The sequence below is a fragment of the Streptomyces sp. NPDC001100 genome (genome assembly GCF_053598575.1).
Genome location: NZ_JBSFKO010000002.1, coordinates 136868 through 192535 on the forward strand (window position 1 = coordinate 136868; position 55668 = coordinate 192535).

The window sequence follows — 55668 nt, forward strand, 5'->3', positions numbered from 1 at the left end:
GACGGTGACGTGCTCGTGCGGTCCTTTGGCGTCGGCGGGTCGTTTCTCACCCACTGAGCCCCCTGGCCGACCCACTCCGACGGCAAGTTAAGGTAAGCCTTACCTGGCCAGTTTTCAGCGGAGAGTCGGAGTGACAGTGAGAGTGCTTGCGTTCAAGACGAAGGCTGTCACGGCGGTGGCCGCCGTGACCGTCGTCGGGGGGTTGCTGGCCGGGTGCTCGTCCTCCTCCTCATCCGACAACGATGCCGAGAAGACGACCGAGGGCTCGCAGAACAAGGTGATCGGCGCCTCGGAGGGGCCGTCCGCCGCGCCGAGCGCCCTCGCGACCGGCATGGGCGCGGACACCGACACCGACGGGACCTTCCCCCGGACCGTCACCCACTTCGAGGGAAAGACGACGATCAAGGCGAAGCCCACGAGGATCGCCGTGCTGAGCACCGGGCAGCTCGACGACCTGCTCTCCCTGGGCACCGTCCCGACCGCCACCACCCGCGCCGACAACGCCGGGCTCGTCCCCGACTACCTCGCGGACGCGTTCCCGGCCGACAAGTCGAAGCTGGCCGCGATGACGGACGCGGGCACCCGCCAGGCGCCCAACCTGGAGACGCTCGCCGCCGCCAAGCCCGACCTGATCCTCGCCAACGACTCGCTCGGCGACCTCTACCCCAAGCTGTCGAAGATCGCGCCGACCGTCGTCACGGCGGGCAACGGCATCAACTGGAAGCGCGACCTGCTGCTCGTCGGCGACGCGATCGGCAAGGGGCAGCAGGCGCAGCAGCTGCTCGACGGGATCGTCGAGGACGCGCACGAGAAGGGGGAGGCGCTGTCGAAGACCTCCGTGTCGATGCTGCGGTTCACGCCCGGCCGGACCCGGATGTTCGGCGTCTCGTCCTTCACCGGTTCGATCGCCGTCGACATGGGGCTGGACCGGCCCAAGTCGCAGCAGTTCAAGGCGATTTCGCAGGACATCGGCGCTGAGAGCATCGACTCGGCCGACGGTGACTGGATCTTCTACTCGGTGCAGGGGGACGCCGGCAGGACCGACGCGGCGAGCGTCCTTGCCGGGCCGCTGTGGAAGTCGATGAGGGCCGTCAAGGCCGGGCACGCGGTGAAGGTCGACGACGACCCCTGGTACCTCAACGCGGGCCCCACCGCCGCCCGCCTCGTCGTCCTCCAACTCGCCGAGGACATCAGCAAGTAGTGAGTTCCACAAGGTCATGAGCCTCAAGCGCCTCGCCTGGCCGGCGGTCACCCTCGCGGTGGCCGCCGCCGTGCTGCTCAGCCTCGCCGTCGGCACCCGCCAGATCCCCCCGGCCGCGGTGCTCAACGCCCTTCTGTACGGCGGGAGTTCACCCGACGCGCTCGTCGTACGGTCGCTGCGGCTGCCCCGTACCGAGATCGGACTGACGGCGGGCGCGGCGCTCGGCGTCGCGGGTGCCGCACTCCAGGCCGTCACTCGCAACCCGCTCGCCGACCCGGGCATCCTCGGCCTCAGCCAGGGCGCGGCGGCCGGTGTCGTCCTCGCCATCGCGACCGGCCTCGCGAGCGGCTTCGAGGGCTACGTCTGGTACGCCTTCGCCGGTGCCGTCCTCGCCGCCTGTCTGGTCTACGGCATCGCCGCGCGCGGACGCGGTGGGGCGTCCCCGGTGAAACTCGCCCTCGCCGGTACGGCGTTGTCCGCGATGACCGCCGGCGGTACGACCGTCGTGTTGACCTCCAGCTCCGCGACCCTGGACCAGTTCCGGTTCTGGCAGGTCGGCTCGCTGAGCGGGCGGGACGCCGACACCGTCGTACGGATGCTGCCGTTCCTGGCGGCGGGCGCGGTGCTGGTGCTGGCCTGTGCGCGCGGGCTGGACGCGCTGGCGCTCGGGGACGAGACGGCGCGGGCGCTGGGGCACCGGGTGGGGGTCGTCCGGGTGTGTGGGGCGCTGGGGGCGACCCTGCTGGTGGCGTCGGCGGTGGCCGCCGCCGGGCCGATCGCCTTCGTCGGGCTCGCCGTCCCGCATCTGGCCCGCCGGCTCACCTCGGGCGGTCATCGCAGTCTGCTTCCGCTGTCCGCGCTGCTCGGTGCGGCGCTGCTGGTCGCGGCGGACGCGGCGGGCCGGGTGGTGCGCGCGCCGGCGGAGGTGCCGGCCGGGGTGATGACGGCGTTGGTGGGGGTGCCGGTGCTGGTAGTGCTGGTACGGCGCCGGGGAACCGCCCTGTGAGCACCACCGGCGTCACCGTCCTGCGCCCGCGCCCCACCATCTCCCTGCTCCTGCACCGCCGTTCGGCCGTCGTGGCCGTAAGTCTCGTACTGCTGCTGGCCGTTGCGACGGGCGCGGCGGCCTGTCTCGGGCAGACCTACATCTCGCCCGCCGAGGTGTGGCACACGCTGCGTACCGGTTCGGGGCCCTACGACCTTGTCGTCAACGAGTTGCGGGTGCCGCGGATCGTGCTGGGGGCGCTGGTCGGGGTGGCGCTGGGGCTCGCGGGCGCGCTGGTGCAGACCGTCACGCGGAATCCGCTGGCCAGCCCGGATGTGATCGGGGTCGGGCACGGTGCCGCCGCCGCGACCGTGCTCGCGCTGTCCACCGGTCTTGTCGCCTCTCCGGGTGCGATGCCCGTCGTCTCCGTGGCGGGCGGGCTCGCCGCCGCCGCGCTCGTGTACGTGCTGGCGTGGCGGCACGGGATGCAGCCGAGTCGGTTCGTGCTGACGGGAGTCGGTATCGGGGTCGCGCTGTCGGCCGTCGTGCAGCTGTATCTCGCCGACAGCGAGCTGGCGGCCGCCGAGCAGGTCAAGCTGTGGCTGACCGGCTCGCTCAACGGGCGCGGCTGGGAGCAGGCGGGGCCGCTGGCCGTCGTCCTGCTGGTGTGTCTGCCCGCGCTGGTGTGGGCGAGCCGGGCCGTGCGGCCGCTCGGGCTCGACGCCGACACCGCTGCCGCGCTCGGGGTGCGGGTGGACCGGACGCGGCTCGCGCTGACCGTGCTCGGGGTGGTGCTGGCGGCGACGGCGACGGGGGCGGCGGGGCCGATCGGGTTTGTCGCGCTGACCGCGCCGCAGTTGGCCCGGCGGCTCACGCGTACGCCTCAACTGCCGTTGCTGTGTTCGGCGTTGACGGGTGCGGTGATTGTGGTGGCGGCGGATCTCGCTGCGCGGACGGTGCTGCCTCCGCTGGAGGTTCCGGTGGGGGCGCTCACGTCGTTGGTCGGGGGGCCGTATCTGTTGTGGCTGTTGGGGCGGAACAGGGTAGGGGGCTGAGGTGCATTGTCGGGTGCGGGCCGGTGGGGGCTGGTCGCGCAGTTCCCCGCGCCCCTGAAAACACCGGTCGCCCTGCGTCTTTAGGGGTGCGGGGCTGTATCGATTTGCGGCTCCGCCGCGTGGGCGCGACCAGCCCCCCACGCACCCGCACCCGCACCCGACAACGCACCGCACCCCACCCCCCAGCTAGAAGCGACGCAGTCAGATCGTGGCGGTGTCGATCACGAAGCGGTAGCGGACGTCACTCGACAGCACCCGCTCGTACGCCTCGTTGATCTGGTCCGCGGAGATCAGCTCGATCTCGGCGCCGAAGCCGTGCTCCGCGCAGAAGTCCAGCATCTCCTGGGTCTCCCGGATGCCGCCGATGCCGGAACCGGCGAGGGTCTTGCGGCCGCCGATCACGGAGAACAGGTTGAGGGAGACGGGCTCCTCGGGGGCGCCCACGTTGACCAGCGCGCCGTCCGTCTTCAGCAGTGAGAGGTACGCGCCGAGGTCGAGCGGCGCCGACACGGTGGAGATGATCAGGTCGAGGCTGCCGCGCAGTTCCTCGAAGGTCTTGGGGTCGCTGGTCGCGTAGTAGTGGTCGGCGCCGAGCTTGAGGCCGTCCTCCTTCTTGCTCAGGGTCTGCGAGAGGACGGTGACCTCCGCGCCGAGCGCGTGCGCGATCTTGACGCCCATGTGGCCGAGGCCGCCCATGCCGACGATCGCGACCTTCTTGCCGGGGCCGGCGTTCCAGTGCTTCAGCGGCGAGTAGGTGGTGATGCCGGCGCAGAGCAGCGGGGCGGCCACGTCGAGGGAGATGCCCTCGGGGATGCCGACGACGAAGTTCTCGTCGACGACGATCTTCTCGGCGTAACCGCCGTAGGTGGGCTCGCCGTCCTTGTCGAGCGCGTTGTACGTGCCGACGTTGCCGCCGGTGCAGTACTGCTCCAGGCCGGCCTTGCAGTTGTCGCACTCGCGGCAGGAGTCGACCATGCAGCCGACGCCGACCCGGTCGCCGACCCGGAACTTGGTGACACCCGGGCCGACCTCGGAGACGATGCCGGCGATCTCGTGGCCGGGCACCATCGGGAAGATCGCCTCGCCCCAGCCCTCGCGGGCCTGGTGGATGTCCGAGTGGCAGATACCGGCGAACTTGATGTCGATCAGGACGTCGAACTCGCGGACCGCCCGGCGCTCGATCGTGGTGCGCTCCAGGGGAGCCTTGGAGGCGGGGGCTGCGTAAGCGGCGACTGTGGTCATGCCGGAACACTCCTAAGGGGGGATGTGCGCCCGGCTGCCTTCCGGCCGGGCACGCTGAACAGCCTGCCCGAACATCCGGAGGCTACCCAGGCCACGCTTCTGCGTACGTCCGCTGTGCCTACCACCAGCGAGGTCAGGCTCATGGACGTACGACCGGGAATACTGGAGCGTATGGACGAACAGCCCGAATCCGCCACCGAGCCCCTGGACCCCGGCCGGCCGCTGGACCGGCGTGCCGAGCTCAGCGAGTTCCTGCGCACGCGGCGGGCCCGGCTGAAGCCGGAGGACGTCGGGCTGCCGGACTTCGGGCGGCACCGCAGGGTGCCCGGGCTGCGGCGCGAGGAGCTGGCGCAGCTGGCCGGGGTGTCGGTGGCGTACTACACGCGCCTGGAACAGGGCAACGGGCGGAACGTGTCGGCGGAGGTCCTGGACGCGATCGCCCGCGCGCTGCGCCTGACGGACGCGGAGTCCTCGCACCTCACCCACCTGGCGAAGCCGAAGCAGCACAAGAAGAAGTCCTCGGCCCCGGCCCAGCACGTGCGGGTGCCGCTGCGGCAGCTGCTCGACACGATCGACACCGTTCCGGCGTACATCACGGGCCGCCGCACGGACATCCTGGTGTGGAACCGGATGGCCGCGGCCGTCTTCGGCGACTGGTCCGAGCTGCCGCCGCAGGAGCGGAACTGGGCGCGGCTGGTGTTCCTGCGGCCCGAGTACCGGGATCTGTTCGTGGAGTGGGAGCAGAAGGCGGCGGACATCGTCAGCATGCTGCGGATGGACGCGGGCTGCCATCCGGACGACCCTCGGCTGTCCGCGCTGGTGGGCGAACTCTCCGTGAAGAGCGAGGAGTTCAGGCGGCTGTGGGCGACCCACGACGTCAAGGAGAAGACCTACGGCGTGAAGCGCCTGCTCCACCCCCTGGTCGGTGACCTCACCCTGCACTTCGAGGGTTTCCAGCTGTCGGACGGCACCGAGCAGGCACTGATCACCTATCACGCGGAGCCCGGCTCCCCGTCCGCCGACGCCCTTCGCCTGCTGGCCAGTTGGGGCACGGACGCGACCCGGGCGGGCGCCGCGTCGGCCGACCGTCCGGGTCTCACTCCGTGACACCGAGGTCGGCCCGCATCAGCCGCCGCATCGCGGTCAGCCGGGGCTCGGCCTCCTTCAGGTCGAGCAGGGTCTGCTCGGCGCTCTCGCCGTCCTGGGCCAGCCCCCGGTCCAGCCGCTTGACGGCGGCGTCGACGTCCGCGAGGACCTCGTTCACCGCACGCGACGCGTCCAGGACGCGCTCGGGCACGACCATCTGCGCCTCGGCGTAGCGGTCCCGGTATTCGCGGCGCGCCTCTTCCAGCTGGTCGCGTTCCGGTTCGGTGTAGACGCCGTCGCGGATGCGGTGCAGGGCGTCCTTGAGGAGGGTGTGGAACTGGCGCGAGGAACGGTTCATCGCCGTGTAGGCGTCCCGCCGCTCCTCGAACAGCCGCCTGCGCTCGGCGACTCGGGCGTCCTCGGCCCGCTGCCGGGCGGTGAGACGCTGACTGAGAACGGGCGCGAAGAGCGTACCGAGCACACCGACTACGGCGGTGATCATGGCGGTGACGGCGGCGGTCATGGGGCCAGGGAAACACGGACGGCCCGCCGGAAGGTGTGCTTCCGGCGGGCCGTCCGCCTCGACTCAGGTGATTCGGGGACCTACTTCGCGTAGTAGGCGTTGTAGATCGAGATCGTCGACTTGTTGCCCTTCTTGTCGGCGATCTTCGCGTGGAAGGAGATGGCCTTGCCCTTCGCCGGGTTGGTCACCGTGATCTTGCCGTTGACGACGGTGAGCTTCTTCCAGGTCTGGCCGTAGTCGTACGACACCCACACGCCGAGCGACTTGAGGTTGCGGCCGGCTGCCGCGCCCTCGACGGTGACCGGGAAGGTCACCTTCTTGCCGGTCTCGACGCGGCTGTCCAGGCCGGTGACCGCGTGGAAACGGGCCGTGGAGACCGGGAGTTGGGCGACGGTGGAGCCGGACGGCTTCTTCGAGGAGAACGTCCAGCTCGCGTCGATCCGGGTGGAGGCGGCGGCGACCTTGACGCTGCGGATGACCGAAGTGGTCAGCTTGTAGGCGGCGTTGGCGGCCGGGACCTTGAACGAGGCCTCGCCGAACAACGGGTCCTTGTTGGAGCCGACCTTGGTGCCGTTGCGGTACAGGGTCGTGTTGACCGAGGTGAACGTCGACGAGCCCGGGTTGCCCTGGGAGTCGGCGAACAGCGGTATCAGCCCGGAGATCTCGTTGCCGCTGCGGAACACTCCGTAGTCGGCGGTGAGGTGCGGGCCGAAGACCGCCGTGTTGAAGGTCTTCGAGTAGGTCCGGCCGGCCTTGAAGGCCTGTATGCCGTCCACGGTGTAGTAGGCCTCCGGGATCGGGAAGCCGTCCGCGTCGAGCCCGCCGTCCTGCTCGAACTCCAGCCCCCACTCCGCCCCGTTGATGGTGGAGACGTGCAGGGTGCGGGTGCCGGGCAGCGTCTGCGGGACGCCGGTGGCGGAGCCGCCGACGCCGTCGGGCAGATAGCCGAACGCGGACACCATGCCGGTCTTGCCGCTCGCCGCGGCCCCCATGTGGACCTTCACCGTGGCGAGTTCGGTCGCCTTGTAGTGCTTGGTGTAGCCGGTGGCGAGCTGCTTGACCTTGGCCGCGGTCGCGGTGTCGTACTGCTCGTCGGCGCCCTTGACGAAGTGGGCGTCCCACTGCTCGGTCAGCGAACCGTCGGTGATCTGCGGACCGAGGTGCGCGGTACGGAAGTTGGCGTACGTCTCCAGGAACCAGCCGAAGGCCGCGCCCCCGTCGTCCGTCTCGACCATGTAACCCGGCGACGCGAAGACCGACTTGGCGCCGGTGTCGGGCACCGTGATGTCGACCGGCTTGGTCGTACGCGCGTCGAGGGTCACCGTGGTGTCCTTGCTGATGTCCAGCTTGGGCCGGGCGAGCCAGTCGGCACCCTTGGAGGCGTCCTCAGGGTCCACGAAGATTCCGGTGTCGAGGACGTAACCGCCCTTGGGGACACGGACCTTGACGGTGCCCGAGGCGTCGTAGGGGCTGAAGAACTCGCCGTTGCCGAGGCCGGAGATGCCCGCCACCGAGGCGCTGTAGTAGGTGGCCGGGGTGCCGTCACGGTTGACGAACTTCAGCGTCAGGTCGTACGACTGCACCTCGCGCACCACGGCCGCGGCCGTACGGACGCTCTGTCCGCCGCCCGTCGCCGTCACATACGCGGAGTAGGCGCCGTCGAGCGTGCCGCCGAGCTTGGTGTTGACGGTCAGGCCGACCGAGGCCTTGCCGCCGGCCGGGACGGTCACCTTCGTGGCGCCCAGCTTGAAGAAGCCCGCGGGGGCGGTGTGGCCCTTGGGGTCGGTGGCCGCCGCCGTGAGGCTGAGGGTGACGGCCGTGGTGCCGAGGTTGCGGTAGGTGAGCTGCTTGGTGACCGGGGTGTCGTCGGTGTGCGGCCACTGCTGGATGCCGAAGCTCTCGGAGACCGGGTCGGCGATCACGTTCTGCTTGATGGCCTTGTCGACGGCGATCCGGCCCGAACCCTGCTGGAACGGCGTGTAGTTGCCGCCCTTCGCAGAGCCGGTCAGGGCGCCCTTCAGCTCGGCGTAGCCCCAGGTGGGGTGCTCCTGCTTGAGGAGGGCGGCGGCGCCGGCGACGTGCGGGGTCGCCATCGACGTACCCGAAATGGTCAGGTAGCCGGGCGGGTTCTCGCCGACCTCCTGGTCGATGAGGCTGCCGGGGGCTGCCGCGGCCGTGATGTCGACGCCGGGCGCGGTGACGTCCGGCTTGATGGCGCCGTCGCCGAGGCGCGGGCCGGTGGAGGAGAAGTCGGCGAGCTTGTCGTTGCCGTCGACGGCGCCGACGGTGATGGCCGCGTCGGCGCTGCCGGGCGAACCGATGGACTCCGGGCCCTCGTTGCCCGCCGCGATGGCGAACAGGATGCCCTTCTCGGCGGAGAGCTTGTTGACCTCCGCCTCCAACGGGTCGATGCCCGGGGTGTCTTGACCGCCGAGGCTCAGGTTGACGATGTCGGCGCCCTGTTGGGCCGCCCACTCCATGCCGGCGAGAATGCCGGAGTCGTCGCCGGAGCCGCTGTCGTCGAGGACCTTGCCGCTGAGGATCTTCGCGCCGGGCGCGACACCCTTGTACTTGCCGTGCGACTTCGCGCCGGTGCCCGCCGCGATGGACGCGACATGCGTGCCGTGTCCGACGCGGTCCTTGGTGTCGGCGGAGGTGGAGAAGTTCTTGGCCTCGATCACCTGCGTCTTCAGGTCCGGGTGGTCGCTGTCGACTCCGGTGTCCAGTACGGCGATCTTGACGCCCTTGCCGGTGTAGCCGGCCGCCCACGCCTTGGGGGCGCCGATCTGCGGCACGGACTTGTCGAGGCTGGCCCGGCGGACGCCGTCGAGCCAGACGTGCGCGATCCCGGAGGCCGTACGGTCGCCGTTGGTGACGGCGTCCCACAGCTCGGGGGTGTCCTGCTGCGGGGTCTGGACGGCATCGGCGTTCAGGGTCTTCAGGGACCGGCGCAGCGTGCCCGCGTCGCGGACGTCGGCCCGGGTGGCGGTCGCGGCGCCCTGGTAGCCGACGATGACCTTCAGGCCGGCCTTCTGGGAGGCGCGCTCGGCGGACTTGTCGAGTTCGGTGATGTCGAAGAGCCGCTGGTCGAGCTTGCCGCTCGCGACCAGGCGGGCGGCGTCGGCGGGGACGACGAGCGTGTGCCCGGCGACCTTCCGCACCTGAACCGGTATGTGCTGACGGCCCTTCGCCGGCTCCAGGCCCACGACCCGGCCCTTAGCGTCGACGGTGACGCGGTCGCCGGTGATCAGGGTCAGGTGGTGCTCGCCGGCCAGCCGAGCCCGCTCGGCACCGGCCGTACGCAGCGCGGAGCCGGTCGAACTCCGCCCGCTCTGTTCGGACTTCGCCGCCGCCGGGCTGGTCATGCCGGCGGCGAGGGCGACGGCGGCGGCCGTGGCGACACCGGCCGCGCACGCTCTCTTCACTTGTCTGCGCAAGACTCCCCCTGGAGCTCAGGTAGCGGGCGAATTTCCCCATTCGCCCGACCGGGGGACGGTTCGCACACCTGCGCGTACACCCCCCGGAACACGCAGTATGCCGAGGGGTGATCAACCGCTCAAGGGATGAGAGGAGGGTGAGAAGCGCAGCCGGAGAATGTTACGAGCCCGGGCGAACTCCGTTACCCAGTCGTCGGGTTCAGCCCGCCAGAACTCCGCTAAAGAGCATCCTCCCGCCGAACTTCCTTGCACAGCACCGGAGTTACTTGGACGCCGCGTTCTCCTTCACCGTGATCCTGCCCTTGCGGATGGTGGCCAGACGCGGCGCCTTCTTCGCGATGGCGGAGTCGTGGGTGACCATGATGAAGGTCAGCCCGTGCTCCTTCCACATGCGCTCCAGTACGTCCATGATCTCGTCGCGCATCGACTCGTCGAGGTTGCCGGTCGGCTCGTCGGCCAGCAGCACCTTGGGCTGCTTGACGAGCGCGCGGGCGATGGCGACACGCTGCTGCTGGCCGCCGGACATCTCGCCGGGGAGGTGACCGAGGCGCTCGCCGAGCCCGACCGAGACCAGCGCGTCGGCGGCCCGCTGGCGCCGCTCCTTCGCCTTCACGCCCAGCGGCACGAGGGCGGTCTCGACGTTCTCCTGCGCGGTGAGCGTCGGGATCAGGTTGAAGGACTGGAACACGAAGCCGATGTTCTCGCTGCGCACCTTGGTGAGCTTGGCCTCGGACAGCTTCGCCAAGTCGACGCCGTCCAGGACGATTTCACCGGCGGTGGGGCGGTCGAGGGCGCCGATCATCTGGAGGAGCGTCGACTTGCCGCCGCCGGTCGGCCCCTGGATGACCAGGCGGTCGCCGTCGCCGATGGTGAGGTCGATGCCGTCGAGGGCGTGGACGGTCTCCTTGCCTCGTGAGTAGAGCTTGGTGACGCCTCTGAGTTCGTACATGGTCCAACTCCTGGGGAGGTAAAGGGGGTTGGGGCCCGTCGGTGGGACGGGCCCCATTGCGTCGTCGTTCGTCGGCGGCTGCGTCGTGGCTGGGCGCGCAGTTCCCCGCGCCCCTGAAGGGGCGCTGCGGTTACCGCTACTCGACGCGCCGCAGCGCGTCCGCGGGACGGAGTCGCGACGCGCGCCAGCCGCCGAAGGCTCCGGCGATCAGGCCGCCTGCCACGGCGAGGCCGACCGCGAGGCCGATGGTGGTGGCGTTGACGGGCGCGGTGAGCGCGACGTCGAGCGTCTTGGCCGCGGCCTGCCGGCCGGGGCCGCCGAAGCCGCCGCCACCGCCGGGGCCGCCCGCCCGGGCGCCACCGCCGGCCGAGTTGCCGAGGGAGGCCGACAGGGTGGGGCTGATCGCGGTCACGACGTACGCGCCCGCCAGGCCGAGCGCGATACCGAGGACGCCACCGACCAGACCGTTGACGACGGCCTCGCCGACCACCTGCCGGGTCACCCGGCCGGACTTCCAGCCGAGCGCCTTCAGCGTGCCGAACTCGCGCACCCGGCGGGAGACCGCCGAGGAGGTGAGCAGACCGGCGACCAGGAACGCGGCGATCAGCACCGCGATCGACAGCCACTTGCCGACGCTGGTGGCGAGGGAGGAGGCGGTGGACAGGGACCCGGAGACGGTGTCCGCCAGGTCGGCGGAGGTGGTGACCGTCGTACCCGAGACATTGCTGGTGATGGTCTTCTTGACGGCCGAGATCTGCTTGGAGTCGGTCGCCTTGACGTAGATCGTGGTGACCTTGTTCTTGTCACCGCTCAGGGTCTGCGCCTGCGTCAGCGGGATGTACAGGTTGGCCGCGGCGTCCCCGCTGGTGGCGGTGGCGATCCCGATGACCTTGTACTTGACGCTCTTGATCGTGACCGTGGACCCGACCTTGAGCTTCTTCTCCTTGGCGTACGCCGAGTCGGCGACGACGACCTTCGCGTTGGTCTCGGCGGTGGTGAAGGTACGGCCACTGGTGATCTTCGAGGAGGTCAGCGGGCCGAGCGCGGGCTTGGTGACGTCCGTGCCGTACACCGTGTACGCGTTGATGTTGAAGTTGGCGCCACCACCGGTGACTTCACCCTGCGGTGCGCCGGTGCCGCCGCCCTGCCGGTTGCCACCGCCTGTGCCGCTGCCCTGGTTCTGCTGGAACTGACCGCGGGTGAACTGGCCGTCCACCTTGACGACGTTGAGGCTGAGCCCGCCGACGGCGTCGGACACCCCCTTCTGTCCCGCGACCTTGGTGACGGTGGTGGAGGCCAGGGTCGTGAAGCCCTGGACCATGACGCGGTCACTGCTCTGCGTCTTGCTGTCGTCGTTGTTGTTGGCGTCGAACTGGAACCGCGGCTGCTGCGAGCTGCTCGAGCTGGCCGTGGCCGCCTTGGTGACGGTCATGTCCGTACCGAGTCCGTACAGCGACTGGAGGACCTTGTCCTGTGCCTTCCCCATGCCGGAGGACACGGAGTTGACCACGATGACCAGCGCAATGCCCAGTGCGAGGCCGGAGGCGACGACGAGGGCCGCTTTTCTGCGGCGGCGCAACTCGCGCCTCAGGTAGGTGAAGAACATGGCCCGCAAGCTAGGTACAGCGCGTGATGATGCCATAAGGCCGACATAAGAGAACGATGAGAAGGCTGTCCGTGGGCAAAGAATGAGCAGGCGCAGGGCTGTCAATGAGGGTGCGGGATGGCGCCGCGCACGGCTTTTGCGCAGCCTTCCGGACGGCTCGGGCGTGTACGCGTCGCGGCACGCGATGTGCTGATGTGCTGATTTCCGGCATGGCTGGCCGCGGGGGAAACAACGGAGAGGCCGGGGACATACGACGGTCCCCGCTGGCGGACTACGCGGAGCTGAGCGGGTCACCACCGCCGTCTACGGAGACCGCCGCCCCCGACCCGCCGAGCAGCGACGTCGCCGCTCGCGTGCGGCACGAATTCGCCGTACTGCTGGGCGAGTTCCGTCGCACGGCGGTGCTGGTCCCCACGGACGAGGACGACGCACCCCTGGCCGGCGATTTCGGCGGTATCCGGTGGATCTACGCTTTTTCGAACGAAGCGGCGCCGGCCCGGTTCGCGATCGCGAGGGGTGAAGGCGACCGGGAGTGGCCGTATCTGCGGCTGCTGGGCGCGAGGGGCCAGGTGATCCGCAAGAACGCGGCCGGCCAAGTCACTACGTACGCCTACGACATGACGGAGTCGAGGACGACCTGGCGTAGGGAGGCGGAGATTTTGCACCCGGAGCCGTGTCACATGACGGAAATTACCGTCAAGCGACCTGCGCCCTGGACCACTTGAGACCGACAGCGAAAAAGCGGTCACCCCCACCCAAGGGGGCAACCGCCTTCAAGCGAACCGGAGTTGGCAGGCCGGGTCAGATCAGACCGCCGACCCCGCCTTCCACTGCGCCCAGTCCATGTTCCAGCCGTTGAGGCCGTTGTCGGGGGCCACCGTCTTGTCGCCGGTCTTGGAGATGACGACGACGTCACCCACGATCGAGTTGTTGTAGAACCACGCCGCCGGCATGTTCTTGTCGCCGGCGCCCTTCACGTCCTGGAGGCCCACGCAGCCGTGGCTGGTGTTGACGCTGCCGAAGACGGACGGCGAGCCCCAGTAGTTGCCGTGGATGAACGTGCCGGAGCTGGTGAGGCGGATGGCGTGGGGGACGTCCTTGATGTCGTACTCGCCCTTGCCGTCGTCGTCGGTGAAGCCGACCGTCGCGCCGTTCATCCGGGTCTGGACGAACTTCTCGGACATCACCATCTGGCCGTTGTACGTGGTGTGTTCGGGGGAACCGGCCGAGATCGGGATGGTCTTGACGACCTTGCCGTCCTGCTCCACCTTCATCTGCTTCGACTTCGCGTCCACGTAGGAGACCTGGTTGCGGCCGATGTGGAAGGTGACCGTCTTCTGCTGCACGCCGTAGACCCCGGAGGCGCCCTCGACGCCGTCGAGCGCGAGCTTCAGCGTGACGGTGGAGTTCTCCTTCCAGTAGTCCTCGGGGCGGCAGTCCATGCGCTGGGTGTTGAACCAGTGGCAGACGACTTCCTGACCGCTGGTGGAGGTGACCGTGATGCCCTTCTGGACGGCGGCCTTGTTGGTGATCGCCTTGTTGAAGTTGATCGAGACCGGCATGCCGACGCCGACCGTGGAACCGTCCTCGGGAGTGAAGTTCCCTATGAAGCTGTTGGCCGGGGAGACCGTGGTGAAGGAGGCGTTCTCGTGGGCGGCGAGGCCTGCGGAGTCCTTGGCGGTCGCGGCGACCTTGTAGGTGGTGGAGCGCTCCAGCTGGGCGCTGGGCTTCCAGCTGAGCTTGTCGGCGGAGATGGTGCCCGCGACGGCCTTGCCGTCCGCGGTGGTCATCGTCACGGCCGTGAGCGTGCCCTTGCTGACCTTCACCGTGGCCGAGTTGTTGATGGAGGCGTTGTCCGAACCGTCCGCCGGTGTGATCTTGATCTGGGCCTCGGACGACTTCTTCGCCGCCGCCTCGTCGGCCTTCGACTGTGAGCTCTGGCTCGAGTCGCTGCCGGAGGACTTGTCGTCGCTGCCGGAACACGCCGTGAGCACGAGCACACCGCCGAGCAGTGCGGACGCGGCCACAAGACTCCTGCGCCGCTTACTGTCCGTCATCACACGCTTCTCCATCGTTGCCGAATCACCAAAAACCCGAGCGCCCCGTTAAACAGTTCTTAAGAATCCAACGCTACGACTGGTGTGTCCCGTTCCGCTTACCCACGATGTGTGGGGCACACCACGTCCACTGTGACGCCCGGAACCGTTGAGACGACGAAACCCCGGACAGCGGTTGCCGCCCGGGGTCATCTGGTCCCGTGCACGGCTCAGCCGACCACTGCCGTCCCGTCTGCTTCCTCATCGCCGTCGACATCATCCTCGTCGAGGTCCCAATCCGGCGAATCCGGGTCGTAGTCGATCTCCTCACTGCTCCAGGAGGCCTGGGCCAGTTCGACCCCGGGCATCTCCCCGACCAGGTCGAACGGGTCGACGAGGTAGGCGAGGGCCTCGGCAGTGTCCTCCGTCACAGCGCTCTCGGCGTGCACCCGTTCGTCACCGGGCAGTTCCGGATCGTTGGCGATCTTGGCCAGCGCGGCCTTGGTCACGGCGCCCTCGTTCTCGACTTCAAGAACGAGCTCTACACGAAGGCGTACAAAACGTGATGTCTCTGGAGTGGTCATGCCGGGAGCGTACGGCCCACAGCTCCCGTGACTTTCCCACGACCCGCAGAGTTCATTAGCATCGCTCCACACGGCCAATTCGCCAGCGCCACAAGGGGATCGATATTCCGTGTCAACCGCTCGCCGAACGATGCTGACCGCCACCGCCGCGGGCACCCTGCTGGGCGCCCTGTGGTTCGTCCCCTCCGCCAACGCGACGGTGACCGACCAGGTGAGAGTGGAGACTTCGGCGACGCCAACCTCCCAGGCCACCCAGCAGGCAAGGGTGACCTCGACAGCCGTCACCACCTCCTCGGACGGCACCCAACTCGCCGACACCGGCAGCCCGGACACCACGCCGTACATCGTCGGCGGGACCATTTTCCTCGGTCTCGGCGCCGGTTTCGTGGCGTATTCGGTGCGGCGGGAGCGCCTCGGGTTTTAAGTTGCTTGACTCTTACTTGACTCAAGCTTCATAGTCCGCTCATGAAGAGATCATCGGGCATACGCCTGTGCGCCACCGTCGCGGTGGGCGCACTGTCGCTGGCCCTCGTCACCGGCTGCTCCGACGGCGGTTCGGACACCGCCAAGAGCGACCACGCCAAGAGCAACGCCAAAGGCACCACCAACAACTCCGCGAAGGCGCTCAGCGCCGCCGAGTTGCAGAAGCTGGCCCTCGCGAAGGGCGATGTCACCGGCTACGAGGTCGGCTCGGTCGGCAAGACCTTCCCCGCGGCCAAGAGCGCCGTCACCGTCGACAAGGCGCAGTGCCGCCCGCTGGCCTGGGCGATGGCCGGGCAGGCGCCGGGCGACGCGGCCGCGGCCACGAACAGGATGGTCACCGAGGCGAAGAAGACCTCCGCCACCCCGTCCAAGTCCGTGGAGGACCTGAGCGAGGAGGAGTTCGAGGACGCGTTCGGTTCCGCACTGGACCGCACGACCACCGTCGTCGGGCTGTCCTCGTACGACGGCGACGGCGCCGAGAAGACGTTCAAGGCCGTCACCGACGCCGTCAAGAGCTGCGCCGACGGCTTCACCCTGCTCCCGGGCTCCGACGGCACGAAGTACACCGGGGTCGCGACCGAGAAGGCCTCGAACTCCGGCGACGAGTCGGTGGCGTTCGGCGCGACCGCCGTGATGGAGGACACCGGCGGCGAGACGGGCACCGTGCACACCGAGGTGGTGCGGCACGGCTCCACCCTGGTCACGTACTACACGGTCAACCTCGGCGCCCTGATGTCGCAGAAGGCCTACGTCATCCCGGCCGCGGTGGTCACCGCCCAGTCCGCCAAGCTGAAGTGACGTACGGGGCCCGGCCGTTGCCACGGCCGGGCCCCGACTCCCCTACCGCAACGGCCCGGTGACCTTCTCCACGGCCTCCACGACCTGCCCGTCGCGCACGAACGCCTCCGCCGCGGCGAGGTCGGGAGACAGGAACCGGTCCGGCCCCGGACCCTCGACTCCCGCCGCCCGTACGGCGTCGATGACCGCCCGGGACGCGGGTGCCGGGGCCAGGCCCTCGCGCAACTCCACGGCGCGCGTGGCCGCGTACAGCTCCACCGCGATGATCCGGGTGAGGTTGCCGACGGCGGTGCGCAGCTTGCGCGCTGCCGACCAGCCCATGGAGACGTGGTCCTCCTGCATGGCGGAGGACGGGATCGAGTCGGCGGAGGCCGGTACGGCCAGCCGCTTCATCTCACTCACCAGCGCGGCCTGCGTGTACTGGGCGATCATCAGCCCGGAGTCGACCCCGGCGTCGTCCGCGAGGAACGGCGGCAGCCCGTGCGAGCGGTTCTTGTCGAGCAGCCGGTCGGTACGGCGCTCGGCGATCGAACCGAGGTCGGCGGCTGCGATGGCGAGGAAGTCGAGGACGTAAGCCACGGGCGCGCCATGGAAGTTCCCGTTGGACTCGACCCGGCCTCCCCCAGAGCCAAAAGCCTGGGAGGTGCCCCCAGGCAGCACAACGGGGTTGTCCACCGCCGACGCCAACTCCCGTTCCGCGACCAGGCGGGCGTGTGCGATGGTGTCCCGCCCGGCACCCGCGACCTGCGGAGCACACCGCACCGAATACGCGTCCTGAACCCGGGGAGCGTCGTCCTGGTGATGCCCGGTGAGCTCCGAACCGTCAAGCACGGCAAGCATGTTGGCGGCGCTCGCGGCCTGCCCGGGATGCGGGCGGATGGCGTGCAGCTCGGGCGCGAGCACCTTGTCGGTACCGAGCAGCGCCTCCAGCGACAGCGCGGCCGTCACGTCGGCGGACTTGTAGAGCATGTCGAGGTCGGCGAGCGCCATGACCAGCATGCCGAGCATGCCGTCGGTGCCGTTGAGGAGGGCGAGGCCCTCCTTCTCGCGCAGTTCGACCGGCGCGATGCCGTGCTCGGCGAGCAGCTCTCCCGCGGGCCGTACGACGCCGTCGGGTCCCTCGGCGTCGCCCTCGCCCATGAGGGTCAGGGCGCAGTGCGAGAGCGGCGCGAGGTCACCGGAACACCCGAGGGAGCCGTACTCGTGGACGACGGGGGTGATCCCGGCGTTGAGGATGTCGGCCATGGTCTGCGCGACCTCGGGGCGGACACCGGTGTGCCCCGAGCAGACGGTCTTGAGCCGCAGGAACATCAAGGCCCGTACGACCTCGCGCTCGACCCGCGGCCCCATCCCGGCGGCATGCGAACGAACGATGTTGCGCTGCAACTGGGCCCGCAGTTCCGGGCTGATGTGCCGGGACGCCAACGCCCCGAACCCCGTACTGACGCCATACACGGGCTCCGGCTTGGCGGCCAGCGCGTCCACGATCTCCCGCGCCGCGGCGAGCGCCGCGCGGGCCTCACCCGAGAGCTCGATCCGGGCGCCCCCACGCGCCACGGCAAGAACGTCGGACGCGGTGACCCCCGACGTCCCCACCACCACAGTGTGCATATCCATATTCAGGAGCGTACGCATTGAATGCGGCGGTGTCACTATCGGGGAGGGGGTTAGACCCTTACAGATGGGTCACTGGGCCGAGCGGACCGTCGGCCGCGTACGGCGCGAAGGTGCCGTGTCGGGGGGTGTCCGCCCGCAGCGGTTGGCGCGTCAACACGGCCGCAATCCTGAGTGACCGATTCCGCGCCGTTCCGAGGACGGACACCCCCCGACGCGGCGCCGACCCACCACAAACCGCAGGCGCCCCACCCCTCACGCCCGCCGCCCCCGGAACCGCCGCCGCTCCGCCGGCATCTCCGGTGTCGGGGAGTCGGCAAGCCGCACCACCGGATCGTCCGGCCCGTCACGCCCGGCGACCACCGGCCGGTCCGCGCGGAGCGCCTTCGCACGGTACTGGGCCGCGTCCGCGAGCCTGAACAGCCGCCGGCCGGACCGTACCGCCCCGATCGGATCCTCGGTGGACGCAACCCCGCACGCAACACCCTCCCCCAGCTCCAACTCGGCCGCGCGGCGGCACAGTTCACCCGCCGCGTCGACCACCTCGTCGGCGGGCGGCCCGACCGCGAGCAGACAGAACTCGTCCCCGCCGAGCCGCGCGGCCAGCGCACCCGGCAGCATCGCCCCGCACAGCGACAGCACCGACCCGAAGCGTTCGAGCAGCCGGTCACCGACCGCATGCCCCTGGGTGTCGTTGACACGCTTGAGCCCGTTGAGATCGCAGACGACGAGGCTGACCACGACCCCGTCCCGCCGGTGCCGCTCGACCGCCTCGTCGAGCCGTACGTCCACGGCCCGCCGATTGGCGAGCCCCGTGAGCGCGTCCGTGAACGCCAGCCGCCGCGCCTCCTCCAGCCGCTCGGTCTGCGCGATCCCGGCCGCGACCACGGAGGCCAGCACGGTCGCGAAATCGGCGTCGGCACGGTCGAACACGGTCGCACCGACCGGCCGCGCCACATACAGCTCGCCCCAGGCCCGCCCGTGCAGCACGATCGGGGCGATCACACAGCAGCCGCGCCTACGACGCCGTAGCGCCGCCACGCGCTGGTGGCAGTAGCCGGGGCTGCCCGCGGCCGGGCCCTCGGCGGTCTCGACCCAGGCGTTGGGTTCGCCGCCGCCGGCCCAGCGCTCGTGCAGGAACTCGGTGATCTCCGGGAACTGGTGCACCGGGTAGGTCTCGCCGTCCGGGAACTCCTCCTCGCCCGCCGCCCGCTCCCCCACGTTGACGAGGACCCGCAGCCGGCCCAGCTCCCGCTCCCACACCGACAGCGCGGCGAAACTCCCGTCCAGCGCCCGGCACGCCCCGGCCGCCGCCGCCCGCCAGGACTCGCGCGGAGTGTGCGCCGCCGCCATCCCCTGCGCCAGCTCCACCACGGCAGCCAGCCGCCTGTCCTCACCCATCACTCCAGGCTAGGGAGGTTCTGGACATATCGGGACGTTGATGCGGCGAACAGGTGTCTACGCGCGGTAGCCGCCGCTACTCACCGGGCCACTGCGGCTTCCGCTTCTCGTTGAACGCGGCCACGCCCTCAGCCCGGTCCCCCGAGAACGCCACCGACCGCCATGCCGCGTCCTCGACCTCAAGCCCGGCCCGCAGGTCCAGCCCGTGCCCGAGCCGCAGTGCGCGCTTGGCCGCGCGCAGGCCGACCGGCGAGTTCGCGGCGATGCGGGCGCCCAGGGCGAGGGCCTCCTCGCGGTCCCGGCCCGCCTCCACCAGGACGTCCACGAGCCCCAGTTCCGCCGCCTCGGGCGCCTCCAACCGCCGCGCGGTGAAGATCAGTTCGGCCGCCCGGGCCGCGCCCACCCGGCGGGGCAGCAGCTGCGTACCACCGCCGCCCGGAATGACACCCACGGACACCTCCGGCAGCCCCACCACAGCCGTGCCGTCGGCCACGATCAGGTCGCAGGACAGGGCGAGTTCGAAGCCGCCGCCCAGCGCGAAGCCGTGCACGGCGGCGATCGTCGGCATCGGGAGTTCCAGGACGCCCGTGTATGCGCCCCGGGCGAGCGGGCGCTGCCGTACGAGCTCCGCGTCGGTGAGCGAGTTGCGCTCCTTGAGGTCGGCGCCGACACAGAAGGCCCGCTCGTGCGAGGAGGTCAGCACGGTCACGCGGACGTCCCGGTCCGCCGCCAGCGCCGTACAGGCCGCGGCGATGGAGCCGGCCATCGCGGTGGAGACGGCGTTCATGGCCTTGGGCCGGTCCAGGACGAGTTCCGCGACGTGGTCGTGCCGCCGCACCAGCACGAACTCCCCGAACCGTTCCTCGCTCATGACACCCTCCTGGTTAACGTGGGTTAACAGAACTCGCCCCGATCATCGCACGGGCCTTCCCCGTTCGGGTGACATCCCGCCCAACTCCCGCCGCACCGCACGGAGAAGCGCATAACGTGCGTCCGCCACACGACAGGGGAGGGATCGTGACGACGACCACGCAGGCCGAGCGGGCCGAGGACACCGCGGACGTGGAGCCACCCCTTCCCCGGCCCCCGCGCGGCCGGCACCGCCGCCCCCGTCCCCGCAAGGTCCTGCTGGCCTTCGGCGGTCTCGCCGTGGCCGCCGGGGTGCTGAGCCTCGTACGGCTGACGCCCGAGTCGGGGGTCGGCGGGGTGGGCACGGCGGAGGCCGAGCCGAGCCCGGACGTGGACGCGGAGCAGAGCGCCGGGCACCCGGCCAACGCCGCCGCCACGATCAGCGCCGACCCGACGGCGATCCCCTCCGCACTCCCCTCCGCGATGCCTTCGGCGACCTCGGTGATGGGCGGCGCGAGCGCGACCCCGACCGCCGCCTCCGGGGTCGTACCGACTCCGTACGCGACGACGGCACCCACGACCATCCCGGAGACGGGGACGGGGACAGGAACGGGAACAGGAACGCGGACGACGACGGCGCCCGGCGCCCCACAGCCCCGGGCATCGGCCACCGCACCCGGCCCCCAGGATCCCGCGACAAGCGCGGCCCCGCGGCCGGCCCCCACACCGAGCCCGAGCCGGACCGCCAACTCCCCTGCCCCGGCGCCGAGTCGGCCGAGTCTGTGCGTGCCGATCATCGGACTCTGCGTGAACCCACTGGTCCACGGGAGTTGAGGGCTGCACGGTGACCGAGCCCACGCGTACCGGTCACCAAGCACTGCACGGCCGCGCGGACGCAGCGCGGCCGACGGCTACGCCGGGGCCGAGTCCCGGCGGGTCAGCAGCCAGGGTTCGACCACGCCCAGGCCGCGCACCGGGCGCTGCCACATCGGCTGGAGCGCGAAGCGGTACGTCGGGGGCTCCTCGCCCTCCTTCTCGGCGGTGGCCGCGGCCTCGGCCGCCTCCGCCTCGGAGGCGGGCGCCTCGCCGCTGCGGATGAGCTCCTCGGCGAAGGCGCTGTCGACGAGGACGGCGTCGCGGGGAGCTATCGAGGTGAGCCGCGAGGCGAGGTTGACGGTCGTGCCGAAGACGTCGCCCATGCGGGTCGTGACGGTGCCGAAGGCGATGCCGACGCGGAGTTCGGGCATGGTCTCGTCGTGGGCCATGGTCTCGATCAGGCGCAGCGCGATCTCGGCGGCGACCCCGGCGTCGTCGGCGGAGAACAGGACCTCGTCGCCGAGGGTCTTGATGAGCCGGCCGCCGCGCGCGGCCACCAGGTCGGCGGCGGTGGTCTCGAAGGCCTCGACCAGTTCGCCGAGTTCCTCTTCCTCCATGCGGCGGGTCAGCCGTGTGAAGCCCACCAGGTCGGCGAAGCCCACCGCGAGGCGCCGGTCGACCATCTCCTCGTCGTCGCTGGCCTGGACGACCCGGCCGGCCGAGGCGGCGAGCTGGCGCCGCCAGACGTAGACGAGGAACTCCTCCAGCTCGGGCAGCAGCAGCTCGATGATCGGGTACGTCACCTCGGTGCGTGACATACCGGGCTCGGGCGGCTCGGTCAGGCCCTCCAGGAACGAGTCCATCTGCCAGCCGGCCAGCCTCGCGGTGGTCTGCCCGGTGGAGCGGGCCACCTGCACGGCCATCGCCTCGCTCAGCAGCCCCGCCTCGACGAGACCGGCGAGGCGGCGCAGCGCGAGGACGTCCGCCTCCGTGAACGCCTTGGCCTGACCGACGTCGGCGAAGCCCATGGCGCGCCAGAAACGGGTGGCCAGCTCCATGGAGACACCGGCGGTACGGGCCGCCTGGAACGGGGTGTAGCGGCGCTCCGCGCCCAGGATGAGCCCTTCGAGGCGCAGCGCGAGGGGGTCTTCGCCGGGATCGGCGGCATAGGGGTCGGCCCGGCCACCGGCGGCATCGGGGTCCACCCGGCCGTCCGCGTCCGCGCCGGAGCCCGTGTCGTCGACGGTCACGCCTGCTGCCCTTCCGATCTGCCACGGTCAGGTATCGACCGGGCCCAATGCTACGGCAGGTGTGGGCCAGCTCACTCCGTGAGTCACGCGGACAAAGCTGCCACAAGAGCGGTCGGGGTCACGCGGGGCGCAGATGCACGATGTCGCCCGCTCCCACGGGCTCCTGCACTCCGTCCTCCGTCGCGAGGACCAGCCGCCCGTCCCCGTCGATCGCGACGGCCTCCCCGGTGATCGACCGGTCCCCGGGCAGCTCGGCCCGTACGACCCGGCCGAGCGTGGCGCAGCCGGCCGCGTAGGTCTCCTGGAGGCCGCTCGCGGCCGGGTCGCCGCCCGCCGCGCGCCACTTGTCGTACCAGTGCTCCAGGGAGCGCAGGACCGCCCGCAGCAGGGGGTCCCGGTCCGTGGCGACGGCCCCGGCCAGGGCGAGGGAGCCCGCCTGGGGCACGGGGAGCTCGTCCTCGCGCAGGGTGACGTTGATGCCTACGCCGACGATCACGGCGTCGTCCCCGGCGCGCTCGGCGAGGATGCCGCCGGCCTTGCGCTCCTCGCCACCGACAGTGACCAGCAGGTCGTTGGGCCACTTGAGTGCCGTGTCGACGCCGGCCGAGCGGGCCAGGCCGGTGGCGACGGCGACGCCGGTGAGCAGCGGGAGCCAGCCCCAGCGGGACACCGGGACGTCGCCCGGCTCCAGCAGGACGGAGAAGAACAGGCCGGAGCGGGCCGGTGCCGTCCACTGCCGGTCGAGCCGCCCGCGCCCGGAGGTCTGTTCCTCGGCGACCAGGACGGTGCCCTCGGCCGCCTTGCCCGCGGCGGCCAGGGCGACGAGGTCGGAGTTGGTGGAACCGGTCGACTGCACGACCTCCACACCGGTCCACAGCCCGCCCGCCCGGACGAGCCCGCGCCGCAGCGCACCGGCGTTGAGGGGCGGCCGTTCCAGATCGGACCAACGGCTGCTGTTCTCGTCTGAGGCATCTCGCGGCGTCATGCAAGCCACCCTAGGTGTGTTGTACGCCGCACTGCCGATCGGTAGGCCCGCCACTACTCTACGAATGAGTAACCGTCCCCCCTTTTGAGCAGGCAGGGAGCCGTAATCCCGATGTCCGAGCCGGAAGCGCCTCAAGAGATCGACATCCACACCACCGCCGGGAAGATCGCGGATCTTCGGCGCCGCACCCAGGAGGCGACGCACGCGGGCTCGGAGCGCGCGGTCGAAAAACAGCACGCCAAGGGCAAGTTGACGGCCCGTGAGCGGATCGACCTGCTCCTCGACGAGGACTCCTTCGTCGAGTTCGACGAGTTCACCCGGCACCGGTCCACGGACTTCGGCCTGGAGAAGAACCGCCCCTACGGCGACGGCGTCGTCTCCGGCTACGGCACGGTCGACGGCCGCCCCGTCGCCGTGTTCTCCCAGGACTTCACGGTCTTCGGCGGCGCCCTGGGCGAGGTCTACGGCCAGAAGATCGTCAAGGTGATGGACTTCGCGCTGAAGACCGGCTGTCCGGTCATCGGCATCAACGACTCCGGCGGCGCCCGCATCCAGGAGGGCGTGGCCTCGCTCGGCGCCTACGGCGAGATCTTCCGCCGCAACACCCACGCGAGCGGCGTGATCCCGCAGATCAGCCTGGTCGTCGGCCCGTGCGCGGGCGGGGCCGTCTACTCCCCCGCGATCACCGACTTCACGGTGATGGTCGACCAGACCTCGCACATGTTCATCACCGGCCCGGACGTCATCAAGACGGTCACCGGCGAGGACGTCGGCTTCGAGGAGCTGGGCGGCGCGCGCACCCACAACTCCGTGTCCGGCGTGGCCCATCACATGGCGGGCGACGAGAAGGACGCGATCGAGTACGTCAAGCAGCTGCTGTCGTACCTCCCGTCCAACAACCTCAGCGAACCCCCCGCGTTCCCGGAGGAGGCGGACCTCGCCGTCACGGACGAGGACCGTGAGCTGGACACCCTGGTCCCGGACAGCGCGAACCAGCCGTACGACATGCGCACGGTGATCGAACACGTCCTGGACGACGCCGAGTTCTTCGAGACGCAGCCGCTGTTCGCGCCGAACATCCTCACCGGTTTCGGCCGGGTGGAGGGCCGCCCGGTGGGCGTGGTGGCGAACCAGCCCATGCAGTTCGCGGGCTGCCTGGACATCGACGCGTCCGAGAAGGCGGCGCGCTTCGTCCGCACCTGCGACGCGTTCAACGTCCCGGTCCTCACCTTCGTGGACGTCCCCGGCTTCCTCCCGGGCGTCGACCAGGAGCACTACGGCATCATCCGCAGGGGCGCGAAGCTGATCTACGCGTACGCGGAGGCGACCGTCCCCCTCATCACGGTCATCACCCGCAAGGCCTTCGGCGGCGCCTACGACGTCATGGGCTCCAAGCACCTGGGGGCCGACCTCAACCTCGCCTGGCCGACCGCCCAGATCGCCGTCATGGGCGCCCAGGGCGCGGTCAACATCCTGCACCGCCGCACACTCGCCGAGGCCGAGGCGGCGGGCGAGGACCTGGACGCGGTGCGCGCCCGCCTCATCCAGGAGTACGAGGACACCCTGCTCAACCCCTACATCGCGGCCGAGCGGGGTTACATCGACGCGGTCGCCCTCCCCTCCGACACCCGCCGCCACGTGGTCCGGGGCCTGCGCCAACTCCGCACCAAGCGCGAGTCGTTGCCCCCGAAGAAGCACGGCAACATCCCCCTGTAGAGGAGCGGCCTCCATGAACATCAAAGTCGTCAGGGGCAACCCGACCCCAGAGGAGCTGGCCGCCGCACTGGCGGTGGTCAGGGCCCGCGCCGCGGCGGCGACACCCACACCGCCCGGCGCACCGGGGCAGCGGGACGCGTGGTCCGACCCGGCACGGATCGCGGGCGCGAGGCTGCCCCACCCGGGGCCCAGCGCATGGACCCGCACCTTCTGGCCGGGCTAGGGGGATCCGCTTAAGGGGCGCGGGGAACCGCGCACAGAGGAACAACCCCGGGCACCAATTTAAGTACCCGTACTCAGGCGCCGCCCCCTGCGAAGCCGCACGCTGGTGCCATGCTGTGGTCCGACCCCGAAAACGAGCCTCCCAAAGAACTGCGGGAGACAGAGCTCATGTTGCGGCGGCTCGGAATACTCATGGCACTCGCGATGGTGCTGGCGATGATCGTGATCGGGCTGTCGGGCTGAGGCGAGCGGCCCGCGCGCCGCCGATACCCTGGCCGCATGACAGATCAGCCACGCCGCCGCCTCGTGCTCGCCTCCCAGTCCCCCGCCCGGCTGGGCCTCCTGCGCCAGGCGGGACTGGACCCCGAGGTGATCGTGAGCGGGGTGGACGAGGACGCGGTCTCGGCCCTCACCCCGGCCGACCTCGCCCTCGCCCTCGCCGAGGCGAAGGCCTCCGTCGTGGCCGCCCGACCGGAGGTGCGCGGCGCGCTGGTGATCGGCTGCGACTCGGTGCTCGACCTCGACGGCGAAGCCCTCGGCAAGCCCGCCGACGCCGAGGAGGCCACCGCCCGCTGGAAGTCGATGCGCGGCCGGGCCGGCACCCTCCAGACCGGCCACTGCGTCTACGACACGACGAGCGGCCGGTACGTGTCGGCGACCGCGTCCACCGTGGTCCGCTTCGGCGAGCCGACCGACGCCGAGGTCGCCGCGTACGTCGCCTCGGGCGAACCCCTCTACGTCGCCGGGGCGTTCACGCTCGACGGCCGTTCGGCGCCGTTCATCGAGGGCATCGACGGCGACCACGGCAACGTGATCGGCATCAGCCTGCCGCTCGTTCGCCGGCTGCTGGGTCAACTGGGCGTCGGCATCACGGAGTTGTGGACCCCGCGGGAGAAGTAGCGATCAGGAGGGACTGGGGGCCGGCGGCGGGGTGATCGGCGCCGGGTCCTTGTCGGGCTGCTCCGGGGCCGTCGGGTCCTTGGGGCCCTCCGATGCCGGGGCCGCGTCCGAGGGGCCCTCCAGGCGGTCGTAGGTCATCAGGAGCAGGATCACGAGGCCGAGCACCACCACCATGAACGCGAACGCGGCCTTGCCCTCCACCATGGCCCACGCGAACGCGGCCAGCAGCCCGTGCACCACGGCCACGCTGATCAGCAGGATGCGGCCGAGGCCGGCCGGGGCCCGGTCGCGGACCGCGACGAGCAGGGCGACCAGGGCGCACGCGAGGAAGTAGAGGCCGAAGAGGACTCCGCCCACCTTCGAGGAGACGGACATCGCGTCCGGGTCGATACCGGCCAGGGACATGTTCTGGCGGTCGGCGACGATCCCCAGGAACCAGTTCAGCGCGGCCACTCCGAAGGCCTCCGCGAAGAGGACGACCGCCAAGATCCATGCCACCGGTCTGCGCACCACCGGCCCCCACCCACTTCCGTTCGGGACACCCCGAACGCTACTAACGGGTAAACCACGGGACAAGGGTTGTGTCAGGGGCAAAGAATCATTGGGCCATTCGTAGGGACTCCACAAAGAAACGGCGTGGCGCGCGGCACGCTCTCACAGAGACCTTGACCACACCGGAGGGCTAGGGTTTTACGGAGGAGTCCTGCGTACCGAGGTGCGACAAGGGATTTCACGGGTCGAGCGGGCCTCGTATCACGCTCCGTGTGGGCAAGCTCACCACAGGGGACGGGTCGATGCGCCGTGTCGGCAGTCCCTAAACTCGGCTTGTTTCAAGGAGGGAGCCTCAATCGTGCGCAAGGTGCTCATCGCCAATCGTGGCGAAATCGCTGTCCGCGTTGCCCGGGCCTGCCGGGATGCCGGGATCGCGAGCGTGGCCGTATACGCCGACCCGGACCGGGACGCTCTGCATGTCCGCGCCGCGGATGAGGCGTTCGCCCTGGGCGGTGACACACCGGCGAGCAGCTACCTGGACATCGGCAAGGTCCTGAACGCGGCCCGCGAGTCCGGTGCCGACGCCGTCCACCCCGGCTACGGCTTCCTGTCGGAGAACGCCGAGTTCGCCCAGGCGGTCCTCGACGCGGACCTGATCTGGATCGGCCCGCCGCCGCAGGCGATCCGGGACCTCGGTGACAAGGTCGCCGCCCGGCACATCGCCCAGCGCGCCGGTGCCCCGCTGGTGGCCGGCACCCCGGACCCGGTGTCGGGCTCGGACGAGGTCGTCGCGTTCGCCGAGCAGCACGGGCTGCCCATCGCGATCAAGGCCGCGTTCGGCGGCGGCGGCCGTGGTCTGAAGGTGGCCCGCACGCTCGAAGAGGTTCCCGAGCTGTACGACTCCGCGGTGCGCGAGGCGGTCGCCGCCTTCGGGCGCGGCGAGTGCTTCGTGGAGCGCTACCTCGACAAGCCCCGGCACGTGGAGACCCAGTGCCTGGCCGACACCCACGGCAACGTGGTCGTCGTATCGACCCGCGACTGCTCCCTCCAGCGCCGGCACCAGAAGCTGGTCGAGGAGGCGCCCGCGCCGTTCCTGTCGGACGAGCAGGTCGCCGAGCTGTACTCCTCCTCCAAGGCCATCCTCAAGGAGGCCGGCTACGTCGGCGCCGGGACCGTCGAGTTCCTCGTCGGCCAGGACGGCACGATCTCCTTCCTGGAGGTCAACACCCGCCTCCAGGTGGAGCACCCGGTCACCGAGGAGGTCGCCGGCATCGACCTCGTCCGCGAGATGTTCCGCATCGCCGACGGCGAGGAACTCGGCTACGGCGACCCCGAACTGCGCGGCCACTCCTTCGAGTTCCGCATCAACGGCGAGGACCCGGGCCGCGGCTTCCTGCCCGCGCCCGGCACCGTCACCACGTTCGCCCCGCCGTCAGGACCGGGCGTCCGGCTGGACGCCGGTGTCGAGTCGGGCTCGGTCATCGGCCCGGCGTGGGACTCGCTGCTCGCCAAGCTGATCGTCACCGGCGCGACCCGCGAGCAGGCGCTCCAGCGCGCCGCACGGGCGCTGGAGGAGTTCCGGGTCGAGGGCATGGCCACCGCGATCCCGTTCCACCGCGCGGTGGTGCAGGACCCGGCGTTCGCCCCCGAACTCAGCGGCTCCGCCGACCCGTTCACGGTCCACACCCGCTGGATCGAGACCGAGTTCGTCAACGACATCAAGCCCTTCGCGGCCCCGACGGACGCCGAGACGGACGAGGACGCCGACCGCGAGACGATCGTCGTCGAGGTCGGCGGCAAGCGCCTGGAGGTCTCCCTCCCGGTCTCGCTCGGCATGTCGCTGGCCCGCACCGGTCTCGCCGCCGGCGCCAAGCCCAAGCGCCGGGCGGCCAAGAAGTCCGGCCCGGTCGCCTCCGGCGACACCCTCGCCTCGCCGATGCAGGGCACGATCGTCAAGGTCGCGGTCGAGGAGGGCCAGGAGGTCAAGGAGGGCGACCTCGTCGTCGTACTCGAAGCGATGAAGATGGAACAGCCGCTGAACGCGCACAAGTCCGGCACGATCAAGGGCCTCGGCGCGGAGGTCGGTGCGTCCATCACGTCCGGCGCCGCGATCTGCGAGATCAAGGACTGATCCGACCGCGCATACGTCCGACCGCACGTACAGAGGTGCCCGGCCGACAGGAACAGCCTGTCCGCCGGGCACCTCTGTAATGTGACGGGGCAACGCCGTATCGCGCCGAGGAGGGCAGGTGGGACCCATGGCCAGCGCAGCCGGGCCGCCGGCGGGTCTGCGTGCCGACGCCCGCCGCAACTACGAGCGGCTGCTCGCCGAGGCGCGCGTGTCCTTCGCCGCGCACGGCACGGACGCGTCCCTGGAGGACGTGGCCCGGCGCGCGGGCGTCGGCATCGGCACGCTGTACCGCCACTTCCCGAACCGGCAGGCCCTGATGAGCGCGGTCTTCGAGGACGCGGTGGGTGAACTCCTCGCGCGCTCCCGTGAGTTGCTGACCGCACCGCAGCCGTGTGCGGCCCTGGTGACCTGGCTGCGGGAGATGGTGACCCACGCGAGCGAGTACCGGGGGCTCTCACGGGCGCTGATGGCGGTGGCCGACGACGACACGTCGGCGCTGGCCCGGTGCAGCAGCCCCATCCGGGAGGCGGTGGGTGCGCTGCTCCTGCGGGCGCAGGCAGCCGGTGAGGTGCGCGGTGATGTCGAGATCGGCGACCTGCTGCAGCTGACGCATGCGATCGCGTTGGCGGCGGAGGGGAACCCTGGGGATCCCGAACTGGCGGACAGGTTGCTGACGTTGACGGTGCGGGGGTTGAAGCCGTAGGTCTGGTTCGGTTCGTTTTGGGGTGCAGGCCGGTGGGGGCTGGTCGCGCAGTTCCCCGCGCCCCTAAAGGTCGGACCGGCTGAGCCGCTTTTAAGGGGCGCGGGGAACTGCGCGACCAGCCACGACGGCGCCGCACCTGAAAACCGAACCGATCAACGCCTGCGCAAGTCCGCCACCCTGGCCGCCCGTTCCCGCTCAGGAGACTCCCCGGTGAGTACGCCCGCCGAGCGCAGCCCCGGCACTTGACCCCGTCGCGGCGCCGGAAGAGGGACATCCCGGCGGCGTTGTTCCCGCGCCGGGGTCTGATCACCCCCCTGGCCGCCCGCCGCGCCGGCCACGGCGATCTGCACCCCTTGGTCGGCGAGGGCCTGCAACTCCGTGGCGGCGCGGTCGTCGTGGGCCGGGGGCTCGTCGGTGACGAGGCGGGTGATCACGTCCGTGGGCACGGTCTGGAACATGGTGTCCGTACCGAGCTTGGTGTGGTCGGCGAGGACGACGACCTCGGCCGCCGCCTGCACGAGGGCCCGGTCGACGGACGCCGAGAGCATGTTGGACGTGGAGAGACCGCGCTCGGCGGTCAGCCCGCTACCGGAGAGGAAGGCCCGGGAGACGCGCAGCCCCTGGAGGGACTGCTCGGCCCCGCTGCCCACCAGCGCGTAGTTGGAACCGCGCAGGGTGCCCCCGGTCATCACGACCTCCACGCGGTTGGCATGGGCCAACGCCTGGGCCACCAGCAGGGAGTTGGTGACGACGGTCAGTCCGGGCACCCGGGCGAGCCGGCGGGCCAGCTCCTGGGTGGTGGTACCCGCCCCCACCACGATGGCCTCGCCCTCTTCGACGAAGCTCGCGGCGAGATCGGCGATGGCCGTCTTCTCGGCGGTCGCGAGATGAGATTTCTGCGGAAAGCCGGACTCCCGCGTGAACCCGCCCGGCAATACCGCACCGCCGTGCCGGCGGTCGAGGAGTCCTTCTGCCTCCAGTGCGCGCACGTCCCGCCGTACGGTCACTTCGGAGGTCTGGACGACGCGGGCGAGCTCACGGAGCGATACGGCCCCATTCGCTCGCACCATTTCGAGGATCAATTGGCGACGTTCTGCAGCGAACACGAAACTGACAGTAACCCCAACGACCGTCTGCTTTCAGCTGTTTGCGGTGAATAGCAGAAGTTGTTCGCACAGGAGGGCGAGAAGTGGTATAGGGGGTAGTCCCGGCGCCTATGCCGTACGAATGGGCGGCAACTCCCCGTGACCAGCGGGGAGTCGGTGCGGCCTCAGACTTCGCCCGTCGCCTTGCGGGTGTGCAGCTGTCGGGCCACCTCGGCGATCGAGCCCGAGAGGGACGGGTAGACGGTGAAGGCGTTCGCGATCTGTTCGACCGTCAGATTGTTGTCGACGGCGATCGAGATCGGGTGGATCAGCTCCGAGGCGCGGGGCGCCACGACGACACCGCCGACGATGATCCCGGTGCCCGGGCGGCAGAAGATCTTGACGAAGCCGTCCCGGATGCCCTGCATCTTCGCGCGCGGATTGCGCAGGAGGGGGAGCTTGACGACGCGGGCGTCGATCTTGCCGGCGTCCACGTCGGCCTGGGAGTAGCCGACGGTCGCGATCTCGGGGTCGGTGAAGACGTTCGAGGAGACCGTCTTGAGGTTCAGCGGGGCCACCGCGTCGCCGAGGAAGTGGTACATGGCGATACGGCCCTGCATCGCGGCCACCGAGGCGAGCGCGAAGATCCCGGTCACGTCACCGGCCGCATAGACGCCCGGAGCGGTCGTACGGGAGACCTTGTCGGTCCAGATGTGGCCCGAGTCGCGCAGCCTGACGCCCGCCTCCTCCAGGCCCATGCCCTCGGAGTTCGGGATGGCACCGACGGCCATGAGGCAGTGCGAACCGGTGATGACACGGCCGTCCGCGAGGGTGACCTCGACCTTGTCGCCGACCCGCTTGGCGGACTGGGCGCGGGAGCGGGCCATGACGTTCATGCCGCGGCGCCGGAAGACGTCTTCGAGTACGGCGGCGGCGTCCGGGTCCTCGCCGGGGAGCACGCGGTCGCGGGAGGAGACGAGGGTGACCTTGGAGCCGAGGGCCTGATAGGCGCCGGCGAACTCGGCGCCGGTGACACCGGAGCCGACCACGATCAGCTCTTCGGGGAGTTCGGTGAGGTCGTAGACCTGGGTCCAGTTCAGGATGCGCTCGCCGTCCGGGCGGGCGTCGTCCAGTTCGCGGGGGTGGCCGCCGGTCGCGATGAGGACGGCGTCGGCGACGAGGGTCTCCTCGGTGCCGTCGGCCGCCTTCACGACGACCTTGCGGGAGCCGTCGATGGCCTGCATGCCGTCGAGCCGACCCCGGCCGCGCATGACACGGGCGCCGGCCCGGGTCACGGAGGCGGTGATGTCGTGGGACTGGGCGAGCGCGAGGCGCTTCACACGCCGGTTCACCTTGCCGAGGTCGACCCCGACGACCCTGGCGGCCCGCTCCAGGGGTGGGGTGTCGTCGGCGACGATGATGCCGAGTTCCTCGTACGACGAGTCGAAGGTGGTCATCACCTCGGCCGTCGCGATAAGGGTCTTCGACGGCACGCAGTCGGTCAGCACCGACGCCCCGCCCAGACCGTCGCAGTCGACGACGGTCACCTCCGCGCCGAGCTGCGCTGCCACCAGCGCCGCTTCATAGCCGCCGGGTCCGCCACCGATGATCACGATCCGAGTCACGTACCCCATTGTCCCGCACGCTTCAAGATGCTTCCGCCCCGGGGGCGACGGGGGTGTGTGGTGTGCCTGCGGTGCGTTGTGGTTCGCCTACGGTCCGTTGTGGGTCGGTGCCGCGCCGGGGGTTGTCCGTCCTCGGAACGGCGCAGAATCGGTCACTCAGGATTGCGGCCGTGTTGACGCGCCAACCGCTGCGGGCGGACACCCCCCGACACGACACCTTCTCGCCGTACGCGGGTGCCCTGAGTACCCCCGGTTACGGGAGTGGCGGGTGGGTTCGCTGCCGTACTCTCGGAGCATGTCGCTCTACGCCGCGTACGCCGGCAATCTCGACGCGCGGCTGATGACCCGCCGCGCCCCGCACTCGCCGTTGCGCGCCACGGGCTGGCTGAACGGGTGGCGGCTGACCTTCGGCGGTGAGCACATGGGCTGGGAGGGCGCGCTCGCGACGATCGTGGAGGCGCCGCGCTCGCAGGTCTTCGTCGCGCTGTACGAGATCGCGCCGCCCGACGAGGAGTCCATGGACCGGTGGGAGGGCGTCGGCCTCGACGTCTACCGGCGCATGCGGGTCCGCGTGCACACCCTGGACGGCGAGGAACCCGCCTGGGTGTACGTCCTCAATGGTTACGAGGGGGGACTCCCGTCCGCCCGCTACCTCGGCGAGCTCGCCGACGCGGCCGAATCCGCCGGGGCGCCGCACGACTATGTGATGGAGCTGCGGAAGCGGCCCTGCTGAGGATTCCCCGGGACCTGCTGGGCACTTCCCACACACCACGTCCGTCACGGAGCTCGTTGGAAACGACAAGACAACGATCGCAATCCCGTGAGCTCTGTCATCTACGCGCGTAGGCCCAGACCGGCTACCCTCAACCGCGTGAACGCATCTCTTCTTCCGGACGACATCCAGGGCGACCCCCACGCCGCCGCTGACGCCGCCGCCACGCGCCTGCGCGAACTGACGGGCGCCGAGACCCACGACGTCGCTCTTGTGATGGGCTCCGGCTGGGGGCCGGCCGTCGACGCGCTCGGCGTGCCCGAGGCCGACTTCCCCGTCACCGAGCTGCCCGGATTCCCGCCGCCGGCCGTCGAGGGCCACGGTGGCCGGGTCCGTTCGTACGCGATCGGTGACAAGCGCGCGCTGGTCTTCCTCGGCCGCACCCACTACTACGAGGGCCGCGGTGTCGCCGCCGTCGCGCACGGCGTCCGTACCGCCGTCGCCGCCGGCTGCAAGACCATCGTCCTGACCAACGGCTGCGGGGGGCTCCGCGAGGGTATGCGGCCCGGGCAGCCCGTGCTGATCAGCGACCACATCAACCTCACGGCCGCCTCCCCGATCATCGGCGCGAACTTCGTCGACCTGACGGATCTGTACTCGCCCCGGCTGCGAGCGCTCTGCAAGGAGATCGACCCCGGTCTGGAGGAGGGTGTCTACGCCCAGTTCCCCGGCCCGCACTACGAGACTCCCGCCGAGATCCGCATGGCCCGGGTGATCGGGGCGGACCTGGTGGGCATGTCGACGGTGCTGGAAGCGATCGCGGCGCGGGAGGCCGGTGCGGAGGTGCTGGGTATCTCCCTGGTGACGAACCTCGCCGCGGGGATGACGGGGGAACCGCTGAACCACGAGGAGGTTCTGCAGGCGGGCCGGGACTCCGCTACGCAAATGGGGGCACTGTTGGCCCAGGTGCTCGGCCGGCTGTAGGCACCGCCCCAGGGGGCTCCGTCCCCCTGGACGCCCGGGAACCGAACCCGCAAACATCACGAGAGGTTGACCTGACGTGCACGACGACGATCTCATCGCGCGGGCCAAGACCTGGCTCGCCGAGGACCCCGACGCGGACACCCGCGAGGAGCTGGGGAAGCTCATCGACGCCGGGGACGTCACGGAACTCGCGGAGCGCTTCGGCGGCACCCTCCAGTTCGGCACCGCCGGCCTCCGCGGCGAACTCGGTGCCGGACCCATGCGGATGAACCGCGCCGTCGTCATCCGCGCCGCCGCCGGCCTCGCCGCGTACCTCAAGCGGAACGGCCACACCGACGGAGTCGTCGTCATCGGCTACGACGCCCGGCACAAGTCCGCGGACTTCGCCCGCGACACCGCCGCCGTGATGACCGGCGCGGGGCTGCGGGCCGCCGTGCTGCCCCGGCCGCTCCCCACCCCCGTACTCGCCTTCGCCATAAGGCACTTGGGCGCGATCGCGGGCGTGGAGGTCACCGCCAGCCACAACCCGCCCCGGGACAACGGCTACAAGGTCTACCTCGGCGACGGCTCCCAGATCGTGCCCCCGGCCGACGCGGACATCGCCGCCGAGATCGACGCGATCCGCTCGCTGCACGACGTACCCCGCCCCACGGACGGCTGGGAAACCCTCGACGACAGCGTCCTCGACGCCTACCTCGCCCGCACCGACGCCGTCCTCTCCCCCGGCTCCCCCCGCACCGCCCGTACCGTCTACACGGCGATGCACGGCGTCGGCAAGGACGTCCTGCTGGCCGCGTTCGCCCGCGCCGGCTTCCCCGAGCCGGTGCTCGTCGCCGAACAGGCCGAGCCCGACCCGGACTTCCCCACCGTCGCGTTCCCCAACCCGGAGGAGCCGGGCGCGATGGACCTCGCCTTCGCCCGGGCCCGCGCCACGGACCCCGACCTGATCGTCGCCAACGACCCCGACGCCGACCGCTGCGCCGTGGCCGTCAAGGACGGTACCCAGGGCGGCGGTTGGCGCATGCTCCGCGGCGACGAGGTCGGCTCGCTGCTCGCCGCGCACCTCGTGCGGCGCGGCGCCCGGGGCACCTTCGCCGAGTCGATCGTCTCCTCGTCCCTCCTCGGCCGTATCGCCGAGAAGGCGGGCCTGCCCTACGAGGAGACCCTCACCGGCTTCAAGTGGATCGCCCGGGTGGAGGGACTTCGCTACGGCTACGAGGAGGCCCTCGGCTACTGCGTGGACCCGGACGGTGTGCGCGACAAGGACGGCATCACCGCCGCCCTGCTCATCACCGAGCTGGCCTCCGAGTTGAAGGAGGAGGACCGCGATCTGCTGGACCTCCTCGACGATCTCGCCGTGGCACACGGTCTGCACGCCACCGACCAACTCTCGGTGCGCGTCGAGGACGTGACCGTCATCGCGGACGCCATGCGGCGGTTGCGCGAGCAGCCGCCGACCGAGCTGGCCGGGCTGGCCGTCACCAAGGCCGAGGACCTCACCGAGGGCACCGACAAGCTCCCGCCCACGGACGGCCTGCGCTACACGCTCGACGGTGCCCGCGTCATCGTCCGGCCCAGCGGCACCGAGCCCAAACTGAAGTGCTATCTGGAGGTCGTGGTCCCCGTGGCCGCGCACGCCGACCTCCCGGCGGCCCGCGCACGGGCGGCCGAGACCCTCGCCACGATCAAGCGGGACCTGTCGGCGGCGGCCGGTATCTGAGCCGTCACCCGCGGCCCGGCCTCATCGCAGCCGGACGGGGTGTCCCTCCCGGGACACCCCGTCTTCCGTTCTGCCGCGCCGCAGGACCTACAGCCAGCCCTGACGGACCGCCATCAGCACCACCCACACGACCGCGAGCAGCGCGGCATACGGCCACAGCGGGCGTCCGCGCTCCTCCTCCCCGCTCTCGCCGGTGGGCCGCAGGGCGGGGTCGGCGATCATCGCGGAGAGTTCGGCGGCCAGGGCGTCGTAGGGGTGGATCAGGCCCCGCCTGCGTTGCAGCCGGGCCGAGTGCGGGGCGGCGACCACCCACGTGTCGCCGCCGCGTCGGCGGAGCTTCAGGTCGAACCCCTCGCGGCGGGCCGAGCGGAGGTCCTTCCAGGGGATGTGGCGCGGGCGGCGCAGACCGTTCAGCCAGATGCCGGTGCGGTCGGCGGTGATGCGCCAGGACAGTTTCACCGGGATCCGGGTGGCGCCCCTCATCCCCAACAGGATCAGCAGGCAGCGGTGCCAGAGGCTCTCGTCGGTCGCGATCCAGTACAGCCAGCCGGCGCACTGCGCCATCAGGAAGGCCGCCAGCCAGTCCACCGGGCCCGCCCGCCAGTGCCGCACCGGCACGGGCTCCGCGCTCCGCGCCGTCACGGCCGCGACCAGCTCCGCGTGCCGCGCGTCGCTCCGGGCCGCCCGGACGGCCGCCCGCTTCTCCCGCACGAGCCACCGCCGCACCTCGGCCCCCGACAGCGGCCGTACGGGACCGGTCGACCACTGCGTTCGCGGCGCCCCGCCCGGCTTGGCGGGAGCGCTGACGACGAGGATCTCGGCCCCGTCGTAGGGGGTGCCGTAGAGGACGGCCTCACGGACGGGGCCGGAACGCCGGGCGGCCGGACCGTCGGTGAGGGCGTCGTCGAGGGTGTCGAGGAGGCCGTCGATGTCCTCGGGGTCCTCGGGGTCCTCGGAGTCCTCAAGCGTCTGCGGGTCCTCAGGGATCTCGCCGGCGGGACCGGTGCGGTCGGCGGTGGCCGTACGGTCGGCTCTGTTGTCCGGGTCCGAGAGCGCGACCCGGAACAGGGGCCGTAGCGCGGCCCTGTCGTCGGCGGCGAGGACCTCCGCGTCGCCGAATGTGGTCTCCCGGATCAGCACGCGCAGGACGGGGGCCGGAGCCTCCCGGAGCGCGCGGGCCCGCCGCCTGCCCAGCGCGCCGGACAGCAGGACGGTGAGGCCGAGTCCGACCACGTGGACGCCGGTCATCGTGGCGGCCCGCTGGTCCTCGGCGTGGGGGGCGAGGGGCGCCAGGGCGGTCAGTACGGCGCCGGGTACGACCAGGAACGCTCCGGCGCAGGTGAGGAACCCGCCGCGGCGGACCGGCCGGTCGGCGTCGGGGAGGCGGGCCGTGACGCCCTCGGACGCGGCGAGGGCCGCCTCCCGTTGCCGGACACTCGCGCGGCTCCGGTATTCGGCGGGCGGCACGGAGAGCGCCAGCGCCGGCAGGACGACACCGCCGAGCACCCACCAGGACGCGTGCGGCGGCCACGACGCGTACGCGACCACCGCGACGAACAGGGCCGCCGCCGAGTACCGGACGATCTCGGGGCGCCACAGCACCCAGATCACCTGGAGCGGCAGCACCGCCGCCAGATACGGCGGCAGACCGCCGTAGTACAGCAGCGCCGCCGCGGCCAGCCAGCCGCACAGCACCGCGAGCTTCACATGGACCAGCCGCAACCGCACCGACATCCGGCGCGGCGGCAGCGCCCGCGTCCACCGGCGCACCTGCTCGCCGCGCCAGCTCACGGCGCCGTCGGGTATCGCGGAGGCGGGCAGCCGCAGCGGCTCCCGGAGGTTCGTGATCATGACGTCCCAGAGACTCGGACCACGGGCGTGGTCGGCGTGGCTCGGCTTCGCCTCCGGGTGGGGGACCGCCGTCGCGGCCGAGTTCGGGTCGCATGATGACCCGGAAAGCTGTGAGAGCGGGCGGCGGTCCGGTCAGCCCGTGGCCAGCAGGATCGCCAGTACGACGGCACCGGCGAGCGCCGGGGCGATCACCTCGTACGCCCAGCGCACCGTGACCTGGCCCTGCGCCGACTCGGCCTGCTCGCGGTTCTCCAGCAGCTCGTTCAGGTCGCTCATGATCTGGTCGGACTCCGCGCGCGTGGCCTCACCGGCCGCGGACCCGCCGCCCAGGCCTCCGCCGAAGCCCCCGAACCCGCCGAACCCGCCGCCGAAGCCCCCGGCCCTGCCGCCCCGGCCGGCCTGGCCGCCCGCCTCCGCCTTGGACCGCGCCTCGCGGCGCGCCGCCCGCTTGCGGCTGCGCAGCGAGACCGGGATCGCCCACAGCTGGAACTTGGTACCGGACTTGGCGATGACCTCGTTCGAGAGCCCCGACCGCAGCGCGGCCACCTCGCCCCACGGCACCACGACCAGCCGGAACGGGTTGCGCACGCGCAGCCGGTCGTCGTTGGCGTATACCGCCGGGCGGAATGTGAAGGCGACCACCAGCGGCACGACGAGAATCAGCCCCGCGAGCGCGAGCCACGGCGTGCGGCCGTTTCCCCGCACGAGGGCGTCGATGCCCAGCCAGAGCCCGATGGCGAGCAGGAGTACGCCGCCTGCGATGCCCATGGAGGACCTGTAGACACGGTCCGGGGGCTGCGGTGCGGGGGGCTCGTGGTGCGGGGTCGTCATGGTGCCGATTGTGCCTCAGCCGTTCGCCTTGTCGCCGTTGGGGACCTGTGCGTTCGCGACCGCGGGTGCGTTGTGGTTGCTCGCGTCCACCCGGCGGAGCCGCATATCGAAACAGCCCCGCGCCCCTTTGGGGCGCGGATCTCCCCTCGGGGTATACAGCCGCTACGCGCGTAGATATGCTCGTCTGGTGACCATGCCCACCACTGCACCCACAGCACACGCTCTCGGTGACGTCACCGCGTCCGACAGCACGCTGCGCCGTTTCCTCCACGGGCTGCCCGGCGTCGACGCGGTCGGCCTGGAGGCGCGCGCCGCCTCGCTCGGGACCCGTTCCATCAAGACCACCGCGAAGGCGTACGCCATCGACCTCGCCATCTCGATGGTCGACCTGACGACACTCGAAGGCGCGGACACCCCCGGCAAGGTCCGGGCGCTCGGCGCCAAGGCGGTCCGCCCCGACCCGACCGACCGGACGAGCCCCTCCACCGCGGCCGTCTGCGTCTATCCCGACATGGTGGCCGTCGCCAAGGAGGCCGTCGCAGGTTCCTCCGTGAAGGTCGCCTCCGTCGCCACCGCCTTCCCGGCCGGCCGTGCCGCGCTTCCCGTGAAGCTGGCCGACGTGCGCGACGCGGTCGCCGCGGGCGCCGACGAGATCGACATGGTCATCGACCGCGGGGCGTTCCTCGCGGGCCACTACATGAAGGTGTACGACGAGATCGTCGCCGTGAAGGAGGCCTCGGGCGCCGCCCGCCTGAAGGTCATCTTCGAGACCGGCGAGCTGTCGACGTACGACAACATCCGCCGCGCGAGCTGGCTCGGCATGCTGGCCGGTGCGGACTTCATCAAGACGTCGACGGGCAAGGTCGCCGTCAACGCCACGCCCGCGAACACCCTGTTGATGCTGGAGGCGGTGCGCGACTTCCGCGCCCAGACCGGCATCCAGGTCGGGGTGAAGCCCGCGGGCGGTATCCGTACCTCCAAGGACGCCGTCAAGTTCCTGGTCGTCGTCAACGAGACGGCGGGCGAGGACTGGCTCGACAACCACTGGTTCCGCTTCGGCGCGTCCTCGCTCCTGAACGACCTGCTGATGCAGCGCCAGAAGCTGGCCACCGGCCGCTACTCCGGCCCCGACTACGTGACGGTGGACTGATCCACATGGCTCTCTTTGACTACGCTCCGGCGCCCGAGTCCCGCTCGGTCGTCGACATCGCGCCCTCCTACGGCCTGTTCATCGACGGCGAGTTCACCGAGGCGGCCGACGGCAAGGTCTTCAAGACCGTGTCCCCGTCCACCGAAGAGGTCCTCTCCGAGATCGCCCAGGCGGGCGAGGCCGACGTCGACCGCGCGGTGCGGGCCGCCCGCAAGGCCTTCGAGAAGTGGTCGGCGCTGCCCGGCTCCGAGCGCGCCAAGTACCTGTTCCGCATCGCCCGGATCATCCAGGAGCGCAGCCGCGAACTGGCCGTCCTGGAGACCCTGGACAACGGCAAGCCCATCAAGGAGACGAGGGACGCCGACCTCCCCCTGGTCGCCGCGCACTTCTTCTACTACGCGGGCTGGGCCGACAAGCTGGACCACGCCGGCTTCGGCGCGAACCCCCGGCCGCTGGGTGTCGCGGGCCAGGTCATCCCCTGGAACTTCCCGCTCCTGATGCTGGCCTGGAAGATCGCCCCGGCGCTGGCGACCGGCAACACGGTCGTCCTGAAGCCCGCCGAGACGACACCGTTGAGCGCGTTGTTCTTCGCGGACATCTGCCGGCAGGCGGGCCTGCCCAAGGGTGTCGTCAACATCCTTCCGGGATACGGCGATTCGGGTGCCGCGCTCGTCGCGCACCCGGACGTGAACAAGGTCGCGTTCACCGGTTCCACGGCGGTCGGCAAGGCGATCGCCCGTCAGGTGGCCGGCACGAACAAGAAGGTCACCCTCGAACTCGGCGGCAAGGGCGCGAACATCGTCTTCGACGACGCCCCCATCGACCAGGCGGTGGAGGGGATCGTCACCGGCATCTTCTTCAACCAGGGCCAGGTTTGCTGCGCGGGCAGCCGCCTCCTCGTCCAGGAGTCCATCCAGGACGAGCTGTTGGACTCCCTGAAGCGCAGGCTCTCCACCCTCCGCCTCGGCGACCCGCTCGACAAGAACACGGACATCGGCGCGATCAACTCCGCCGAGCAGCTCTCCCGCATCACCACCCTCGTCGAACAGGGCGAGGCGGAGGGCGCCGAGCGCTGGTCCCCGGCCTGTGAACTCCCGTCCTCCGGCTACTGGTTCGCCCCGACGCTCTTCACGAACGTCACCCAGGCGCACACCATCGCCCGCGACGAGATCTTCGGCCCGGTGCTGTCCGTCCTGACCTTCCGCACGCCCGAGGAGGCGGTCGCGAAGGCCAACAACAGCCAGTACGGCCTCTCCGCCGGCATCTGGACGGAGAAGGGTTCCCGCATCCTCGCGGTGGCGAGCAAGCTCCGGGCCGGCGTCATCTGGTCCAACACGTTCAACAAGTTCGACCCGACCTCGCCGTTCGGCGGCTACAAGGAGTCGGGCTTCGGCCGCGAGGGCGGTCGCCACGGCCTGGAGGCGTACCTCGATGTCTGACCGTCTCAGTGTGTTCAAGACCTACAAGCTGTACGTCGGGGGCAAGTTCCCCCGTAGCGAGAGCGGCCGGGTGTACGAAGTGACCGACTCCAAGGGCAAGTGGCTGGCCAACGCCCCCAAGGGGAGCCGTAAGGACGCCCGGGACGCGGTCGTGGCGGCCCGCAGGGCGTTCGGCGGCTGGTCCGGCGCGACGGCGTACAACCGGGGCCAGATCCTCTACCGCATCGCCGAGATGCTGGAGGGCCGCAAGGACCAGTTCGTCCGTGAAGTCGCCGACGCGGAGGGCCTGTCGAAGTCGAAGGCGTCCGTGGTCGTGGACGCGGCGATCGACCGCTGGGTCTGGTACGCGGGCTGGACCGACAAGATCGCCCAGGTGGTCGGCGGCGCGAACCCGGTCGCGGGCCCGTACTTCAACCTGTCCTCGCCCGAGCCGACGGGAGTGGTCACCGTCCTGGCCCCCCAGGAGTCGTCGTTCCTCGGACTGATCTCGGTCGTGGCCCCGGTGATCGCGACCGGCAACACGGCGATCGTCATCGCGAGCGAGAAGTCCCCGCTCCCCGCACTGTCGTTGGGCGAGGTCCTTGCCACCTCCGACCTGCCCGGCGGAGTCGTCAACGTCCTCTCCGGAAAGACGGCGGAGATCGCGGCCCCCCTCGCCGCCCACCAGGACGTCAACGCGATCGACCTCGCGGGCGCCGACGACGTACTGGCGAAGGAACTGGAGATCGCGGCGGCCGACAACCTGAAGCGAGTTCTCCGTCCACAGCCTGTGGATTACACGGAGACTCCCGGCATCGACCGCCTGACAGCCTTCCTGGAGACGAAGACGGTCTGGCACCCCACGGGTTCTCTGGGAGCAAGCGGCTCCTCGTACTAGGAGGCAGGCCGAAGGCCACGCCTCAGGGGCGCGGGGAACTGCGCGACCAGCCACAACGAACGCGCACCCGGCAACGAGACCGCAGCTCCCCGCCCCTCCCCCGCAATCGCTCAGCCCCCCAGCAAACCCGTCACCTGCCCGACCACCGGCATGCTCCCGATCGACTGAGCCTCCGCAACCGGCCCCGTCAACGCCTGCGAGGCCAACGGCTGAAAGTCGGCGAGCTGGGTCGCGATCCCGTTGTCGAGCGGGTCGACACCCGTCCCCGCAAGCGGGTTGGGCTTGAGCCCGGCAACGGGCCCGGTGACATACCCGACCGTGCCGGTGAGCGCGCCCAGCCCCGCCGCGGGGTCGATCTTGCCCAGCGAGGTGGGCCGCGTCCGCATCACGTCGACGACCGGCGCGGTGTCCGCGGCGGCCGTCGCCGCGCCCGCGCCCAGGGCGACTCCGGCGGTCGCGAGGGCGACCAGGGCGCGCTGGGCGTTCGGGTGCTGGGAGGACGTGTGTCGTGCCATTGCTGGTGCCACCTTCTGGTGCGCAGGGTAATCAGGTCAGCACGAAGGGTAGTTGACGTGTGATGCGCGTTCCAATGCCGACCCGCGGGGTCGGCAGGACGTACGGAATACGTCAAACTGGTGTCCCGTGAGCATCCTTTCCCCGTCACCGGCCCGCGTCGTGCTGCTGTGCGGCCCCTCGGGTTCCGGCAAGTCCCTCGTCTCGGCCCGCTCCGGTCTTCCCGTGCTGCGGCTCGACGACTTCTACAAGGAGGGCGACGACCCGACGCTGCCACTGGTGGCGGGGAGTTCGGACATCGACTGGGACCACCCCGACTCCTGGGACGCGGAGGTCGCGGTCGCCGCGATCGTCGAACTGTGCCGCACGGGTCGTACGGATGTGCCGGTCTACGACATCTCGCTCAGCGCCCGTACGGGCACGGAGGCGGTCGATGTGGGCCGGACGCCGCTGTTCATAGCGGAGGGAATCTTCGCCGCCGAAGTCATCACCCGCTGCCGGGAGCTGGGCGTCCTCGCCGACGCGCTGTGCCTGAGCCGCGGACCTGTGCGGACCTTCCGGCGCCGCTTCCTGCGGGATCTGCGGGAGGGCCGTAAGTCCGTGCCGTTCCTGCTGCGACGCGGCTGGCGGCTGATGCGGCTGGAGCGCTCGATCGTGGCGCGGCAGACGACGCTCGGCGCGTACGCGTGCGACAAGGACGAGGCGCTGGGCAGGCTGGCCGCGGCGGCGGTCGGACGGCGTCCGGCACAGTCGACTCCGGCGCCCTCCCCCTCGTAGACAAGAGAAAGCGGGACTGGACGGACCCCCCGGCCCTCCAGTCCCGCTCTTCCTGTTCCCCCGTGGTACTTCCCCCGTGACCCCCCCCAGGACCCCGTCGGCGCCCCCCAGCGCCGATCCCCCGTGGTCCCTTCGTGCTCCCCCGTTCCCTGCTTCCCCCCCAACCCTCAGGCGACGAGCTCCCCGAAGGCGTCCTCCTCGTCACGGCCGAAGCTGAGGACCTCGTCCTCGCGCATGCGGCGGAGCGACCGCCAGATGCTGGACTTCACCGTGCCGACACTGATGTCGAGGATCTCCGCGATCTCCGGGTCCGTGCGGCCCTCGTAGTAACGAAGGACCAGCATGGTGCGCTGGAGTTCGGGCAGCCGGGCCAGCGCCTGCCACAGGACCGCGCGCAGTTCGGTGCCGCGCATCGCGTCCGTGTCGCCGGGCGTCTCCGGCAGTTCCTCGGTCGGGTACTCGTTCAGCTTGCGGCGGCGCCACGCGCTGATGTGCAGGTTCGTCATGGTGCGGCGGAGGTAGCCCCCGACCGCGGCCTTGTCGCTGATCCGGTCCCATGCCTTGTACGTCGAGAACAGCGCGCTCTGCAGCAGGTCCTCGGCCTCGAAGCGGTCGCCGGTCAGGTGGTAGGCGGTCGCGTACAGGGAGGCGCGGCGCTCCTGGACGTAGGCGGTGAACTCCGCCTCCGACAGCGAACGACGCTCCCCCGTGTCCTCCCTGTACCCGCTTCCCCCGTGCGCTTCCCCCGTGTGCGCGTCAACCACCGTCATGTAACCGGTGTGCTGACGCCCGGCACCGCGAACGCACCCCCGCCCGCTCACGGCACCGGACTTCTCGGAACCCCGGGTGACGTCGTGCAGACGCGTGATGACTGCGTTGTTGCTGGTGCTGTGCAGCGTGCTCATCTCGCGCCCCCCGTAGTGGACTTGCCCGGTGTTCGGATCTTCCGGCTCGGTTCCTCGTGGTCCCTTGCCTGTGACGAAAATCCTGCCGGGGTCACTTCATGGACGTGTCCGCCGACTGTCACAGACCTGTCACAGGGGTCCCCTCTGCGGCCGTCCTCAGAAAACGGACAGTCCGGTCACAGATAGGAGCGCTAAGGGCGCGTACCCGTACAGGTGTCGAAACACCGCCCCCGCATGGGCCAGAATGAGCCCCGTGCCTTCCCTGTTGCTGATCGAGGACGACGACGCCATCCGGACGGCCCTGGAGCTCTCGCTGACGCGCCAGGGACACCGGGTAGCCACCGCTGCCAGCGGCGAGGACGGTCTGAAGCTGCTGCGTGAGCAGCGGCCGGACCTGATCGTGCTGGATGTGATGCTGCCCGGCATCGACGGTTTCGAGGTGTGCCGGCGCATCCGGCGCACGGACCAGCTGCCGATCATTCTGCTCACCGCGCGCAGCGACGACATCGACATCGTCGTCGGCCTGGAGTCCGGTGCCGACGACTACGTGGTCAAACCCGTGCAGGGGCGGGTGCTGGACGCCCGTATCCGGGCCGTGCTGCGGCGCGGGGAGCGAGAGGCCAACGACGCGGCGTCGTTCGGTTCGCTGGTCATCGACCGGGCCGCGATGACCGTCACGAAGAACGGCGAGGACCTCCAACTCACGCCCACCGAGCTGCGGTTGCTGCTCGAACTGAGCCGGCGGCCCGGACAGGCCCTGTCCCGGCAGCAGTTGCTGCGCCTGGTGTGGGAGCACGACTACCTCGGTGACTCGCGGCTGGTGGACGCGTGTGTCCAGCGGCTGCGCGCCAAGGTCGAGGACGTGCCCTCGTCCCCGACGCTCATCCGTACCGTGCGCGGCGTCGGTTACCGCCTGGACTCGCCTCAGTGACCGACGCACCAGGGGGGATCCGCGGCTGGCGCCCGGGTCGTAAGGGAGTTCTGTGGCGGCTGCGGTTCACCAGCCTGCGCCTGCGGCTGGTGGTCGTGTTCGGCCTGGTCGCGCTGACCGCCGCCGTGTCCGCGTCCGGCATCGCCTACTGGCTCAACCGCGAGGCCGTCCTCACCCGCGCCCAGGACGCGGTACTGCGCGACTTCCGCCAGGAGATGCAGAACCACGCCGGCACCCTGCCCGTGCACCCCACGCAGGACGAACTCATGCGCACCGCCGGCCAGATGGCCAACAGCAGCCAGCGCTTCAGCGTGCTGCTGGTCGCCGAGGACTCCGACACCAAGACGGTCTACGGCAACTCCGGCGGCCTGAACGGGTTTTCACTGGAGGACGTGCCCAAGTCGCTGCGCACGGCGGTGAACAAGCAGCAGTCGGTGACCGACGGCAACAAGGAGCCGTACCACCTGTACTGGCAGCGGGTCACCGAGCACGGCACACCGTTCCTGGTGGCCGGCACCCGGATGATCGGCGGCGGGCCAACTGGCTACATGCTCAAGTCGCTTGAGCCGGAGGCGAAGGACCTCAACTCCCTCGCCTGGTCGCTCGGGATCGCCACCGGACTCGCGCTGATCGGCTCCGCGCTGCTCGCGCAGGCCGCCGCGACGACCGTCCTCAAGCCCGTGCACCGGCTCGGCATCGCGGCGCGCCGACTGGGCGAGGGCAAGCTCGACACCCGGCTGCGCGTGTCCGGGACCGACGAACTCGCCGAACTGTCACGGACGTTCAACCAGACCGCCGAGGCGCTGGAGAAGCGGGTCGCCGACATGGCCGCCCGGGACGACGCCTCGCGCCGTTTCGTCGCCGACATGTCCCACGAGCTGCGGACTCCCCTCACCGCCATCACCGCCGTGGTGGAGGTCCTGGAGGAGGAACTCGACGCCGAGACCGGCAGCGTGGACCCGATGATCGAGCCCGCCGTACGGCTCGTCGTCAGCGAGACCAAGCGGCTCGGCGACCTCGTCGAGAACCTGATGGAGGTCACCCGCTTCGACGCGGGCACCGCCCGGCTCGTCCTCGACGACGTCGACATCGCCGACCAGATCACCGCCTGCATCGACGCCCGCGCCTGGCTGGACGCCGTCGACCTCGACGCCGAGCGCGGCATCCACTCCCGGCTCGACCCGCGCCGCCTCGACGTCATCCTCGCCAACCTCATCGGCAACGCCCTCAAGCACGGCGGCTCGCCGGTCCGGGTCTCGGTCCGACTGGAGGACGACGACCTCGTCATCGCGGTCCGCGACCACGGCCCCGGCATCCCCGAGGACGTCCTCCCGCACGTCTTCGACCGCTTCTACAAGGCGAGCGCCTCCCGCCCCCGCTCCGAGGGCAGTGGCCTCGGCCTCTCCATCGCCCTGGAGAACGCCCACATCCACGGCGGCGACATCAGCGCCGCCAACTCCCCCGACGGCGGCGCGGTGTTCACCCTGCGGCTGCCGAGGGACGCCTCCGTCCTCACGGAGGAGACCGACAAGGGCGAGGGCGAAGGGGACAGCTCGAAGGGGAACCCCTCATGAAGGCACGCCGATTGACGGCTCCCGTCGGCGAACGGGCCGTGTCCGCACGCCGGTTGATGGCCCTTCCGCTGCTCGCACTGCTGCTCGCCGGGTGCGGGATCCGGGCCACGGAGGTGCCGACCGACTTCGGGCCCGCGCCCTCGATGGTGCCCTGCACGCTCACCGAGCCGGACGTGTCGACGCAGGCCGCGCGCGGAGTGCCCGTGCAGGTGTTCCTGCTGTGCGGGTCGTCGCTGGTGACCGTCGACCGGACCGTACAGGTGCCGGACGGCACCGCGGACGTGCAGCGCCGCGTGATCGTGGCGCAGGGGCTGCTGGACCAGCTCGCGCAGTCGCCGTCGCCGGGCGAGAAGGACGCCCGGTACACGACCGACGTGCGGGGCGGCATGACGGTCAGCGGGCCGCGCGCCAAGGACCCCAAGGACGCGTTGCGGCTGAGCAATTCACCGGCCGACCTGACGTCGTACGCGCTCGCGCAGATCGTCTGCACGTTCTCCGACTCGGCCGCGGCCGAGGGCGACGGCTCCGTCATCCTCGGCGGTCCGGGCGACTCCCCGCTGCGCCGCTACGAATGCACGGACGACGTCCGCTCCGCCCCCGGCACCAAGGCACCGCCCTCCACCGAGGTGACGGGGGGCTGACGGGGCGGGTGGGCCCACGCGGGAGCCGCCGACGCGGGGGCGCCGGCGCCGAGGGCGTACGGAGCGCCTGATCGGGATCTCGCCCTGTGCCATCCGCCCCCGCGCCGGTTGCCGGCGAACTGCCGCGGGCCGTAAGGCACTTGGGATCTCTCCGGGCGATCAGCCCGAGGCCGGCCGTCTCGTGGACGACGGGGGGACCTGTCGCGCCGACGCGATGGCCCGGGCGGATACGGCGGACGGGCACGGTCCGGCTCAGGGAGCTTGGGGAGCTCAGGGAACGGGCTCTGGCTCAACCTCCGTACTGCCGCTGCTCGTGGTCACGGTTGAGTGCGGCGGCCAGTCGCGCGCCGGGGTCGCCGGGGAGGCTGCGGCGGGACCGTCCGGTCGGCCACGTCGAGATCCCGTCGTCCACCCACCGGGGAACGACGTGGAGGTGCAGGTGCGGAACGGACTGTTCCGACCCCGGTCCGCTCGCGCTCAGGATGTTGACGCCCGACGCGTCCAGGGCGGTGCGCATGGCCGCCGCCACACGTTGGACCAGCGCCATCGACGCCGCCAGGACATCGGGCGGGCACTCGAACACGTCCGTGAAGTGGCGGGTGGGGACGACCAACGTGTGCCCCGGCGCGAGCGGGTTCAACGGCGTGAAGGCGCAGGCTTCGGCCTCACGGGCCACCCAGCGTGCGGTGCCTTCGTCGATGAGCCGGCAGAAGACGCAGTCCACATCGCCGACCCTGTCACAGGCCGCCGTGGCCCGGAACGGACCGCGAACCGCGATCAGCTCGCCGTCGACCGCTCACAAGGCTCCGTGGGAAGCGGTTGGTTGCCTCACCCGGCGGAACTCTCCGACGATCTCGCCCACGTGGCCGTCGTACGAAACCTCTACGGTGCGTGCGTTCGCAGTGTTCTGTACCAGGCCACTGCACACGGTGCAGGAGCCCTTCCCGCCCTCCTTCTGGTGGCACTCCCCGAGCCGGACCGCCACAGCGTTCCCCGCCAGGTTCAGCTTCGCGATGCCGGTGAACACGGCCCATCCCGTCGCCGTCACGCACAGCAGTGCGAGCGCGGCGTAACCGACGACCGCGCGTGTCCGCCCCTTTGGCATGAGCCAACAATGCGCCTGCGGAGCACGGTCGTACTCCTGACCCCGGCCGAAGGCAGCCCGGAGGTGAACGAGCCGGAAAAGAGGGGTGTGGCGGAAGCCTCAGCCCGGTGCTTGGGCCCTACCCGGAACCGATCGTGCCGGAGGGGGCGTCTAGTGGGGCGTGCAGCGTCAAGGCTCCATCGGCGGCAGTGCCGCGATTCGCGTCCGTGTGACAGGAGGTGTCCTCCTCGTCGCACATCTCGTGCTCGTCGCCTGGGTCACGCTGCGCCCCCGGGACGTCCCCTGGGTGATGCCGCCGAACCTGCACCCACTGGCCAGCATCCGCGCCGATCTGACACTGGGCTGGCCCGAGGCGACCAAGCGGATCGGTGAGGGCCTCGCGCTGCTGGCCCCGCTCGGCATCCTGCTCCCCATGGTGAGCGGCCGGCTGCATGTCTCGCCGCTCGCGTCCCTGATCCGTACGGTCGCCGCCGGCGCCCTGATCTCCCTGGGCATCGAACTGCTGCAGACCGGCGTGCCGGGCCAGGTCGTGGACATCGACTCGCTGCTCATGAACACGGTGGGCGTGGCCCTCGCGCACGCCGCGATCGTCCCCGCCGCCCGCGCCTGGCTCCGCCGCAGGGGCGAGAGCCCCCTCCCCGCGCCCCTCCTCCAGGAGGAAGCGACTCAGGGACGGACCCCGACGATTCCCAGGGTCGGCATCGCACCGTAGAGCGACGCCGGGCGGGCTTCCGGTTCGTAGCGTTGATGTCAGATGAGGCAGCCGCAGGGGAGGCCTCGGAGAGACGCTCGCGAAGGAGCCCATGATGACCGCCATTGCCCGCCCCACCCAAGGCCGCATGATCGGCGGAGTGTGCGCAGCGCTGGCGCGGCGCTTCGGTACCTCCGCGACCACGATGCGGGTGATCTTCCTGCTCTCGTGCCTGCTGCCCGGGCCGCAGTTCCTGCTCTACATAGCGCTGTGGATCCTGTTCCCGTCCGAGGACAAGGTGCGCACCGAGGCCTGGTGAACCATCCACCACCCCCACCATGCCCGGCGCACGTACGCCGATGGGGCGCACCCCTCGTCCGGGGGCGCGCCCCATCGGCGCGTTCGGGGGCCGGCTCGGCCCCATGGGCGCCAGCCCAACGGACCTCAGTCAGCGGGCCTCGCCCAGCGGACGTCAGCCCAACTGGCGTCAGCCCGGCCGGCGTCAGCCCAGCGGAACGCCGTTCAGCGGCAGGCCGTGCGTGGGCAGGCCCGTCTGCGACAGCGGGAGGCCGCCCAGCAGTCCGGCGACGGGCGCGGTCGGGCCGTCGGAGAGGACCTTCTCGGCGGCCGGCTGCACGGCGGACAGGCCACCCGCGAGCGCGGGCTGCGCCTGGCTCAGCGCCTCGCCGGCACCCGGGAGCGCCTTGGTGACGTTCTCCGCGGGCAGCGTGTGGGTCACGGCGCCCAGCACCTGGGTGGTGTCCGGGACCGCCGGAGCCGCGCTCGCGGCACCCGCGCCGGCGGCGGCGAAGGCGGCACCGAGGGCGGCGACACCGAGGGTCTTGGCAGCAGACTGCTTCATGGTGAATGCGTCCTTGAATGGGATGACGGGGATGTGAGCGGTCCAAGACCGTAAACACGCGAAGCCGTTCGCCGCAAACATCGAAATGCGGACGGATTGTGAACACCCGCCCGCATTCCCTGGCCTCCGCTCAGTCCCGGTCAGCCCTCTTCGGGCACAGAACCGCTGGTGGAGGCCGTCTGCCGGAACAGCCACTCGGATTTGAGTTCGGCATATCCGGGCTTGATCACGTCATTGATCATGGCCAGTCGTTCATCGAAAGGAATGAATGCTGACTTCATAGCATTGACGGAGAACCATTGCATGTCGTCGAGCGAATAACCGAACGCCTCGACAAGGTGCTCGAATTCACTGCTCATGCTGGTGTGGGACATCAGCCGGTTGTCGGTGTTGACCGTGGCCCGGAAGTGGAGCCGGCGCAGCAGCCCGATGGGGTGCTCGGCGTAGGAGTCGGCGGCGCCGGTCTGGAGGTTGGAGCTGGGGCACAGTTCCAGCGGGATGCGCTTGTCCCGGACGTAGGAGGCGAGCCGGCCGAGCTTGACCGTGCCGTCGTCCTGGACCTGGATGTCGTCGATGATGCGCACGCCGTGTCCGAGCCGGTCGGCGCCGCACCACTGCAGCGCCTGCCAGATGGACGGCAGTCCGAAGGCCTCGCCGGCGTGGATGGTGAAGTGGTTGTTCTCGCGCTTGAGGTACTCGAAGGCGTCGAGGTGCCGGGTGGGCGGGAACCCGGCCTCGGCTCCCGCGATGTCGAAGCCGACGACGCCCAGGTCGCGGTAGCGGTTGGCGAGTTCGGCGATCTCCAGGGCGCGGGCGGCGTGCCGCATGGCGGTGAGCAGCGCCCCGACGCGGATCCGCCGGCCGTTCTCCCTCGCGAGCGACTCCCCTTGCCGGAAGCCCTCGTTGACGGCCTCGACGACCTCTTCGAGGCTGAGCCCGCCGTCGAGGTGCTGCTCGGGCGCGTACCGCACCTCGGCGTATACGACGCCGTCCTCGGCGAGGTCCTCCGCGCACTCGCGGGCGACCCGGATCAGCGCGTCCCGGGTCTGCATCACGGCGACGGTGTGCGAGAAGGTCTCCAAGTACCGTTCCAGGGAACCGGAGTCGGCGGCCTCGGCGAACCACACGCCGAGTTTGTCCGGGTCGGTCTCGGGGAGTCCGGTGTACCCGGCGTCCCGCGCGAGTTCGACGATCGTCCCCGGGCGGAGGCCGCCGTCGAGGTGGTCGTGCAGCAGAACCTTCGGCGCCCGGCGGATCTGGTCCGGCGTCGGGGTGTTCGGGGTGCTCTGGCTCGTCATTTCCGCACTCTAACTCCTACGCGCGTAGATCACCTGTTGTACGAAACCGTCGATACGTAACGGTGACCGCGCGGAAGGATGGCGTACACGCTCACTTCTGACACTGTTCTGTCATGGCACAGCAAGCGACGCCGGTTCGGACGGCCCGGTTGGGGAGAGCGCTCGGTCCAGAACCGACCTCGGTGAGCGGTGTGGTCCTGCTGCTCCCCGGCGGCAACGAGGTCTCCGCCCGCAGGCCGTCCCCTCTCCTGGCGACGGCCTCCGTACGGACGTTGGGGCGCCGGCTGTCCCGGGCGGGCGCGGACGACGGGCTCGCCGCGCATGTCGTGCACTATCGCGTACGCGGCTGGAACGGCAGCGAGGCGTATCTCGCGCACGACGCCACCTGGGCGGTGGACGAGGTCGTACGACGCTACGGAGACGTGCCCGTATGCCTCGCCGGAATCGACATGGGCGGCCGGGCCGCCCTGCGCTCCGCCGGCCACGAGGCGGTCAACTCCGTGGTGGCGCTGGCCCCTTGGCTCCCCGAACAGGACGTGGCCGCACCACCCGAACCGGTGAAGCAACTGGTGGGCCGCCGGGTCCTGATCGTCCACGGCACGAACGACGAACGAACCGACCCCGAACTGTCGTTCCGCCTGGCGGCCCGCGCCAAGAAGGCCAACCGAGACGTGTGCCGGTTCGAAGTGCACTCCGACGGACACTCGTTGCACCAGCACCGCCAGGAAGTACACGCCCTGACCGAGGACTTCGTCCTGGGCGCCCTGTTCGGCCGGGCCTTCGCCCGCCCCGTGGAGGACGCGCTCCAGGCTCCGCCACCGCTGGGCCTGCGGATGCCACTGGCTGCGGGCTTCGGGCGGTCCCTGCGGAAGTGAGCGAGACGCACGGCGGCCGCCTGGCGAAAACCCTGGTGGCGGGTAGGAAATGCAGGCGTGCCGCTGCTGCGGGCCGAGCGGCCAAACGGCCCGCACTCGGGGCGAGTCGGGAATGCGGTGGCGGCCGGCTTCAGGCGCTCCCTGCCCAGGTACCCCGTGACCCGCCCGCGCGCGCCACGGCGGCCGACCGACCAGGGCTCTGAGACAGCCGGGGCCTGCGGTCGCGCCGCCACCACGTGCCCCAGCGGCCAACCGGTCGGTCCCCAGGCCGAGTCGGGAATGAAGCCCCGGCAGCCGGATGTTGACGTCCGCCGTCCGGACTCTCCTCCCCGCCCGGGAAGAAGGCAGGCCCATGACGACGTCCTCGCCGACCACTATGCGTGCTGTCCAGCTCTCTGCCCCCGGCCCCGTCGGAAACCTGCGGTTGGCCGTCCTCCCCCTCCCGCCCGAGCGGGACGGGTGGGTGCGTATTCGGGTCGAGGCGTTCGGGCTCAATCGGTCGGAGTTGAAGCTGCGGCTGGGGGTGAGTGAGGGGGTCACCTTTCCGCGGGTACCGGGCATCGAGGCCGTCGGTACCGTCGACGCGGCCCCGGCCGGCAGCGGGCTCGTGCGCGGGCAGAAGGTCGTCGCGATGATGGGGGACATGGGGCGGACGTACGACGGGGGCTATGCCGAGTACACGTCGGTGCCGCTGGCTCAAGTGATCGCCGTCGAGACCGAGTTGCCCTGGGAGGTGCTGGGTGCCCTGCCGGAGATGGTACAGACCGCCCATGGCTCCCTCACCGTCGGACTGGACCTGCGGCCCGGCCAGACCGTGCTGATCCGCGGCGGCACCTCCTCGGTGGGCCTGGCCGCCGCCGCGCTCGCCCGTCGGCACGGAGCCACGGTGTTGTCCACCACCCGGCGCCCCGACCGGCTCGCCTCCCTCAAGGAGCACGGCGTCGACCACCCGCTCCTCGACACCGGCGAAGTCGCCCCCGCCGTACGCGAGTTGTACCCGGACGGAGTCGACGCCGCCCTCGACCTGGTCGGCATCCCGACCCTGCCCGACACCCTGCGCGCGGTACGCGTCCACGGCACGGCCTGCTTCGGCGGCAGCCTCTCCAACCAGTGGACCGTCCGCGACTTCTCCCCCAACGAGTACCTGCCCAGGGGCGTACGCCTCGCGGGCTACTTCGGCGACGCCTCCGACCTCCCCCAGGAGACCTTCCAGGAAATCCTGGACGCGATCGCCGACGGCCAACTGGCCTTCCCCGTGGACCGCGTGTACGACGGCCTGGAGCACGTACCGCAGGCCCACGACGACATGGAGCACAACCGCGCCACGGGGAAACTCGTCGTCCGGGTCCGGCACCACAACTGAGCTACTCGGGCAGCAGGTTGCCCCTCCTCGACAGCAGGAACTTCTTGAAGGCGGCCACCGGGGGCGTGTCCGGGCGGCCGTCCAGCCAGGCCACGCCGATCTCCCGTACGGCCTTCGGGGCGGTGACCGTCAGCTCGGCAACTCCCGGGCGGGGCACGGCCGGTGGCGGGAGCAGGGCCACTCCCAGCCCCGCCGCCACCAGGCCCCGTAGCGTCTCCGCCTCCTCCCCCTCGAAGGCGATCTTCGGGCGGAAGCCGGCCTCCGCGCAGACGGCGTCGGTGATGCTCCGGAGGCCGTAGCCCGGTTCCAGGGTCACGAAGGTCTCGTCGGCCGCCTCCGCGAGGCGGATCCGCTTGCGGGAGGCCAGGCGGTGGTCGGCCGGGACGACGAGGCGGAGTTTCTGGACGTCGAGGCGGTGGGCCACGACGTCGGGGGCGTCGAGGGTCGGGGCGGTCAGGAGGCACAGGTCCAGCTCGCCCGCGCGCAGCCGCTCCAGCATGGCCTCGCCGTAGTTCTGGACGAGGCTGAAGCGGACGCGGGGGTGGTCGGCGCGGAAGGCGCGGATGAGTTCGGGGACGGTCTCCGAGCCGAGGGTGTGGAGGAAGCCGAAGGCGACCTTGCCGGTGGTGGGGTCGGCGTCGGCGCGGACCTCGTCGGCGGCCTTCCCGATCTCGGCGAGGGCGCGCTCGACGGAGGTGAGGAAGGTGCGGCCGGCGGGGGTGAGCGAGACCGTTCGGCCTCTGCGGGCGAACAGGTCTACGCCCAGGTCCTGTTCGAGGCGGACCATGGCCCGCGACAGGGTGGACTGCGGGACCTGCATCTCCTGCGCGGCCCGGGTGACGTGCTCGGTGCGGGCGACACCCGCGAAGTACGCGAGGCGCGGCGCGAGCAGCGCGACGATGTCTTCTGTGTCACCGGACGGTGACAGGCGAGCCTGTGAGCTGTACTGATGCACCATGGGAACGATTATGGCGTTTCCGTGCATTGGACGGATGAGCGGGAGCGTACGTAGCTTCGAAGCATGTCTCCCGCCGATACCGGGGCGTCCACCATCGTGGCCGCCACGACCCCCGCCCCCACCACCACCTCCGCTTCCGACTCACGGCTGACGCCCGGCGGTCCCGGTTATCGCCGGATGAGCTTCGCGCTCTTCCTCGCGGGTGTGGCGACCTTCGCGCTGCTGTACTCCACGCAGGCCCTGCTGCCGCTGATCTCCGGCGAGTTCGGGGTGGCGGCGAGCGCGGCGAGCTGGACGGTGGCGGCGGCGACCGGCGGACTCGCGCTGTTCGTCCTGCCGATGAGCGCGCTGTCGGAGCGTTTCGGCCGCCGTACGGTCATGACCGCGTCGCTGGTGGTCGCGGTGAGCATCGGGGTCCTGGTGCCGTTCGCGCCGTCGCTGGGCGCGCTGGTGGTGCTGCGGTTCCTCCAGGGTGCCGCGCTGGCCGGGCTGCCCGCGTCGGCGACGGCGTATCTCGCGGAGGAGGTCCGGCCGAAGGCGCTGGTCACGGCGATCGGCCTGTTCGTGGCGGGCAACAGCGTCGGCGGGATGAGCGGCCGGGTCATCACCGGCTGGGTCGCGCAGGAGTGGGGCTGGCGGGTCGCCGTGGGCGTGATCGGTCTGATCGCGGTCGGCTGCGCGGTCGCCTTCCGCCTCCTGCTCCCCGCCCCGCGGCACTTCACACCGGGCTCGCTGCGCCCCCGCGTCCTGGCCCGCACGGTCCGTGCCCACCTCGCGAACCCGCTGCTGTGCCGGCTGTACGCGATCGGCGCCCTGTTCATGACGGTCTTCGGCGGCGTCTACACGGTGATCGGCTACCGCCTCACCGAGGCCCCCTTCTCCCTCCCCCAGGGCATCGTCGGCTCGATCTTCCTGGTGTACCTGGTCGGTACGGTGTCGGCGTCCACGGCGGGGCGGCTGGTGGGCAGGCTGGGGCGCAGGGGTGCCCTCTACCTTGCGGGCGGTACGACGGCCACCGGCCTCCTGGTCTCCCTCGCCGACTCGCTGCCCCTGGTGCTGCTCGGCCTGGTGCTGATCACGGCCGGCTTCTTCGCGGGGCACGCGGTCGCGTCCTCGGCGGTCAGCAAGACGGCCACCACCGGGCGCGCCCAGGCCTCCGCCCTCTACCAGTCCGCGTACTACATCGGGTCCAGCACCGGCAGTACGGTCGGCGCGCTGGCGTTCCACGCGGGCGGCTGGGCGGGCACGGTCGGCGTGGGCGTGCTGGCGGTGCTGGGGGTCGTGACGATCACGGTGCTCGGGTCGCGGGCGGCGCGGGTCGAGCGGGGGCTCGCCGCCGCCTGAGCGGTCACATCCGCCCGACCCCTTAGTGAAACCTTCCTGAGCTGCGCGTTCGGCCACTCCGGGGGCCATTGTCAGTGGGCTGCGCTACGTTTCGGGGTAAGGGAAGAACGGCCACAGGGGTGGGTGGGCGAGACCATGAGTGACAGCGCTGTGAAGACGACGGACCTCGACATCAGGCTGGAGAAGCACCGCGTCGAGCTGACCGGGTACTGCTACCGCATGCTCGGCTCCTCCTTCGAGGCCGAGGACGCGGTGCAGGACACGATGGTCCGCGCCTGGCGCAGTTACGACAAGTTCGAGGGCCGCTCCAGTCTGCGGTCCTGGCTGTACCGGATCGCGACCAACGTCTGCCTGGACATGCTGTCCGCGGGCAACAAGCGGGCGCGGCCCGTCGACCTCAGCGACTCCACCCCGCTCGCGCAGGCCGCGCTGTCGCCCCGCCCCGACAACACCTGGCTGGAGCCGATGCCGGACGCGCGCGTGCTGCCGACGG

The 55668-nt window shown here is 70.9% G+C and carries 53 protein-coding genes (1 of these 53 running past the window's edge); 30 read left to right on the forward strand and 23 right to left on the reverse strand.

From position 1 onward, the window contains the following. Positions 1–130: 130 nt before the first annotated feature. The 3 genes from ACWDEW_RS02885 to ACWDEW_RS02895 are packed head-to-tail and all read left to right on the forward strand — an operon-like array spanning position 131 to position 3241. Positions 131–1201: an ABC transporter substrate-binding protein gene (locus ACWDEW_RS02885; protein ID WP_450508973.1), complete on the forward strand. Its 1071-nt coding sequence runs from the start codon at positions 131–133 to the stop codon at positions 1199–1201. Positions 1202–1217: 16 nt separating this feature from the next. Further along, entirely contained in the window at positions 1218–2207 is a 990-nt protein-coding gene (locus ACWDEW_RS02890; RefSeq protein WP_450508975.1) for a FecCD family ABC transporter permease, read from the forward strand. Next, on the forward strand, positions 2204–3241 hold the full coding sequence (locus ACWDEW_RS02895) for a FecCD family ABC transporter permease (protein WP_450508977.1): 1038 nt from the start codon (positions 2204–2206) through the stop codon (positions 3239–3241). Before ACWDEW_RS02890 ends, ACWDEW_RS02895 begins: the two co-directional genes overlap by 4 nt. A gap of 201 nt (positions 3242–3442) precedes the next feature. Here ACWDEW_RS02895 and ACWDEW_RS02900 read toward each other — a convergent pair whose 3' ends face one another. Further along, the gene (locus ACWDEW_RS02900) at positions 3443–4483 is read right to left on the reverse strand and encodes an NAD(P)-dependent alcohol dehydrogenase (protein WP_450508979.1); all 1041 of its coding nucleotides are present in this window, start codon (positions 4481–4483) and stop codon (positions 3443–3445) included. Between the two features lie 171 nt (positions 4484–4654). Here ACWDEW_RS02900 and ACWDEW_RS02905 point away from each other — a divergent pair, with 171 nt between their 5' ends. Beyond that, the gene (locus tag ACWDEW_RS02905) at positions 4655–5590 is read left to right on the forward strand and encodes a helix-turn-helix domain-containing protein (protein WP_450508981.1); all 936 of its coding nucleotides are present in this window, start codon (positions 4655–4657) and stop codon (positions 5588–5590) included. Here the strand turns inward: ACWDEW_RS02905 and ACWDEW_RS02910 are convergent. The 4 genes from ACWDEW_RS02910 to ACWDEW_RS02925 all read right to left on the reverse strand — a co-directional run bounded on the left by ACWDEW_RS02910 (position 5580) and on the right by ACWDEW_RS02925 (position 12084). Further along, positions 5580–6092: a hypothetical protein gene (locus tag ACWDEW_RS02910; RefSeq protein ID WP_450508983.1), complete on the reverse strand. Its 513-nt coding sequence runs from the start codon at positions 6090–6092 to the stop codon at positions 5580–5582. The two genes, ACWDEW_RS02905 and ACWDEW_RS02910, sit on opposite strands and share 11 nt — an antisense overlap. A gap of 80 nt (positions 6093–6172) precedes the next feature. After that, positions 6173–9517 carry a S8 family peptidase gene (locus ACWDEW_RS02915; RefSeq protein WP_450508985.1) on the reverse strand — a complete coding sequence of 1115 codons (3345 nt, stop codon included), beginning with the start codon at positions 9515–9517 and terminating at the stop codon, positions 6173–6175. A gap of 274 nt (positions 9518–9791) precedes the next feature. After that, positions 9792–10478, reverse strand: a complete 687-nt coding sequence (locus ACWDEW_RS02920; protein WP_450508987.1) for an ABC transporter ATP-binding protein — start codon at positions 10476–10478, stop codon at positions 9792–9794. A 136-nt stretch (positions 10479–10614) separates the two neighbouring features. Next, positions 10615–12084, reverse strand: coding sequence for an ABC transporter permease (locus ACWDEW_RS02925; protein ID WP_450508989.1), 1470 nt, complete (start codon positions 12082–12084; stop codon positions 10615–10617). 209 nt (positions 12085–12293) lie between these two features. Between ACWDEW_RS02925 and ACWDEW_RS02930 the strand changes: the two genes are divergently transcribed. Further along, a complete protein-coding gene (locus ACWDEW_RS02930) occupies positions 12294–12809 on the forward strand; it encodes a hypothetical protein (RefSeq protein WP_450508990.1) in 516 nt (171 codons plus the stop codon). A gap of 81 nt (positions 12810–12890) precedes the next feature. On the opposite strand, the gene ACWDEW_RS02935 is transcribed toward ACWDEW_RS02930, so the two are convergent. Both ACWDEW_RS02935 and ACWDEW_RS02940 read right to left on the reverse strand, forming a co-directional pair. After that, positions 12891–14141 carry a L,D-transpeptidase gene (locus ACWDEW_RS02935; RefSeq protein ID WP_450508992.1) on the reverse strand — a complete coding sequence of 417 codons (1251 nt, stop codon included), beginning with the start codon at positions 14139–14141 and terminating at the stop codon, positions 12891–12893. 209 nt (positions 14142–14350) lie between these two features. Next, complete coding sequence (locus ACWDEW_RS02940) at positions 14351–14704, reverse strand: hypothetical protein (RefSeq protein WP_450508994.1); 354 nt, start codon at positions 14702–14704, stop codon at positions 14351–14353. 130 nt (positions 14705–14834) lie between these two features. On the opposite strand from ACWDEW_RS02940, the gene ACWDEW_RS02945 reads away from it, so the two are divergent. Next, positions 14835–15128, forward strand: coding sequence for an LAETG motif-containing sortase-dependent surface protein (locus ACWDEW_RS02945; RefSeq protein ID WP_450509477.1), 294 nt, complete (start codon positions 14835–14837; stop codon positions 15126–15128). Between the two features lie 41 nt (positions 15129–15169). Further along, complete coding sequence (locus ACWDEW_RS02950) at positions 15170–15985, forward strand: hypothetical protein (RefSeq protein ID WP_450508996.1); 816 nt, start codon at positions 15170–15172, stop codon at positions 15983–15985. A gap of 42 nt (positions 15986–16027) precedes the next feature. Here ACWDEW_RS02950 and hutH read toward each other — a convergent pair whose 3' ends face one another. The 3 genes from hutH to ACWDEW_RS02965 form a co-directional block, all read right to left on the reverse strand. Then, positions 16028–17596 carry a histidine ammonia-lyase gene (hutH, locus tag ACWDEW_RS02955; protein ID WP_450509479.1) on the reverse strand — a complete coding sequence of 523 codons (1569 nt, stop codon included), beginning with the start codon at positions 17594–17596 and terminating at the stop codon, positions 16028–16030. 258 nt (positions 17597–17854) lie between these two features. Then, positions 17855–19000, reverse strand: a complete 1146-nt coding sequence (locus ACWDEW_RS02960) for a diguanylate cyclase domain-containing protein (protein WP_450508997.1) — start codon at positions 18998–19000, stop codon at positions 17855–17857. 76 nt (positions 19001–19076) lie between these two features. Next, complete coding sequence (locus tag ACWDEW_RS02965; protein WP_450508999.1) at positions 19077–19871, reverse strand: enoyl-CoA hydratase/isomerase family protein; 795 nt, start codon at positions 19869–19871, stop codon at positions 19077–19079. Positions 19872–20017: 146 nt separating this feature from the next. On the opposite strand from ACWDEW_RS02965, the gene ACWDEW_RS02970 reads away from it, so the two are divergent. Continuing rightward, positions 20018–20683, forward strand: a complete 666-nt coding sequence (locus tag ACWDEW_RS02970; protein ID WP_450509001.1) for a hypothetical protein — start codon at positions 20018–20020, stop codon at positions 20681–20683. A 77-nt stretch (positions 20684–20760) separates the two neighbouring features. On the opposite strand, the gene ACWDEW_RS02975 is transcribed toward ACWDEW_RS02970, so the two are convergent. Together ACWDEW_RS02975 and ACWDEW_RS02980 are read right to left on the reverse strand one after the other, a co-directional pair. Beyond that, on the reverse strand, positions 20761–21915 hold the full coding sequence (locus ACWDEW_RS02975) for an adenylate/guanylate cyclase domain-containing protein (protein WP_019072861.1): 1155 nt from the start codon (positions 21913–21915) through the stop codon (positions 20761–20763). A 118-nt stretch (positions 21916–22033) separates the two neighbouring features. Further along, complete coding sequence (locus tag ACWDEW_RS02980) at positions 22034–22900, reverse strand: biotin--[acetyl-CoA-carboxylase] ligase (RefSeq protein ID WP_450509003.1); 867 nt, start codon at positions 22898–22900, stop codon at positions 22034–22036. Between the two features lie 111 nt (positions 22901–23011). Here ACWDEW_RS02980 and ACWDEW_RS02985 point away from each other — a divergent pair, with 111 nt between their 5' ends. The 4 genes from ACWDEW_RS02985 to ACWDEW_RS03000 all read left to right on the forward strand — a co-directional run bounded on the left by ACWDEW_RS02985 (position 23012) and on the right by ACWDEW_RS03000 (position 25738). Next, on the forward strand, positions 23012–24616 hold the full coding sequence (locus ACWDEW_RS02985; RefSeq protein ID WP_450509004.1) for an acyl-CoA carboxylase subunit beta: 1605 nt from the start codon (positions 23012–23014) through the stop codon (positions 24614–24616). Positions 24617–24629: 13 nt separating this feature from the next. Next, the gene (locus ACWDEW_RS02990) at positions 24630–24839 is read left to right on the forward strand and encodes an acyl-CoA carboxylase epsilon subunit (RefSeq protein WP_450509006.1); all 210 of its coding nucleotides are present in this window, start codon (positions 24630–24632) and stop codon (positions 24837–24839) included. A gap of 110 nt (positions 24840–24949) precedes the next feature. Then, positions 24950–25081, forward strand: a complete 132-nt coding sequence (gene mmpB / locus ACWDEW_RS02995; protein ID WP_381243520.1) for a morphogenic membrane protein MmpB — start codon at positions 24950–24952, stop codon at positions 25079–25081. Positions 25082–25117: 36 nt separating this feature from the next. After that, positions 25118–25738 carry a Maf family protein gene (locus ACWDEW_RS03000; protein ID WP_450509008.1) on the forward strand — a complete coding sequence of 207 codons (621 nt, stop codon included), beginning with the start codon at positions 25118–25120 and terminating at the stop codon, positions 25736–25738. 3 nt (positions 25739–25741) lie between these two features. Here ACWDEW_RS03000 and ACWDEW_RS03005 read toward each other — a convergent pair whose 3' ends face one another. Then, positions 25742–26236 carry a hypothetical protein gene (locus tag ACWDEW_RS03005; protein WP_450509010.1) on the reverse strand — a complete coding sequence of 165 codons (495 nt, stop codon included), beginning with the start codon at positions 26234–26236 and terminating at the stop codon, positions 25742–25744. Between the two features lie 352 nt (positions 26237–26588). Here ACWDEW_RS03005 and ACWDEW_RS03010 point away from each other — a divergent pair, with 352 nt between their 5' ends. Both ACWDEW_RS03010 and ACWDEW_RS03015 read left to right on the forward strand, forming a co-directional pair. After that, positions 26589–28361, forward strand: a complete 1773-nt coding sequence (locus ACWDEW_RS03010) for an acetyl/propionyl/methylcrotonyl-CoA carboxylase subunit alpha (protein WP_450509012.1) — start codon at positions 26589–26591, stop codon at positions 28359–28361. Positions 28362–28488: 127 nt separating this feature from the next. Further along, entirely contained in the window at positions 28489–29064 is a 576-nt protein-coding gene (locus tag ACWDEW_RS03015; protein ID WP_450509014.1) for a TetR/AcrR family transcriptional regulator, read from the forward strand. A gap of 152 nt (positions 29065–29216) precedes the next feature. On the opposite strand, the gene ACWDEW_RS03020 is transcribed toward ACWDEW_RS03015, so the two are convergent. Together ACWDEW_RS03020 and ACWDEW_RS03025 are read right to left on the reverse strand one after the other, a co-directional pair. Further along, positions 29217–30170 carry a DeoR/GlpR family DNA-binding transcription regulator gene (locus tag ACWDEW_RS03020; protein ID WP_450509016.1) on the reverse strand — a complete coding sequence of 318 codons (954 nt, stop codon included), beginning with the start codon at positions 30168–30170 and terminating at the stop codon, positions 29217–29219. 164 nt (positions 30171–30334) lie between these two features. Continuing rightward, positions 30335–31783 (reverse strand): NAD(P)H-quinone dehydrogenase, encoded by a 1449-nt coding sequence (locus ACWDEW_RS03025; protein ID WP_450509018.1) that lies wholly within the window; start codon positions 31781–31783, stop codon positions 30335–30337. A gap of 286 nt (positions 31784–32069) precedes the next feature. On the opposite strand from ACWDEW_RS03025, the gene ACWDEW_RS03030 reads away from it, so the two are divergent. From ACWDEW_RS03030 to ACWDEW_RS03040, 3 genes are all read left to right on the forward strand, one after another. Continuing rightward, a complete protein-coding gene (locus ACWDEW_RS03030) occupies positions 32070–32507 on the forward strand; it encodes a gamma-glutamylcyclotransferase (RefSeq protein ID WP_355903230.1) in 438 nt (145 codons plus the stop codon). A gap of 138 nt (positions 32508–32645) precedes the next feature. Then, positions 32646–33470: a purine-nucleoside phosphorylase gene (locus ACWDEW_RS03035; protein ID WP_450509020.1), complete on the forward strand. Its 825-nt coding sequence runs from the start codon at positions 32646–32648 to the stop codon at positions 33468–33470. A 76-nt stretch (positions 33471–33546) separates the two neighbouring features. Continuing rightward, entirely contained in the window at positions 33547–35190 is a 1644-nt protein-coding gene (locus ACWDEW_RS03040) for a phospho-sugar mutase (protein ID WP_450509022.1), read from the forward strand. A gap of 87 nt (positions 35191–35277) precedes the next feature. Here ACWDEW_RS03040 and ACWDEW_RS03045 read toward each other — a convergent pair whose 3' ends face one another. Both ACWDEW_RS03045 and ACWDEW_RS03050 read right to left on the reverse strand, forming a co-directional pair. Then, positions 35278–37041, reverse strand: a complete 1764-nt coding sequence (locus tag ACWDEW_RS03045) for a hypothetical protein (RefSeq protein ID WP_450509024.1) — start codon at positions 37039–37041, stop codon at positions 35278–35280. Between the two features lie 132 nt (positions 37042–37173). Continuing rightward, entirely contained in the window at positions 37174–37872 is a 699-nt protein-coding gene (locus ACWDEW_RS03050; protein ID WP_450509026.1) for a PH domain-containing protein, read from the reverse strand. A 193-nt stretch (positions 37873–38065) separates the two neighbouring features. On the opposite strand from ACWDEW_RS03050, the gene deoC reads away from it, so the two are divergent. Genes deoC through ACWDEW_RS03065 form a run of 3 tightly spaced genes read left to right on the forward strand, consistent with a single transcriptional unit; the run spans position 38066 to position 41338 of the window. Next, positions 38066–39022, forward strand: coding sequence for a deoxyribose-phosphate aldolase (gene deoC, locus ACWDEW_RS03055; protein WP_450509027.1), 957 nt, complete (start codon positions 38066–38068; stop codon positions 39020–39022). Positions 39023–39027: 5 nt separating this feature from the next. Next, positions 39028–40461: an aldehyde dehydrogenase family protein gene (locus tag ACWDEW_RS03060; protein ID WP_450509029.1), complete on the forward strand. Its 1434-nt coding sequence runs from the start codon at positions 39028–39030 to the stop codon at positions 40459–40461. Then, positions 40454–41338 carry an aldehyde dehydrogenase family protein gene (locus tag ACWDEW_RS03065; RefSeq protein WP_450509031.1) on the forward strand — a complete coding sequence of 295 codons (885 nt, stop codon included), beginning with the start codon at positions 40454–40456 and terminating at the stop codon, positions 41336–41338. The genes ACWDEW_RS03060 and ACWDEW_RS03065 overlap by 8 nt, the downstream gene beginning before the upstream one ends. Before the next feature lie 110 nt (positions 41339–41448). Here the strand turns inward: ACWDEW_RS03065 and ACWDEW_RS03070 are convergent, their stop codons facing one another. Then, positions 41449–41853, reverse strand: a complete 405-nt coding sequence (locus tag ACWDEW_RS03070) for a hypothetical protein (RefSeq protein WP_450509032.1) — start codon at positions 41851–41853, stop codon at positions 41449–41451. 127 nt (positions 41854–41980) lie between these two features. Between ACWDEW_RS03070 and ACWDEW_RS03075 the strand changes: the two genes are divergently transcribed. Continuing rightward, complete coding sequence (locus ACWDEW_RS03075) at positions 41981–42628, forward strand: uridine kinase family protein (RefSeq protein WP_362975127.1); 648 nt, start codon at positions 41981–41983, stop codon at positions 42626–42628. Between the two features lie 167 nt (positions 42629–42795). Here ACWDEW_RS03075 and ACWDEW_RS03080 read toward each other — a convergent pair whose 3' ends face one another. Then, positions 42796–43533 carry a SigE family RNA polymerase sigma factor gene (locus ACWDEW_RS03080; RefSeq protein ID WP_019066937.1) on the reverse strand — a complete coding sequence of 246 codons (738 nt, stop codon included), beginning with the start codon at positions 43531–43533 and terminating at the stop codon, positions 42796–42798. Positions 43534–43786: 253 nt separating this feature from the next. On the opposite strand from ACWDEW_RS03080, the gene afsQ1 reads away from it, so the two are divergent. Genes afsQ1 through ACWDEW_RS03095 form a run of 3 tightly spaced genes read left to right on the forward strand, consistent with a single transcriptional unit; the run spans position 43787 to position 46679 of the window. Beyond that, positions 43787–44464 carry a two-component system response regulator AfsQ1 gene (gene afsQ1, locus ACWDEW_RS03085; protein WP_019066936.1) on the forward strand — a complete coding sequence of 226 codons (678 nt, stop codon included), beginning with the start codon at positions 43787–43789 and terminating at the stop codon, positions 44462–44464. After that, positions 44461–46038, forward strand: coding sequence for an ATP-binding protein (locus tag ACWDEW_RS03090; protein ID WP_450509034.1), 1578 nt, complete (start codon positions 44461–44463; stop codon positions 46036–46038). Before afsQ1 ends, ACWDEW_RS03090 begins: the two co-directional genes overlap by 4 nt. After that, positions 46035–46679 carry a hypothetical protein gene (locus ACWDEW_RS03095; RefSeq protein ID WP_450509036.1) on the forward strand — a complete coding sequence of 215 codons (645 nt, stop codon included), beginning with the start codon at positions 46035–46037 and terminating at the stop codon, positions 46677–46679. Before ACWDEW_RS03090 ends, ACWDEW_RS03095 begins: the two co-directional genes overlap by 4 nt. A 289-nt stretch (positions 46680–46968) precedes the next feature. On the opposite strand, the gene ACWDEW_RS03100 is transcribed toward ACWDEW_RS03095, so the two are convergent. Beyond that, positions 46969–47403, reverse strand: coding sequence for an HIT family protein (locus ACWDEW_RS03100; protein WP_450509038.1), 435 nt, complete (start codon positions 47401–47403; stop codon positions 46969–46971). Between the two features lie 541 nt (positions 47404–47944). Between ACWDEW_RS03100 and ACWDEW_RS03105 the strand changes: the two genes are divergently transcribed. Together ACWDEW_RS03105 and ACWDEW_RS03110 are read left to right on the forward strand one after the other, a co-directional pair. Next, positions 47945–48496: a VanZ family protein gene (locus ACWDEW_RS03105; RefSeq protein ID WP_450509039.1), complete on the forward strand. Its 552-nt coding sequence runs from the start codon at positions 47945–47947 to the stop codon at positions 48494–48496. Between the two features lie 94 nt (positions 48497–48590). After that, entirely contained in the window at positions 48591–48794 is a 204-nt protein-coding gene (locus ACWDEW_RS03110; protein WP_026178268.1) for a PspC domain-containing protein, read from the forward strand. Between the two features lie 183 nt (positions 48795–48977). Here the strand turns inward: ACWDEW_RS03110 and ACWDEW_RS03115 are convergent, their stop codons facing one another. Both ACWDEW_RS03115 and ACWDEW_RS03120 read right to left on the reverse strand, forming a co-directional pair. Continuing rightward, on the reverse strand, positions 48978–49337 hold the full coding sequence (locus ACWDEW_RS03115) for an ATP-binding protein (protein ID WP_431252607.1): 360 nt from the start codon (positions 49335–49337) through the stop codon (positions 48978–48980). A gap of 140 nt (positions 49338–49477) precedes the next feature. Beyond that, positions 49478–50635, reverse strand: a complete 1158-nt coding sequence (locus ACWDEW_RS03120) for an adenosine deaminase (protein ID WP_450509041.1) — start codon at positions 50633–50635, stop codon at positions 49478–49480. 113 nt (positions 50636–50748) lie between these two features. Between ACWDEW_RS03120 and ACWDEW_RS03125 the strand changes: the two genes are divergently transcribed. After that, the gene (locus ACWDEW_RS03125; RefSeq protein ID WP_450509043.1) at positions 50749–51510 is read left to right on the forward strand and encodes a prolyl oligopeptidase family serine peptidase; all 762 of its coding nucleotides are present in this window, start codon (positions 50749–50751) and stop codon (positions 51508–51510) included. 352 nt (positions 51511–51862) lie between these two features. Next, on the forward strand, positions 51863–52873 hold the full coding sequence (locus ACWDEW_RS03130; protein ID WP_450509045.1) for a zinc-binding dehydrogenase: 1011 nt from the start codon (positions 51863–51865) through the stop codon (positions 52871–52873). A 1-nt stretch (position 52874) separates the two neighbouring features. Here the strand turns inward: ACWDEW_RS03130 and ACWDEW_RS03135 are convergent, their stop codons facing one another. Further along, positions 52875–53831: a LysR substrate-binding domain-containing protein gene (locus tag ACWDEW_RS03135; protein WP_450509047.1), complete on the reverse strand. Its 957-nt coding sequence runs from the start codon at positions 53829–53831 to the stop codon at positions 52875–52877. Positions 53832–53894: 63 nt separating this feature from the next. On the opposite strand from ACWDEW_RS03135, the gene ACWDEW_RS03140 reads away from it, so the two are divergent. Beyond that, positions 53895–55175 carry an MFS transporter gene (locus ACWDEW_RS03140; protein ID WP_450509049.1) on the forward strand — a complete coding sequence of 427 codons (1281 nt, stop codon included), beginning with the start codon at positions 53895–53897 and terminating at the stop codon, positions 55173–55175. A 135-nt stretch (positions 55176–55310) separates the two neighbouring features. Next, positions 55311–55668, forward strand: partial view of a sigma-70 family RNA polymerase sigma factor gene (locus ACWDEW_RS03145; protein ID WP_450509051.1) — the 5' portion only. Its footprint extends 659 nt past the window's final position; the window shows 358 of its 1017 coding nt (coding positions 1–358); the start codon lies at positions 55311–55313; the stop codon falls past the right edge of the window.

What these genes read in the sequence shown, in the direction of transcription:
- ACWDEW_RS02890 (WP_450508975.1), top strand. Translation starts at nt 1,218, where the DNA reads ATGAGCCTCAAGCGCCTCGCCTGGCCGGCGGTCACCCTCGCGGTGGCC.
- ACWDEW_RS02900 (WP_450508979.1), bottom strand. Translation starts at nt 4,483, where the DNA reads ATGACCACAGTCGCCGCTTACGCAGCCCCCGCCTCCAAGGCTCCCCTG.
- ACWDEW_RS02905 (WP_450508981.1), top strand. Translation starts at nt 4,655, where the DNA reads ATGGACGAACAGCCCGAATCCGCCACCGAGCCCCTGGACCCCGGCCGG.
- ACWDEW_RS02910 (WP_450508983.1), bottom strand. Translation starts at nt 6,092, where the DNA reads ATGACCGCCGCCGTCACCGCCATGATCACCGCCGTAGTCGGTGTGCTC.
- ACWDEW_RS02920 (WP_450508987.1), bottom strand. Translation starts at nt 10,478, where the DNA reads ATGTACGAACTCAGAGGCGTCACCAAGCTCTACTCACGAGGCAAGGAG.
- ACWDEW_RS02925 (WP_450508989.1), bottom strand. Translation starts at nt 12,084, where the DNA reads ATGTTCTTCACCTACCTGAGGCGCGAGTTGCGCCGCCGCAGAAAAGCG.
- ACWDEW_RS02930 (WP_450508990.1), top strand. Translation starts at nt 12,294, where the DNA reads ATGGCTGGCCGCGGGGGAAACAACGGAGAGGCCGGGGACATACGACGG.
- ACWDEW_RS02935 (WP_450508992.1), bottom strand. Translation starts at nt 14,141, where the DNA reads ATGACGGACAGTAAGCGGCGCAGGAGTCTTGTGGCCGCGTCCGCACTG.
- ACWDEW_RS02940 (WP_450508994.1), bottom strand. Translation starts at nt 14,704, where the DNA reads ATGACCACTCCAGAGACATCACGTTTTGTACGCCTTCGTGTAGAGCTC.
- ACWDEW_RS02945 (WP_450509477.1), top strand. Translation starts at nt 14,835, where the DNA reads ATGCTGACCGCCACCGCCGCGGGCACCCTGCTGGGCGCCCTGTGGTTC.
- ACWDEW_RS02950 (WP_450508996.1), top strand. Translation starts at nt 15,170, where the DNA reads ATGAAGAGATCATCGGGCATACGCCTGTGCGCCACCGTCGCGGTGGGC.
- hutH (WP_450509479.1), bottom strand. Translation starts at nt 17,596, where the DNA reads ATGCACACTGTGGTGGTGGGGACGTCGGGGGTCACCGCGTCCGACGTT.
- ACWDEW_RS02960 (WP_450508997.1), bottom strand. Translation starts at nt 19,000, where the DNA reads ATGGGTGAGGACAGGCGGCTGGCTGCCGTGGTGGAGCTGGCGCAGGGG.
- ACWDEW_RS02965 (WP_450508999.1), bottom strand. Translation starts at nt 19,871, where the DNA reads ATGAGCGAGGAACGGTTCGGGGAGTTCGTGCTGGTGCGGCGGCACGAC.
- ACWDEW_RS02980 (WP_450509003.1), bottom strand. Translation starts at nt 22,900, where the DNA reads ATGACGCCGCGAGATGCCTCAGACGAGAACAGCAGCCGTTGGTCCGAT.
- ACWDEW_RS02985 (WP_450509004.1), top strand. Translation starts at nt 23,012, where the DNA reads ATGTCCGAGCCGGAAGCGCCTCAAGAGATCGACATCCACACCACCGCC.
- ACWDEW_RS02990 (WP_450509006.1), top strand. Translation starts at nt 24,630, where the DNA reads ATGAACATCAAAGTCGTCAGGGGCAACCCGACCCCAGAGGAGCTGGCC.
- mmpB (WP_381243520.1), top strand. Translation starts at nt 24,950, where the DNA reads ATGCTGTGGTCCGACCCCGAAAACGAGCCTCCCAAAGAACTGCGGGAG.
- ACWDEW_RS03000 (WP_450509008.1), top strand. Translation starts at nt 25,118, where the DNA reads ATGACAGATCAGCCACGCCGCCGCCTCGTGCTCGCCTCCCAGTCCCCC.
- ACWDEW_RS03015 (WP_450509014.1), top strand. Translation starts at nt 28,489, where the DNA reads ATGGCCAGCGCAGCCGGGCCGCCGGCGGGTCTGCGTGCCGACGCCCGC.
- ACWDEW_RS03025 (WP_450509018.1), bottom strand. Translation starts at nt 31,783, where the DNA reads ATGGGGTACGTGACTCGGATCGTGATCATCGGTGGCGGACCCGGCGGC.
- ACWDEW_RS03030 (WP_355903230.1), top strand. Translation starts at nt 32,070, where the DNA reads ATGTCGCTCTACGCCGCGTACGCCGGCAATCTCGACGCGCGGCTGATG.
- ACWDEW_RS03045 (WP_450509024.1), bottom strand. Translation starts at nt 37,041, where the DNA reads ATGATCACGAACCTCCGGGAGCCGCTGCGGCTGCCCGCCTCCGCGATA.
- ACWDEW_RS03050 (WP_450509026.1), bottom strand. Translation starts at nt 37,872, where the DNA reads ATGACGACCCCGCACCACGAGCCCCCCGCACCGCAGCCCCCGGACCGT.
- deoC (WP_450509027.1), top strand. Translation starts at nt 38,066, where the DNA reads ATGCCCACCACTGCACCCACAGCACACGCTCTCGGTGACGTCACCGCG.
- ACWDEW_RS03060 (WP_450509029.1), top strand. Translation starts at nt 39,028, where the DNA reads ATGGCTCTCTTTGACTACGCTCCGGCGCCCGAGTCCCGCTCGGTCGTC.
- ACWDEW_RS03065 (WP_450509031.1), top strand. Translation starts at nt 40,454, where the DNA reads ATGTCTGACCGTCTCAGTGTGTTCAAGACCTACAAGCTGTACGTCGGG.
- ACWDEW_RS03070 (WP_450509032.1), bottom strand. Translation starts at nt 41,853, where the DNA reads ATGGCACGACACACGTCCTCCCAGCACCCGAACGCCCAGCGCGCCCTG.
- ACWDEW_RS03080 (WP_019066937.1), bottom strand. Translation starts at nt 43,533, where the DNA reads ATGAGCACGCTGCACAGCACCAGCAACAACGCAGTCATCACGCGTCTG.
- ACWDEW_RS03095 (WP_450509036.1), top strand. Translation starts at nt 46,035, where the DNA reads ATGAAGGCACGCCGATTGACGGCTCCCGTCGGCGAACGGGCCGTGTCC.
- ACWDEW_RS03110 (WP_026178268.1), top strand. Translation starts at nt 48,591, where the DNA reads ATGACCGCCATTGCCCGCCCCACCCAAGGCCGCATGATCGGCGGAGTG.
- ACWDEW_RS03115 (WP_431252607.1), bottom strand. Translation starts at nt 49,337, where the DNA reads ATGAAGCAGTCTGCTGCCAAGACCCTCGGTGTCGCCGCCCTCGGTGCC.
- ACWDEW_RS03120 (WP_450509041.1), bottom strand. Translation starts at nt 50,635, where the DNA reads ATGACGAGCCAGAGCACCCCGAACACCCCGACGCCGGACCAGATCCGC.
- ACWDEW_RS03125 (WP_450509043.1), top strand. Translation starts at nt 50,749, where the DNA reads ATGGCACAGCAAGCGACGCCGGTTCGGACGGCCCGGTTGGGGAGAGCG.
- ACWDEW_RS03130 (WP_450509045.1), top strand. Translation starts at nt 51,863, where the DNA reads ATGACGACGTCCTCGCCGACCACTATGCGTGCTGTCCAGCTCTCTGCC.
- ACWDEW_RS03135 (WP_450509047.1), bottom strand. Translation starts at nt 53,831, where the DNA reads ATGGTGCATCAGTACAGCTCACAGGCTCGCCTGTCACCGTCCGGTGAC.
- ACWDEW_RS03140 (WP_450509049.1), top strand. Translation starts at nt 53,895, where the DNA reads ATGTCTCCCGCCGATACCGGGGCGTCCACCATCGTGGCCGCCACGACC.